44 protein-coding genes (1 of these 44 running past the window's edge) are annotated in these 57,671 nt (G+C 63.9%); 28 read left to right on the top strand and 16 right to left on the bottom strand.

The genetic code is table 11. The features are described from left to right. A protein-coding gene (locus KBC96_08305) for a hypothetical protein (protein ID MBP6964392.1) crosses the window boundary here: on the bottom strand, positions 1–576 show its 5' portion. 1,707 nt of this gene lie to the left of the window's left edge; 576 of the gene's 2,283 nt are visible here — the first part of the coding sequence; the start codon lies at positions 574–576; the stop codon falls past the left edge of the window. 193 nt (positions 577–769) lie between these two features. On the opposite strand from KBC96_08305, the gene KBC96_08300 reads away from it, so the two are divergent. From KBC96_08300 to KBC96_08275, 6 genes are all read left to right on the top strand, one after another. Continuing rightward, complete coding sequence (locus KBC96_08300; protein MBP6964391.1) at positions 770–1,720, top strand: ketose-bisphosphate aldolase; 951 nt, start codon at positions 770–772, stop codon at positions 1,718–1,720. A gap of 163 nt (positions 1,721–1,883) precedes the next feature. Continuing rightward, entirely contained in the window at positions 1,884–2,840 is a 957-nt protein-coding gene (gene pfkB, locus KBC96_08295; protein MBP6964390.1) for a 1-phosphofructokinase, read from the top strand. Beyond that, positions 2,830–3,156, top strand: coding sequence for a hypothetical protein (locus tag KBC96_08290; protein MBP6964389.1), 327 nt, complete (start codon positions 2,830–2,832; stop codon positions 3,154–3,156). The genes pfkB and KBC96_08290 overlap by 11 nt, the downstream gene beginning before the upstream one ends. A gap of 314 nt (positions 3,157–3,470) precedes the next feature. Further along, positions 3,471–4,061, top strand: a complete 591-nt coding sequence (locus KBC96_08285) for a sigma-70 family RNA polymerase sigma factor (GenBank protein ID MBP6964388.1) — start codon at positions 3,471–3,473, stop codon at positions 4,059–4,061. Positions 4,062–4,073: 12 nt separating this feature from the next. After that, positions 4,074–4,568, top strand: a complete 495-nt coding sequence (locus KBC96_08280) for a zf-HC2 domain-containing protein (GenBank protein MBP6964387.1) — start codon at positions 4,074–4,076, stop codon at positions 4,566–4,568. 29 nt (positions 4,569–4,597) lie between these two features. Continuing rightward, positions 4,598–5,605: a hypothetical protein gene (locus tag KBC96_08275; GenBank protein ID MBP6964386.1), complete on the top strand. Its 1,008-nt coding sequence runs from the start codon at positions 4,598–4,600 to the stop codon at positions 5,603–5,605. A 2-nt stretch (positions 5,606–5,607) separates the two neighbouring features. On the opposite strand, the gene KBC96_08270 is transcribed toward KBC96_08275, so the two are convergent. Further along, positions 5,608–6,696 carry a CehA/McbA family metallohydrolase gene (locus KBC96_08270; protein MBP6964385.1) on the bottom strand — a complete coding sequence of 363 codons (1,089 nt, stop codon included), beginning with the start codon at positions 6,694–6,696 and terminating at the stop codon, positions 5,608–5,610. 145 nt (positions 6,697–6,841) lie between these two features. Here KBC96_08270 and KBC96_08265 point away from each other — a divergent pair, with 145 nt between their 5' ends. Next, positions 6,842–7,990, top strand: a complete 1,149-nt coding sequence (locus KBC96_08265) for a type IV pilus twitching motility protein PilT (protein ID MBP6964384.1) — start codon at positions 6,842–6,844, stop codon at positions 7,988–7,990. A 74-nt stretch (positions 7,991–8,064) separates the two neighbouring features. On the opposite strand, the gene KBC96_08260 is transcribed toward KBC96_08265, so the two are convergent. Continuing rightward, positions 8,065–9,639 (bottom strand): glycerol-3-phosphate dehydrogenase/oxidase, encoded by a 1,575-nt coding sequence (locus KBC96_08260; GenBank protein MBP6964383.1) that lies wholly within the window; start codon positions 9,637–9,639, stop codon positions 8,065–8,067. 134 nt (positions 9,640–9,773) lie between these two features. On the opposite strand from KBC96_08260, the gene KBC96_08255 reads away from it, so the two are divergent. Further along, the gene (locus KBC96_08255; GenBank protein ID MBP6964382.1) at positions 9,774–12,485 is read left to right on the top strand and encodes a DUF4962 domain-containing protein; all 2,712 of its coding nucleotides are present in this window, start codon (positions 9,774–9,776) and stop codon (positions 12,483–12,485) included. A 68-nt stretch (positions 12,486–12,553) separates the two neighbouring features. Here KBC96_08255 and KBC96_08250 read toward each other — a convergent pair whose 3' ends face one another. Together KBC96_08250 and KBC96_08245 are read right to left on the bottom strand one after the other, a co-directional pair. After that, positions 12,554–13,336, bottom strand: coding sequence for a 4Fe-4S binding protein (locus KBC96_08250; protein MBP6964381.1), 783 nt, complete (start codon positions 13,334–13,336; stop codon positions 12,554–12,556). A 127-nt stretch (positions 13,337–13,463) separates the two neighbouring features. Beyond that, positions 13,464–14,114, bottom strand: coding sequence for a hypothetical protein (locus KBC96_08245; GenBank protein ID MBP6964380.1), 651 nt, complete (start codon positions 14,112–14,114; stop codon positions 13,464–13,466). 132 nt (positions 14,115–14,246) lie between these two features. Here KBC96_08245 and KBC96_08240 point away from each other — a divergent pair, with 132 nt between their 5' ends. After that, positions 14,247–16,115, top strand: a complete 1,869-nt coding sequence (locus tag KBC96_08240) for a glycoside hydrolase family 127 protein (protein ID MBP6964379.1) — start codon at positions 14,247–14,249, stop codon at positions 16,113–16,115. A 163-nt stretch (positions 16,116–16,278) separates the two neighbouring features. On the opposite strand, the gene KBC96_08235 is transcribed toward KBC96_08240, so the two are convergent. Then, complete coding sequence (locus KBC96_08235) at positions 16,279–17,094, bottom strand: cupin domain-containing protein (GenBank protein ID MBP6964378.1); 816 nt, start codon at positions 17,092–17,094, stop codon at positions 16,279–16,281. A 130-nt stretch (positions 17,095–17,224) separates the two neighbouring features. Here KBC96_08235 and KBC96_08230 point away from each other — a divergent pair, with 130 nt between their 5' ends. Together KBC96_08230 and KBC96_08225 are read left to right on the top strand one after the other, a co-directional pair. Beyond that, positions 17,225–19,267, top strand: coding sequence for a hypothetical protein (locus tag KBC96_08230; GenBank protein ID MBP6964377.1), 2,043 nt, complete (start codon positions 17,225–17,227; stop codon positions 19,265–19,267). Positions 19,268–19,356: 89 nt separating this feature from the next. Then, a complete protein-coding gene (locus KBC96_08225; GenBank protein MBP6964376.1) occupies positions 19,357–21,357 on the top strand; it encodes an aldo/keto reductase in 2,001 nt (666 codons plus the stop codon). Between the two features lie 22 nt (positions 21,358–21,379). Here KBC96_08225 and KBC96_08220 read toward each other — a convergent pair whose 3' ends face one another. Continuing rightward, on the bottom strand, positions 21,380–21,835 hold the full coding sequence (locus KBC96_08220; protein MBP6964375.1) for a DUF296 domain-containing protein: 456 nt from the start codon (positions 21,833–21,835) through the stop codon (positions 21,380–21,382). Positions 21,836–21,887: 52 nt separating this feature from the next. Continuing rightward, complete coding sequence (locus tag KBC96_08215) at positions 21,888–22,961, bottom strand: PHP domain-containing protein (protein MBP6964374.1); 1,074 nt, start codon at positions 22,959–22,961, stop codon at positions 21,888–21,890. A gap of 176 nt (positions 22,962–23,137) precedes the next feature. On the opposite strand from KBC96_08215, the gene KBC96_08210 reads away from it, so the two are divergent. Further along, positions 23,138–23,347, top strand: a complete 210-nt coding sequence (locus KBC96_08210) for a DUF378 domain-containing protein (protein ID MBP6964373.1) — start codon at positions 23,138–23,140, stop codon at positions 23,345–23,347. Positions 23,348–23,371: 24 nt separating this feature from the next. Here the strand turns inward: KBC96_08210 and KBC96_08205 are convergent, their stop codons facing one another. The 6 genes from KBC96_08205 to KBC96_08180 all read right to left on the bottom strand — a co-directional run bounded on the left by KBC96_08205 (position 23,372) and on the right by KBC96_08180 (position 31,855). Continuing rightward, entirely contained in the window at positions 23,372–25,042 is a 1,671-nt protein-coding gene (locus KBC96_08205) for a hypothetical protein (protein ID MBP6964372.1), read from the bottom strand. Between the two features lie 239 nt (positions 25,043–25,281). Then, positions 25,282–26,361, bottom strand: a complete 1,080-nt coding sequence (rsgA, locus tag KBC96_08200) for a ribosome small subunit-dependent GTPase A (protein ID MBP6964371.1) — start codon at positions 26,359–26,361, stop codon at positions 25,282–25,284. A 262-nt stretch (positions 26,362–26,623) separates the two neighbouring features. After that, positions 26,624–30,547, bottom strand: a complete 3,924-nt coding sequence (locus KBC96_08195; GenBank protein MBP6964370.1) for a hypothetical protein — start codon at positions 30,545–30,547, stop codon at positions 26,624–26,626. A 92-nt stretch (positions 30,548–30,639) separates the two neighbouring features. Continuing rightward, on the bottom strand, positions 30,640–30,840 hold the full coding sequence (locus KBC96_08190) for a type II toxin-antitoxin system HicA family toxin (GenBank protein MBP6964369.1): 201 nt from the start codon (positions 30,838–30,840) through the stop codon (positions 30,640–30,642). Continuing rightward, complete coding sequence (locus KBC96_08185) at positions 30,837–31,043, bottom strand: type II toxin-antitoxin system HicB family antitoxin (protein ID MBP6964368.1); 207 nt, start codon at positions 31,041–31,043, stop codon at positions 30,837–30,839. The genes KBC96_08190 and KBC96_08185 overlap by 4 nt, the downstream gene beginning before the upstream one ends. Before the next feature lie 68 nt (positions 31,044–31,111). Further along, the gene (locus KBC96_08180; GenBank protein MBP6964367.1) at positions 31,112–31,855 is read right to left on the bottom strand and encodes a prolyl oligopeptidase family serine peptidase; all 744 of its coding nucleotides are present in this window, start codon (positions 31,853–31,855) and stop codon (positions 31,112–31,114) included. A gap of 217 nt (positions 31,856–32,072) precedes the next feature. Between KBC96_08180 and KBC96_08175 the strand changes: the two genes are divergently transcribed. From KBC96_08175 to KBC96_08120, 12 genes are all read left to right on the top strand, one after another. After that, on the top strand, positions 32,073–34,448 hold the full coding sequence (locus tag KBC96_08175; GenBank protein MBP6964366.1) for an alpha-L-rhamnosidase: 2,376 nt from the start codon (positions 32,073–32,075) through the stop codon (positions 34,446–34,448). Positions 34,449–34,595: 147 nt separating this feature from the next. Next, entirely contained in the window at positions 34,596–35,888 is a 1,293-nt protein-coding gene (locus KBC96_08170) for a hypothetical protein (protein ID MBP6964365.1), read from the top strand. Positions 35,889–35,982: 94 nt separating this feature from the next. After that, on the top strand, positions 35,983–37,704 hold the full coding sequence (locus KBC96_08165; protein ID MBP6964364.1) for an NAD+ synthase: 1,722 nt from the start codon (positions 35,983–35,985) through the stop codon (positions 37,702–37,704). Positions 37,705–37,739: 35 nt separating this feature from the next. Then, entirely contained in the window at positions 37,740–38,168 is a 429-nt protein-coding gene (locus KBC96_08160) for a hypothetical protein (protein MBP6964363.1), read from the top strand. Between the two features lie 17 nt (positions 38,169–38,185). Beyond that, positions 38,186–38,752 (top strand): flavin reductase, encoded by a 567-nt coding sequence (locus KBC96_08155; protein MBP6964362.1) that lies wholly within the window; start codon positions 38,186–38,188, stop codon positions 38,750–38,752. 29 nt (positions 38,753–38,781) lie between these two features. Further along, the gene (locus tag KBC96_08150) at positions 38,782–40,014 is read left to right on the top strand and encodes a hypothetical protein (protein ID MBP6964361.1); all 1,233 of its coding nucleotides are present in this window, start codon (positions 38,782–38,784) and stop codon (positions 40,012–40,014) included. Positions 40,015–40,149: 135 nt separating this feature from the next. Next, positions 40,150–40,968 (top strand): hypothetical protein, encoded by an 819-nt coding sequence (locus KBC96_08145; protein MBP6964360.1) that lies wholly within the window; start codon positions 40,150–40,152, stop codon positions 40,966–40,968. Continuing rightward, a complete protein-coding gene (locus KBC96_08140; protein ID MBP6964359.1) occupies positions 40,965–42,050 on the top strand; it encodes a DNA adenine methylase in 1,086 nt (361 codons plus the stop codon). Before KBC96_08145 ends, KBC96_08140 begins: the two co-directional genes overlap by 4 nt. A 26-nt stretch (positions 42,051–42,076) precedes the next feature. Beyond that, complete coding sequence (locus tag KBC96_08135) at positions 42,077–43,846, top strand: hypothetical protein (protein MBP6964358.1); 1,770 nt, start codon at positions 42,077–42,079, stop codon at positions 43,844–43,846. After that, positions 43,827–44,534 (top strand): 7-cyano-7-deazaguanine synthase QueC, encoded by a 708-nt coding sequence (gene queC / locus KBC96_08130; GenBank protein MBP6964357.1) that lies wholly within the window; start codon positions 43,827–43,829, stop codon positions 44,532–44,534. Before KBC96_08135 ends, queC begins: the two co-directional genes overlap by 20 nt. 121 nt (positions 44,535–44,655) lie before the next feature. After that, positions 44,656–46,716, top strand: a complete 2,061-nt coding sequence (locus KBC96_08125) for an Ig-like domain-containing protein (protein ID MBP6964356.1) — start codon at positions 44,656–44,658, stop codon at positions 46,714–46,716. A 75-nt stretch (positions 46,717–46,791) separates the two neighbouring features. Beyond that, positions 46,792–48,840, top strand: coding sequence for a hypothetical protein (locus KBC96_08120; protein MBP6964355.1), 2,049 nt, complete (start codon positions 46,792–46,794; stop codon positions 48,838–48,840). On the opposite strand, the gene KBC96_08115 is transcribed toward KBC96_08120, so the two are convergent. Further along, a complete protein-coding gene (locus KBC96_08115) occupies positions 48,837–50,894 on the bottom strand; it encodes a surface layer protein B (protein ID MBP6964354.1) in 2,058 nt (685 codons plus the stop codon). The genes KBC96_08120 and KBC96_08115 overlap by 4 nt on opposite strands. A gap of 320 nt (positions 50,895–51,214) precedes the next feature. On the opposite strand from KBC96_08115, the gene KBC96_08110 reads away from it, so the two are divergent. The 4 genes from KBC96_08110 (at position 51,215) to KBC96_08095 (ending at position 56,583) form a co-directional block, all read left to right on the top strand. Next, positions 51,215–52,444: a homocitrate synthase gene (locus KBC96_08110; GenBank protein ID MBP6964353.1), complete on the top strand. Its 1,230-nt coding sequence runs from the start codon at positions 51,215–51,217 to the stop codon at positions 52,442–52,444. A gap of 142 nt (positions 52,445–52,586) precedes the next feature. Continuing rightward, positions 52,587–54,512: an aconitate hydratase gene (locus tag KBC96_08105; protein MBP6964352.1), complete on the top strand. Its 1,926-nt coding sequence runs from the start codon at positions 52,587–52,589 to the stop codon at positions 54,510–54,512. Further along, on the top strand, positions 54,509–55,435 hold the full coding sequence (locus KBC96_08100; GenBank protein MBP6964351.1) for a glycosyltransferase family 2 protein: 927 nt from the start codon (positions 54,509–54,511) through the stop codon (positions 55,433–55,435). The genes KBC96_08105 and KBC96_08100 overlap by 4 nt, the downstream gene beginning before the upstream one ends. Positions 55,436–55,437: 2 nt before the next feature. Beyond that, positions 55,438–56,583, top strand: coding sequence for an isocitrate/isopropylmalate dehydrogenase family protein (locus KBC96_08095; GenBank protein ID MBP6964350.1), 1,146 nt, complete (start codon positions 55,438–55,440; stop codon positions 56,581–56,583). Between the two features lie 306 nt (positions 56,584–56,889). On the opposite strand, the gene KBC96_08090 is transcribed toward KBC96_08095, so the two are convergent. Continuing rightward, positions 56,890–57,396 (bottom strand): PEP-CTERM sorting domain-containing protein, encoded by a 507-nt coding sequence (locus tag KBC96_08090; protein ID MBP6964349.1) that lies wholly within the window; start codon positions 57,394–57,396, stop codon positions 56,890–56,892. Between the last annotated feature and the right edge of the window lie 275 nt (positions 57,397–57,671).

Below are 57,671 nucleotides of genomic sequence, written 5' to 3'. Positions count from 1 at the left end.
CGGCGCCTCGGCGAGAGTGAGGGATATAAGGTTGTCCGTGACGGCCGACACGCTGTCGAACCAGACCGCGCCCGACGCCCGGCTGAACTGGAGGAAGATCTCGCCGGTCGCGGCGTTGGCGGGCACGTCGGCCATACCCGTGAGCCAGGTCCACTTCCCTGAGAGGGCCTTCCCGGGATAGACGAAGTTGCGGTCGAAGACCCTGCCGTCGGCATCGCGGAAGCTCAGCGCAACGCCGACGCACTCCTTGCCGCCCCGAAGGTTCTGCGCGCGGACGAAGGCCTCGAACCGGATGTCGTCGTACGGGGTGACGGGGAACGGCGCGCTGACGACGGTGAAACGGCCCGACTCCCTGGAAGCGAGCCTGACGGAGGCGGCCCCCTGGTGAGCGACGGCGGTGTCCACCGTCACGTCGGGCCGACCTTCCTCGGTCTTGTAAACCCACCAGCCCCCGGCGGGGAGCGAGTCTTCCCCGGAGCCGGCCTCGAACCCCGGGTTTGCGACCATGTTTCCGCCGGCCCACACCGGCGCGCCCAGCATCAGAACCAGCAAGAAAGGAATCACGCGGCTTCTCATAGTATCCCCCGTTTCTCGGACGGCGCTCCGTCGTGTGGAGTTTTCGACGCGCACTGGCACGATACCTTGGTCCGTCAGGGGTCGCAACTTTGACTTTGCGCGCCTGTTGGGGGTATACTAGCGGTTGCGTGCGGCCCGGCCGGCAGAAGGCGCGGGCTTTCCCGAAACAAACTCAAATCAAGGAGAAGCTTGAATGATCGTAACCACCAAGGAGCTGTTCGCACAGGCATACGGCAAGTACGCCCTGGGCGCGTACAACATCAACAACGCCGAGCAGACCATGGGCCTCTTCCGAGGCTGCCTGGACTCCAAGGCGCCGTTCATCATCCAGATATCCAAAGGCGCCCGCTCGTACACCAACAAGCTGATGCTCGAGGGCATGATCCGCGCGGCGGATCAGATCTTCCCGGACGCCATCTTCGCCGTCCACCTGGATCACGGCGACGAGCAGACCTGCTACGACTGCATCGAGTCCGGTTTCTACTCGTCCGTCATGATTGACGCAAGCCACGAGGACTTCGAGACCAACATCGCCACGACCAAGAGAGTCGTTGACGCGGCCCACGCGAAGGGTATCAGCGTCGAGGCCGAGCTGGGACAGCTCGGAGGGGTCGAGGAGCACGTCAGCGTGTCCGAGGACCAGGCTCACCTGACCGACCCGAAGCAGGCGGCGGAGTTCATACAGCGGACCGGCTGCGACTGCCTCGCATGCGCCATCGGCACGAGCCACGGCGCGTTCAAGTTCAGCGGATCGCAGGGCCTCCACTTCGAGATCGTCAAGGGCATCCAGGAACTCGTGCCCGGATACCCGCTCGTCCTGCACGGCTCGTCATCGGTGCCTCAGGATGAGGTCGAGCGGATCAACGCCGCCGGCGGGAACCTGAAGGGCGCGAAGGGCGTGGACCCGGCCCAGTATCTGCCCGCAGCCAAGCTGGGCGTCTGCAAGATCAACATTGACACCGACGGCCGCCTGGTGTGGACGCGCGTTCACCGCGAGTTCTTCCGCGACAAGCCGGAAGTCTTCGACTTCCGCCCGATCGGCAAGGTGTTCATGGAAGAGTACGCGAAGTTCATCGCCAGCCGCAACGAACTGCTCGGCTCGGCAGGCCAGCTCGACGCCGTGAGAGCGGCGCTCGGCAAGTAGTCTCGCTTGAAGCGAGTGAGAGGGGCGGGGTATTGCACCTCGCCCCTTTTTGTCTGTATGGCAGCGCCTGACTTGCCGGACACGTCAGCCGAGTCGGACAGGTCCGAGGGAACACTGAACCCGAAATCTCGTCTAAAGGAATGTAGCCTCGACAGGTGAGACCGTGATAGCAACCGTGACGCTCAACCCGGCGCTGGACAAGACCATCTACCTGGATCGTCTTCTCCCCCACGACACGAACAGAATCGAGAGGATCGAGATTGACGCCGGCGGCAAGGGTATCAACGCCTCGCGCGTACTGAAGGAACTCGGCACCGAGACCCTTGCGCTGGGTTTTCTCGGCGACCGGCCCGGCCGTCAGATCGAGAACGAGCTGAGGCTGGAGGGCGTGCCTGCCGACTTCGTCCGGATATCGGGCGAGACGCGGACGAACATCTCGGTGCAGGAAGCATCCGGTTCGCCGCCGACGATGCTCAACGAGCCGGGGCCGACGATCTCGGCCGACGAATTGCAGGAGCTTCGGCTCAAGGTCCGCGACGCGGCGTCCAGGGCGGACTTCGTGCTGTTCGGGGGCAGCCCTTCGCAGGGAGTGCCGAGCGACGTCTACTGCGACCTCGGCGAGATCGCCCGGGCCGGCGGGGCCGGGATCGTACTCGATAGCGACGGCGAACCGATGGTTCGCGGCATGGAGTGCAGGCCGTTCATGATCAAGCCGAACAGGGATGAGGTAAGGCGGCTTGTGGGTATAGATATCAAGGGGCAGGACGATGCCCTTGCGGCCTTGAAGCTGCTGCGGGACAAGGGGATCGAACTGGTTGTGATCTCGATGGGCGCGAAGGGCGCTATCGCCGCAAACGATGACGGCGCGTGGCAGGCCGTGCCGCCCGACGTGAGGCCGGTCAGCACTATCGGCTCGGGCGACTCGATGGTCGCAGGAATCCTGCACATCCTCTTGCAGGGCGGCGACCTGGGCGAAGCGCTGCGTTGGGGTTCGGCGGCGGGAGCGGCGACGGCGATGACCGACGGCACCGGGATATGCAGCCGGACCCAGGTGCTCGAACTGCTCGACAGGGTTGAAACGATGAGGATTTCCCAGGACGGTCACAAGATTGGACACTAGAGAACTCAGACAGCTCATCACGAAGGAGTTTGGCGCGGCGTTGGAGCATGCCACGCCGGCGAACGTCCGGGAGTTCCTCGACCGCATGGAACTGGGCGTTCCCGGCCCCGGCTCGACGGGCAGGATAATCCTGGAAGAGAAGGCGGCGTCGTACGAAGGGATACTCAAGGACTTCTTCGTCAGGGTGCTGGACATGCCGAGGGATGAGGCGGTAGCCCTTCTCTGGCTTCTCGCATTCGACCTCTCATTCTCCGCTATCGAGCTTCAGCACGAGGACAAGCTCATGTCGCTTTTCAAGGAACTCGAGGAGAGCTAGCGGCCTTCCTCCGCCGCGCCTGTCACCTGGGACGACCGCCCGTCACCCTGAACTTGATTCAGGGTCCACCGCTCTCCTGGATGCTGAGTCAAGCTCAGCATGACGCGTCGCGCCCACCGCCGGGCATACTCCAGAGCCGCCGCGCCAAGACCGATTCGGGACCGCTCAGACAGACCTCCTCTATTGCATTGACACACCTGTTCCGACTATTCTGGATGTAGAGACTGATCCGACGCATCAGGCCGATCGAACTGAACTTTTGCGATCCGTATCCGTCTATCAGCAATGATTCTCCATCTCGCGCCGAGGGGAGGATGGACCGTTTGATCAGCGCCGATGCCGTCCTCGTGCTTCGATGTCAGGAAGGCGACACTGCCGCCTTCGAGGAGATCGTCGCGCGATACAAGGACGGGATCTACAACTATATCAGCAGGATGATATCGAACCGGGATGAGGTGGAAGACCTCGCCCAGGAGGTGTTCGTTCGCGCGTATTCGGGGCTCAGATCATTCCGCCAGGAGTCGAACCTCCGGACGTGGCTCTACAGGATCGCGAACAACCTCTGCATTGACAAGTACCGGCGCTGGGCGACCGAGCGGAGGCTGCTCGCGACTCCAGAAAGAGTGCGGGACGGCGACGAGGGACCGCGCGAGACCGACCTGCCGGACACCACGCACGACCCGCAGATCGTGTGCGAGAGGGCCGAGCTTCAGCAGGAGGTGCGGGCGGCGCTCTCCCGGTTGCCGGACAAGCTGCGGGCCGCGATACTGCTCTACGACATGGAAGGCATGTCATACGAGGAGATCGCTGAGGCGCTCGGCGTGCCGGTCGGCACGGTGAAGTCCCGCCTGTTCAACGCGCGGATGCAGTTGAGAAACTGGCTGAGGGCCTATGTGGAAGCGTGACGAGGCAGCGGCATGAACTGCAATCAGTTTGCGAAGTACATAACCGATTACGTGGACGGAGCCCTCGAGAAGGGCGTCGCGGGGGAGATGGAGTCTCACATGAGCCTCTGCCGTGACTGCCGGTCGCTCGTGACGGAACTCGAGAACACCTCGTCGCTCATACGGTCTCTCGACAGGCTCGCGGCCCCGGAGGGTTTCGAGGCGCGCCTGAGATCGCGGATAACGTCCGTCCCCGCTCGCGGTGAGAAGAAGGTCCTGCGGGAGAGGCTCTTCGGCAGGCCGCATTTCCTCCGGCCGGTTATCGCGGCGCTGGCCGTCTGCCTGCTCATAGTCGGTTCGGCGCTGACGCTGACGCACAGGGCCCGCGACGGTCGGAATGCCATGGACTGGGAGTATATCGAGAAGTGCCGGTCGGAGCATGCGACGTTTGCATCGGCGAACCCGCTTGCCGACGATTCGGCGGTCATCCTGGGAGAGCGCGCGAGGGACCTGGGCGGGCAGCTCTAGTCGGCGGCGCGCCGGCTCGCAAGTGACTTATGATCAAGCTGAGAATAACCGGAATCATGAGCGGCGCCCTCTCCGCGGGCCTGGTGATGGCGGCGGGAAGCCTCTGCGCCGCGCCGGACGCGGTCTCCATCCTCCGGAACATGCTGGATTCTGAGGGGCGCGTCGCGTTCACGGCCCACCAGGTGACAACGATCTCCAAGGGGCCGTCGGTCACCTCGGAGCAGATAGTCTATCGGGACGGCTTCAACGGTATGCGCACGGAGTATATCGCCCCTCCGGCCCTGAAAGGCGAAGTCATGGCCGACGACGGCCGGATGATGGCCCACCTCGTGCCTCAGCAGAAGGTGCTGCGAATACGCCCGTCGAGGCTTGCAGTCCTGCGCCAGCGGACCGAGCAGGCCGCCCAGGCGCTCTCCCGCGGGCAGCTGAGAGCGGAACTCGTGGGAAACGACAGGATCGCGGACCAGGCCACCTACGTGATCGTCGTGCGCCCGCGCGGCGGCGATCAGGGACCGACGCGCAAGTTCTGGGTTGACACGAACAAGTGGGTCAAGCTGAAGACCGAGGACGTCGGCCCGAACGGCGCGGTCGTGTCCACGTCGTACTACACCCGCGTGCAGTTCCTGGACAGCATACCGGAGAGCAAGTTCCGCATCGAGGCGCCGCCGGGATACCGGGTACGGCACGATAGAGGCGTCGGGGGGCTAGTGCCCGTGGACAAGGCGAGGAGCATGATCCGCTTCCGCATGGTGGAGCCGGGCTACGTGCCCGCCGGGTACAAACTCGTCGGCGCGGCGGTCGAGCCGTTTCGTGGGAGCCATATCCTCGGCCTGCGCTACACCAACAACGTGAACTCGTTCACGCTCTTCCAAACGCCCGAGCGGACGCTCGACCGCAGGTTCATCGAGCGGCTGCACGACGGGCCTGTTCGGCCGAAACAAGGCGTGTTCTCCTGGCGGCAGGGCCCGTTGAGCCTGACGCTCGTCGGAAACCTGCCCGCGGGCGAGCCCGATAAGATCAGGAACTCGGTCAAGTAGCCTCAGCCCACGTAGATCGGGTTGCCGACGATCCAGGGAACGAGACCCTTACCGACGCGCAGCCATACCTCCGCGCGATAGGCCCCGGCTTCACGGACCTCGAACGATGCCGAGTTTCCTTCATGGGAATGAACGAGCGCCCGGTCGCGCAGAAACCTGATTTCGGCCGGCGCACCCGCCGGCGCCTCCGCACTCAGAGTCACAACGCCGCCGTTCAGCGAGACGGACTCGCCCATAGCCGCCTCCATTCCACCGCTCTCGGCCGCGAAATCGAACCCTTCGGGATCTGCCCAGGCGGAGTAGACCGTGAAGCATCGGCCCTCGCGGAGCGCGCCGTAGACGAGCCGCTTGTCGCGCTCGAGATCGCCGGCCATCTCGTCCGGCGACTGGACATGCACCTGGAGCGACCGCAACGCTTCGCGGTAGGACGGGATATGCAGGCGAAACGGCCCCAGCCGGAGATTCGCGTGTACGTCCGTCCCACCCAGACCGACGCACTTTCCCTCGGCCAGCAGACCGGCCCACAGGGCCCTGGACTCGCCCGACCCCCGAGACATGACTCGCCTGATGCCGTTCCCGCACTCCCGGAAGCCCGTCCTCGCGAAGTCCAGAAGCACCCCGGCAGCGTTCTTCCGGCCTGCGGTATCGAAAAGGCTCACCAGGTTCGATATCTCGACCCCGGCGTAGCCCGATACGCTCCAGTCCTTCCACGTTTCCTGGGCGGTCGGATGCGCGAGAATCCCGAATCCCCCGCTCGCGTTCACGCGGTCAATGGTCTCCTGGGGGCCCGTCCTGTCGCATCGGAAGCCCGGCGGCAGGTCGAATGCGAGGTAGTGCCCGGCGGTGGTGCTCAGTTCGGCGCCGACCAGTAGCAGCACGCCCTCGCGCCGACCCTCCCATCCGTCCTCGAGCGCCCGGAGGGTGTTGTGATCGTTCAGGATGACGAAGTCGAGCGAGGCGTCGTTCGCGGCCTCCGCTATCTCAGGTATCGAGCCGCTTCCGTCGGAGAAAGTGGAGTGGACGTGCACGCACCCGCGATAGGTCCTGCGTCGCGTTGAGCCGGGGAGATTCATCTCTTTCACATTGGCCATGGACGGCGGTCGTTGAACGGCATGTATCTTAGTTCCCCGGGCCGGCGCCGCAATCCTCCGGGACCGCCTGCGCGTTGACAATGACCGCCCGTTGTGCTATACCAGACCAAACGGGAGCGCGCGGCTCCGGGGACTGGAGGTCCGCATGGCAGGCAACATAGACATCCACGATATCCTCGACGTGACGGTGAACCTGGGCGGGTCCGACATACACATGGTGGTCGGCGAGCCCCCTACTCTCCGGCTGCACGGACGGCTCGAGCGGCTGGAGCAGTTCGGCACGCTCGATGCCGAGCAGACGGACGCCCTCATGCACCAGATCGCCCCCGCGAGGTCGCTCGCCGAGGTGGAAGAGGTCCAGGGCGCGGACTTCGGCTACTCCTTTGGAGACAGGGCGCGTTTCCGTGTCGCGGTGTTCATGCAGAAGGGCACCGTGGCGATCAACATGCGCCTGATCCCATTCACGCTCCTGTCCTTCGAGGAGATCGGGCTGGACAAGAAGCTGCAGAGGCTTCTCTACGCGCCGAGAGGGCTGGTGCTCGTCACCGGGCCGACCGGAAGTGGTAAGACCACGACACTCGCCACGATGATTGACTTCATCAACGAGAACCGGGACTGCCACATCATCACCATCGAGGACCCGATCGAGTACTATCACTCGGCAAAGAAATCCATCATATCCCAGCGTGAGGTCGGGAACGACGTGCCGACTTTCGCGACCGGAGTCATCAAGGCACTGCGCCAGGACCCGGACGTCATCCTGGTCGGCGAGATGCGAGACCTGGCGACGATCTCCGCGGCCGTGACGGCGGCGGAAACCGGACACCTCGTCTTCTCCACTCTGCACACCACCGGCGCGGCGAGGACCGTTGACCGAATCGTGGACGTCTTCCCATTCGACCAGCAGGAGCAGATCCGAACCCAGCTCAGCGGCAACCTGATTGCGGTCATATCCCAGCTTCTTCTGCCTAAGAAGGGCGGAAAGGGACGAGTCGCCGTGTTCGAGGTCATGCTCTCCACACCGGCGATCGCGCACATGATTCGCGAGAAGAAGACGCACTCGATCGTATCGGCGATCCAGACCGGCCAGCAGTTGGGGATGAAGACGCTGGACACATCGCTGTTCGACGCGTATCAAAGGGGCCAACTGGACAGATCCGAGATGCTGCGCGCAGCGGACAAGCCGGAAGAGATCCTGGAGAAGATGGGAGAGAGGGTCGTCGGCAGAGACGTTCAGGCGCAGATACAGAGCGACGTGCAGAAGGGTCCGGCGGATCACGCGGGCCCGCAGTAGTCGCGGCAACCCGTCGTCGGGAACATTACAGGGCGGGGCTCGCAAGGGCCTCGCCCTTTCCATCCGTGCACCAGCTAACCGACGATGTATCCCTGAGCGAGCGATGCGTATTCCTCGACCTGCCGCGCTGCCCATGAGGCATCCCTACCCAGTTCGCCTGCCATGATCCGCGCAACCGCAGGGGCCATCTCGACGCTTCGTTTCGCCCCGAGCAGCAGCGCCCTCGTGCGGCGCGACAGGAAATCCTCCACCGTGCGGGCCATCTCCCGACGAACCGCCCAGACCACCTCGCCGACGACGTGCGGCGCGTCCGGATGGATGCGCTCGGCATACTCGGGCTTCCGGCGGACGAGCGCCTCGAGCGCGGGTGCGTCGGAGCCGTAGATTGCCAGGTCGCCGAATCGCTCCGCGTTCTTGTGAAAACCGTGGATGTGGAGGCCGGTAGTGATACACGACCGTGCCGGACTCGATTCGGGATCCAACTGCCCGAGGAGCGCCGCCTGGTTCACCGTGTCCTCCGCCATCTTCCGATAGGTCGTCCACTTCCCGCCCGCGACGGTGATCAGCCCGGTGTTGGAGATGTGAACGGTGTGGTCGCGGGAGAGCGCGGCGGTGTTCTCGGCGCCCGATGAGCCGACGAGCGGCCGAATGCCGACGAACGCGCTCAGCACATCGCTCTCGGTCGGGTCCTTGGCCAGGTACCGCGCGGCGTGGGTCAGCAGGAAGTCGAGTTCCTCCCTGAGCGGCTTCGGTTCGACCTCGATGCTCTTCACCGGCGTGTCGGTCGTGCCGACGACGACTGCGTCGTGCCAGGGGATCGCGAAGAGCACGCGGCCGTCGTCCGTATGCGGGACCATTATCGCGGTGTCGCCGGGGAGGAACGATCGGTCGAGCACGATGTGGACGCCCTGGCTGGGGTCTATCATCGGCCTGGCGTCGGGGTCGTCCATGCGGCGCACTGAATCGGTGAACGGGCCGGTGGCGTTGATCACTATCTTGCCCCGGATATCGAACCGCTCCCCGGTTTCGGCGTCCTCGGCAATGACCCCGCTGACGACGTCATCGGTCTTGAGCAGAGACGTCGCCCCCAAGTAGTTGGCGAGAACGGCACCCTGCTCGGCGGCGGTCTGAACCATGTTCACGATCAGGCGGGCGTCGTCGAACTGGCCGTCGTAGTACATGACTCCGCCGCGGAGGCCGTTCGTCTCGATCGTCGGGATGAGCTCCTGCGTCCGCTCCTGCGAGAGGAGGCTCGAGCGGCCGAACCCCTGGCGGCCGGCCATGATGTCGTAGACCTTCAGCCCGAAGCCGTAGAATCCCCCCTCCCACCAGTCGTAGCGCGGGACGATAAACGCGAGGTCGTGGACGAGGTGCGGGGCGTTCCGGCGCAGGAGTCCGCGCTCGCGGAGCGCCTCGAGGACGAGCGATATGTTGCCCTGCTGGAGATATCGGACGCCGCCGTGCGCGAGCTTCGTGCTGCGGCTCGACGTGCCTTTGCCGAAGTCGTACTTCTCGACCAGCACGGTCTTGTACCCGCGCGAGGCGGCGTCAATGGCGATGCCGACGCCGGTGGCGCCGCCGCCGATGATGACGATATCCCACGTATCTCCCGCGCGCATGCGCTGAAGCATCGAAGCTCTGTCAAGCATGGCTTTTCTCCCGCGACAGTATATCATTTCCGCGAACGTATCTCCATGCGGGCAGGACTCTGAGGCTTGTCGCACCGAACATATCCCCGACGACGATCCCTTCGAGATGGACTCGGAAAGGTGTTCACTGCGTGATGCGCTGCCGGATATTTGCCGTTCTCATGCTCCTGGCCGCCGGAATCGGCTTCGCCCAGGATGCGCCGGTGTCATACCTGGACGGGAAGGCACCGATCCCGGACGACATGGTCCGACCGTCACCCGCCGACGGTTCGATCGCCGCCACCAACCCGCCCGGTTTCGTCTGGCTGCCCGAGGCCGGGGCGATCTCCTACACCCTGCAGTATGCCCGCCGCGCCGACTTCTCAGACGCCGTCGTGCGCGACGGTCTCAGGATGAACATCCACCAGCCTACTGATGCGCTGTTGGCCGGCAAGTGGCACTGGCGCTACCGGGCCGTGTTCGCGGACTGTGAGACGTCCGAGTGGAGCGTCGTCCGCTCGTTCCAGGTGACGAAGGACTCGCTCCCGCTGAGGTTTCCGCCGTTTCCCGAGGTGAGGGCGAATGTGCTGAGCGGCAGACCGAGGCTGTTCGTCCGACAGGGTGAACTAGAGGCGGTCCGGGAGTCGCTCCTGGCCTCGCGCAAGGGTCTCTGGGAAGGCCTCCTGGAGCAGATCGAGGCGAGGCGCGGACTCCCGCTCATGCAGGAGCCTGAACGATATCCCGACGACGTGCGCGACATCGAGATGTGGCGCAAGTTCTACGCCGACATCCGCGTGCAGACCACGGCGATGGAGTACCTGGCGTTCGGCTACCTCATGACCGGCAAGCGGGAGTACGCGGACGAGGCAAAGCGCATCATGCTCCATCTCACGACCTGGGACCCGGCCGGCACGACGAGCTACAAGTACAACGACGAGACCGGGATGCCGATCGCACTGAACACCGCGCGGGCGTACGACTGGATCTACGACACCCTGACGCCGGCCGAGCGGGCCCGGGTCGTCGCCATGATGCGTACCCGCGCGGCCGAGATGTACGGCGTCCTGCGCAGGATGCCCTACGAGTCGAAGCCCTACGGCAGCCATTCGCAGCGGGCGATGATGTTTCTCGGGGAGACGAGCATCGCGTTCATGGGCGAGATACCGGAGTGCGACGAGTGGCTGGAGTACGTGCTGACCTGCTACTCGTGCCTCTATCCGCCGTGGGGCGGCGCGGACGGCAGCTACTCCGAGGGGCCGTGGTACTGGTCGAGCTACATGAGCTTCGCCCTGCAGTTCATAGATGCCCTCCAGGGCGCTACGGGAGTAGATCTCTACGGCAAGCCTTTTTTCCGCCGCACCGGCGACTATCTACTCTACTGCGTCTCGCCGTTCAACCAGATGATGCCCTTCGGCGACGGCATCTGGCTGAAGCCGGGGTCTCTCCACAAGACGAACATGTACCGGTTCGCCACGTTCTACCGCAACCCGTACTACCGGTGGTACGTCGACGCCATGCCGATGGCCCTCTCGAACAACATCCCGAACTTCCTCTGGCACGACGACACCGTCAAGCCGAGAGCCCCGACCGACATCCCGCAGTCGAAGGTGTTCTACGACGCCGGGCTCGTAGCGATGCACACCGATCTGGCCGACGGAAAGGAGGACGTTCAGTTTCAGATGAGGAGCAGCCCCGCCGGCTCGTCGAGCCATGCGCTTGCCGATCAGAACTCGTTCTATCTGCAGGCGTTCGGCGAGGCGTTGGCGATCCCGTCCGGCTACCGGCCGTACTACGGCGCGCCGCACCACATGCGGTGGACGAAGCAGACGAAGGCGCACAACACGATCCTGGTGAACGGCGAGGGCCAGCCGATCCAGTCGCGGTCGGCCCAGGGACGGATCGTCTCGGCGGTCCTGACTGGTGGGATCGAGTACGCTTGCGGCGACGCATCGAAGGCGTATGACGGGAAGCTCACGAAGTACCTGCGCCACGTGATCTTCCTGCGGCCGGGGTGTTTCGTGCTCGTGGACGAACTCGGGGCCCCGGCGGCCTCGACGTTCCAGTGGCTCCTGCACTCGTGGGAGAAGATGGCTTTGGACGGTCAGACCGCGACGATCAGCAGGGGTGACGCGCGCCTGCTCGCGGAATGGGTGTGGCCTGCGGGTCTCGATATCAGCCAGACCGACCAGTTCTCCGTGCCGGACACTAGGCCGGGATCAGTGAACCAGTGGCACCTGACGGCCTCGACTACCGACCCGTCCAGAACGCAGGAGTTCGTGACGGTTCTGCGCCCGTACCGCGCCGATGACACGACCGAGCCGCTTATCGAGCGCATCGAGGCGCCCGGGGCAATCGGCGCGCGGGTGCGGTGCGGCGGTTCGACCGATACGGTCATACTCAACCGACTGGGCGGCGTGATTGCCGGGCTGCCGGTCAAGTCGGACGGGCACATCGTCGCTCTGAGGGAGAAAGCCGGCGCCCTGACGACTGCGCTGATGCTGGAGGGCACCTACCTGACTTGCGGCAGGGACTCGCTGCGCGCCGACGCGAAGGTGACGGCCTGCATGGAGGTGCGGAAGGACGCGAGGAAGCTGATCGTCCAGTCCGACAGGCCGGCGGCGATCTCGGCGGCGGTGCCCGAGGCGGCGGCGAGGCTTCTGATTGACTATCCCGTCGGCAAGATGCTCAGGTCGCCAATAACGGACGACATGGAGGACCCGAAGTGGTTCCGCGGGACGGTGGAGCTCGACGGGAGAGCGCTCTCCCGCGCGCGGTTCTCGTTCGACCCGAATACCCACACGATCACGCTTAGGATCCCCGCGGGCGAGCACCGGATCGAGATCAGGGCGACCGGGCAGCCGAGTTGAGGTGCGGTGCGAACCGGATCAACCCCCTCTCCCCCGCAACTGGGGAGAGGGGACTGCCCGTGTTCCGTCTACGCGAACACCGACGGCTCCCTGACCTCGCCGCGGATGCCGATGACCACGGACTTGAGCAGGATATCCGCGCCTGACTCCGCCACCGCCTGCTGTGCCGCGAACAGGAGTCCGAGGCAGCACGGGACCTCCATGTGGATGACCGTGATGCTCCTGATCCCGCCCTGCAGGATGATCCCCTTCAGCTTCTCCTTGTAGGCGTTCACGTCGTCGAACTTCGGGCAGCCGATTGCCAGGGCCTTCCCCTTCATGAAGTCGGGGTGCATCGAGGCATAGGCGAACGCGGTGCAGTCGGCGGCAAGCACCAGATCGGCGTCCGCAAAGTATGGGGCGCTCGGGCTGACCAGATTCAGCTTGACCGGCCACTGCCGGAGCGCGCTTCGGAGCTTCGGCGCGTCGGCCTCGTCCTCATCCTCTTCAACGTCGCTGAAGTCGAACATGCGGGCGGACGGGCATCCACCGCCTCCGCCCGAACTCGGGCATCCGGCTGCCGGAGCGGCATGCTTGGCCTGGCGGGCTCTGTGCTCCTCGAGAGACCGGCCCATCGAGGTCAGGTGATCCTCGACCGCCTCCACGTCGAACTCCTCGGCCTCGCGCTCCTCGAAGGAGATTGCATCCATCGGGCACTCGCCGAGGCATGCGCCGAGCCCGTCGCAGAACTTGTCCGCCACGAGCTTCGCCTTGCCGTCAATGATCTGGATCGCGCCCTCCGCGCAGGACGGCACGCAATCGCCGCATCCGTTGCACAGATCCTCGTCAATCTTGATAACCTTCCGCATCACTCTCGTCATCCGGTCTACCTCGCTTTGTCAGGATTCATCTGTATTATAGCCTCGAGAGGCCGACGAATCCTTGACGCAGGTCAAGATATGCGCTTTTGCCGGTTTTATTTCACTCTCGCCTCTGCCATCAGAGGTTCATATCGAGTTGGATCGTGACGCAGTCGGCGAGTGAGGAGTCGTTGAACCAGTCGTACCCGACGATGAGGCTGGTCGTCGGGCTGAAGGTATATGCGACTCCGGCGCTGAGCGCCCCGAACGCGCTCTCGCCGCCCTGGTAGTCAACGGCCGCCCACCACTTGTCGCTGATCATCTTGTCGTAGCCGAGCAGGACCATCGCGTTGTCGCCGCCGAGCGCCCGCTTCCGTCCGACTCCGTAGCCCGCGGTCAACCGGCCAGAGCTGAGCGTCTTGCTCGCGAGCAGGTAGACGATGCTGGACGAGGTATCGCCGTCCGTGCCGAGACCGTAGACGCCCGCGACCAGTCGGGGCGATGTCGGTGACTCGTCCTTGAGGAGAGCCTTGGCGTTCAGGTAGAGCGGGTCGTCAATCCCTTCGAAGTAGTCCAAGCCGTACTCGATCTTCCCGTCGCCGAAGGTCAGGCCGAAGTCGGTGGCGGGGTCGTCCGCGCCGCCTTCCGCGAGAAAGGCATCAATGCCGAGATGCACCGAGCCGGTCTGGATATCGGTCGAAGGAATCCAGATGAGCGTGGACGGCGTGGCGTGGGCCGTGACCGCCAGAGCGAGAATGATCAGAGCCGCGAAGATCGTTCTTGCCGTCATGAGTGTCGCCTCCTTGGAGTATGTTCGCGCTCCTGTATGCTAACGGAGTCGGGTTTCATCCATATTGCGCAGAGGTTAAGAACAGGTTTCCGGCATGGGAACGGAGTATTGGACTGGTGAGGTGATGGAGTGATGAACCGACTTTATGCATCGAACCGCGCGCCGCTTCAGGATGCCGCATTCGACTTCCTGCCGCTCGGGAGCGTGAAGCCCCGAGGATGGCTCAAGCAGCAGCTCACGGTCCAGGCGAACGGCCAGACCGGCCACCTGCCGGAGTTTTGGGACTCGCTAGGGCCGAACAGCGGGTGGCTCGGCGGTACCGGCGAGAGCTGGGAACGCGGGCCGTACTACCTCGACGGGCTGATCCCGCTCGCGTACCTGCTCGATGACGAGAAGCTGATCGGCATCGCGCGCAGGTTCACGGAGTGGACTCTCGGCAGCCAGGACGAGAGCGGCCACTTCGGGCCGAAGTCGCTCAGCGACTGGTGGCCGTTCGGGGTCATCCTGAAGGCGCTCACGCAGTACCACGAGGCCACCGGCGACCCGCGCGTGATCCCGCTGATGGAGCGGTTCTTCAAGTACATGAAGCGCGAGCTTCCGAACAACCGGATGCACTCATGGGCGAAGGTCCGGTGGGCCGACACGATCCTGAGCATCATCTGGCTCTACAATCGGAACGGCGACCCCGAGCTGATCGAGTTGGCTAACGACATCATGCGTCAGGGCTACGACTGGAGCTGGCACTTCACCGACTTCGGCCACACTCAGAAGCAGGCGCTGAACTTCCCCATGCGGACGCACGTCGTGAACAACGGCATGGCGGCGAAGACTCCCGGCGTGCAGTACGTCCTGACCGGCTGGCAGGAGCACAAGGATGCGGTCGGCAAGACCATCGAGATGCTCGACAAGTTCCATGGGACGGCGGCCGGCATCTTCACCGGCGACGAGCACTACGCGGGCAGGAATCCGACTCAGGGCACGGAGCTGTGCGCGGTCGTGGAGTACATGTTCTCGCTCGAGAACCTGATGCAGATGTTCGGCGATCCCGCGTTCGGCGACCAGCTGGAGATGATAGCATACAACGCGCTCCCAGGCACGTTTACGGCCGATATGTGGCAGCATCAGTACGATCAGCAGGCGAACCAGGTGCTCTGCACGATCGCGAAACGGCACTGGACCAACAACGGCGACGACGCGAACCTCTTCGGCCTCGAGCCGAACTACGGGTGCTGCACGGCGAACTTCCACCAGGGCTGGCCGAAGTTCGCCGCCAACCTCTGGATGGCGACGCCGGACGAGGGGCTCGCGGCGGTGGCATACGGCCCGTGCCAGGTTGGAGCGAAGGTTCGCGGCGGCCAGGAGATCAGCATTGACGTGGAGACCGACTATCCGTGGGATGAGACGATCAAGGCAACGCTGCGTCTGTCGAAGCCGGCCGCCTTCCCGCTTCGCTTCCGTATCCCCGCGTGGGCCGAGGAAGTGAGCGTCCACATCAACGGCGAGGCGGACCATGCCGAGCCGGGAACTTTCCTCGCCATCGAGCGCGAGTGGCAGAACGGCGACGTCATCGAGCTGCGTCTTCCGATGAAGGTGCGCGTCGAGCGGCGTTTCAACGACTCGGTCACGCTAAGGCGCGGGCCGATTGTGTATTCGCTCAAGATCGGCGAGCGGTGGGAGAAGATCAGGGGCGAGGACCCGTGCCCGGATTACGCGGTGCATCCGACGACGGCGTGGAACTACGGGCTGCTGCTCGATCCCGAGAAGCCGGAGGTCGAGGTGGTGAAGAAGTCGGTCGGCCGGACGGTCTACGGCCCGGAGTTCGCGCCGGTCGAGCTGAGAGTCAAGGGCCGCAAGATCCCGGAGTGGACGCTCGCCGACAACCAGGCCGGCCCGCTCCCTCAGAGCCCGGCGAAGTCGTCCGAGCCGGCCGAGGATCTGACGCTGATCCCCTACGGGTGCGCGAAGCTCCGGATCACGGAGTTCCCGCTGCTGGAGGGGTAGTGACCAGTGGGCAGACCGTCATGCTGATATCGTTTCAGCATCCAGGCCGGGGTGGACCCTGAATCGAGTTCAGGGTGACGCGTGGATATGCCGTCCCGCCGGTCGCAGACCGTCATGCTGAGCTTGACTCAGCATCCAGACCGGCGTGGACCCTGAATCGAGTTCAGGGTGACGGCGGTGGTGAGGCCTTCCCGCTGCCGTCGGGAATCGGCTTGAGCGAGAGGAACGGGCGGAGAACCCCGCACATCCCGTAGGCGAAGTCGGACGTCCCGTCGTGGAAGGCTGCGTCGTAGGTCGGCCTGGAGCCCGGAAGCGCCTCGATCCGCTGCTGGGAGACCTGACCCCAGTGGAGCGGGCCCTGCGCGACCGCGTCGGCGAACTTCGGCTTGATCTTCTCCATCGCCGAGAGATGCGCGCCGACGAACCGCTTCAACTCCAGGAAGTACGCTTCCCTATCGGTCTCCCAGAGCTTCATCAGGCCGATGTACGCCTTCACCGCCGCGTCACGGCGCTCGAGCGCCCCGTCGAGGCCCTTCGCCTTCGCAAGGCCGACGAGCCGCGCAAACTCGTCCGGGTTGTCGTCAACCGCCTTGCCGAAGTAGATCCGCGCGTCGCCCCGCTCGGCGAGGCCCGCGTTGCCCATCAGCGCGAGGATGACGAGCCGCCGGGTGCTGACGATGCGGTGCACGACTCCGGGCGGGAACTGCAGGTACTCCCCTCGCTTCAGCTCGACGGTGCGGAAGCCGTTCTGCATATCGTGCAGCTCGGCCCTGCCGCTCCCGCTCAGGACGTAGTACGCCTCGTCGGTAATCGCATGGACGTGCGGGCAGCCTGAGTTCAGGCCGTCCGGCGCGGGGCGCTGCTCGTAGACGGTCAGATGCGTCAGCCCCACCCCGCCGATGATCCCCGCGGGGGGGCTCTCCGCCAGGGCGGGAGCGAGCGCGGTCAGTATCAGAAGCAGCATCGTGATCGGTTTCATGGCGATTCCTCTCCGGGAATGTAACGGATGGGACTCATCGGACGTATGTTCTCATTCGCCGACTGCCGGGTTCTCCCTCCATTGACCCTTCGGCGAGAGAAGTGCTATCCTCTCCCCGGAGGAAACGGGCATGGTTTCCGCATTGGTCATAGCGGGCATCCTGGCGGCCGGCGCGACGGCCGACGAGACCCCGGCGGTGACGCTCAGCCCGAGCGCGCTGCCGGGGAACATGGCGCAGGTCAATACCGAGGCGGCGCCTACCACTAAGGACGGCAGAACCGCCCTCCGGGTTCGCTTCAATAAGGTGGACTGGCCGAACGTGTACTTCACTCCCCCGGAAGGCCTCTGGGACTGGAGCGCCAGTCCGGGGCTCGCGGTGGACGTCTTCAACCCTGAGGAGGAGCCGGTGGCCGTCTCGATGCGCGTGGACAACGCGGGCGCGGACGGGGCGAACAACTGCAACACCGGCACCGCGACCGCCGCTCCCGGAGAGTGGACGACCCTCCGCCTGAGGCTCAGCACCGGCGACAAGGCGACGTTCTGGGGGATGCGCGGAATCCCCGGCGGGTCCGGCTCGCAGGACCGGCCGATAGACCCGGCGAAGATCACCGCCTTCCAGGTGTTTCTCCCTCGCCCGGCGAAGGAGCACACCCTCTTGCTCAGCAACTTCAGGACGTTCGGCCCGGCGGCCAAGAAGGCCGCCCTGCCGTTCGTTGACAGGTTCGGCCAGTACAAGCACGCTGACTACCCCGGCAAGCTGGTGGACGAGAAGGAACCTGCCGAAAGGCGAATCCAGGAGGAGAAAGCGCTCAGGGCTGCGCCTGAACTCCCGGGCCGGGACAGGTTCGGCGGGTGGATGGGCGGCCCGAAGCTGGAAGCGACGGGATGGTTCCGCGCGGAGAAGGTCGGCGGGCGCTGGTGGCTCGTCACGCCGGAGGGGCACGTCTTTCTCTCGATCGGCGCGGACTGCGTGAACAACTGGGAGCAGACCTTCATCGAGAAGCGCGAGGCCTGGTTCGAGTGGCTGCCCGACCCGGAGGGCGAGTTCAAGGCCGCCTACGGACGCTATTCCGGCGCGCACAGCATGGCAGAGGCGATCGGCGGAGGAGGCCGGACGTTCAACTTCTACAAGGCGAACCTGATACGCAAGTACGGCGACGGTTGGAACGATAAGTGGCGGGAGAACTCCTACGCGCGGCTGAGGGCGTGGGGATTCAACACGGTCGCAAACTGGTCGGCGGCGGACGTGCTCGAGCACAGCCCGATGCCTTTCACCGCGAACGCATCCGTGTCCGGCGACTTCCGGCGCATCGAGGGCGGAGGAGGCTACTGGGGCAAGATGCCGGACGTATTCGACCCCAGGTACGCCGTCGCGGCGGACGCGTCCATCGCGGGGATCAGGGGTTTCGCCGCAAACCCGCTCTGCATCGGGTACTTCGTGGACAACGAGATCGCCTGGGACGCCGTCGAGCGCGGGCCGCTCGCCAGCCCTCCTGATCAGCCGTGCCGCGTCGAGATGGTCAAGAGGCTCGCGGCGAAGCACGGATCGCTCGAAGCCCTGAACGAGGCGTGGGGAACGGACGCGTCGTCCTGGGAGGCGCTCCGAGTACCCGACAGGCCGAATGAGGCGTGCAGGAGGTACCTCGAAGAGTGGGTGTACGCCTTCGCGCGTCGGTACTTCGAGACCATCAGCGCGGCCGTGAAGAAGCACGCGCCGAACCAGCTTTACCTCGGATGCCGGTTCGCCTGGAGCCATCCCGCGGCGGTCAGAGCTTGCGACGACGTGTCGGATGTCGTCAGTTTCAACATCTATCGGCGCGAGGTGGACTGCCTTCAGTGGTCGGGCGGCCTGAAGAAGCCGCTCATCATCGGCGAGTTTCACTTCGGGGCGCTGGACAGGGGAATGCTGCACACGGGGCTCGTCGCCACGGAGAGCCAGGCCGACCGCGCGGCGCATTTCAAGCGCTACGTCGAGAGTGTCGCGGACTGCCCGGCGTTCGTGGGATGCCACTGGTTCCAGTACGTGGACGAGCCGCTGACGGGGCGCGTCTACGACGGGGAGAACTACAACATCGGGCTGGTGGACGTGACCGACACGCCGTACCCGGAGCTGATCTCCGCCGCGAGGGAAGTCAACGCCGAGGTGTACGAGCGGCACATGAAGTCGAAGTGAACGCGTAGGGGCGAAGCATTGGCTTCCGAAGGCGTCACTTGTTGGCAACCGGCAGCCAATGCTTCGCCCTATCGAAGGAAAGGACATCAATGAGCAGAGTCGCATGGGGAATCATCAGCACCGGCCGGATAGCGGGGGTATTCGCAAACGGCGTGAAGGGATCGGAGACCGGAGAACTCCTCGCGGTCGCCAGCCGCAACCAGGAGAAGGCCGACGAGTTCGGCGGCGAGCACGGAATCGAGCGCCGTTACGCGAGCTACGAGGCCCTGCTCGCAGACCGCGACGTCCAGGCCGTCTACATCGCCACACCCCATCCGATGCACTCCGAGTGGGCGATCAAGGCGGCGGAGGCCGGCAAGCACATCCTCTGCGAGAAACCGCTCACGCTCGACTACGCCCAGGCCGCCGCCGTGGTGGACGCCGCGCGCCTGCACGACGTATTCCTCATGGAAGCCTTCATGTACCTGAGCCACCCGCACACCGCGAAGCTCTACGAGACCGTCGCAGGAGGCGCGATCGGCGAGGTGCGCATCATCCAGGCGACTTTCAGCTTCAACGCGGGATACAACCCGGAGGGCAGGCTCTTCAAGAACGCGCTCGGCGGCGGAGGCATCCTCGACGTGGGATGCTACTGCACGTCCATGGCGCGGCTGATCGCCGGCGCCGCAAACGGCAAGCCCTACGACGAGCCGACCGAGATCAAGGCGATGGGCCACATCGGAGAGACCGGCGCGGACGAATACGCCGTCGCCACGATGCGCTTCGAGAACGACATCCTGGCGAGGGTCTACACGGGCGTCCGGCTGAGCCAGGACAACGTGGTGCGCATCTACGGCACGGACGGGAACATCTTCGTCCCGTCCCCGTGGAACCCGACGAGAGACCCGGGGACCGCGAAGTTCATCGTCAACCGGGCGGGCAAGGAACCCGAGGAGGTGACGACGGAGGCGGCGAAGTTCCTCTACTCCTACGAGGCCGACGCGTTCGCCGCCGGGATTGCCGATGGGAAGGCGGCGCATCCGTGCATGACGCCGGAGGAGACGCTGGGAAACATGAGGACCTGCGACCTGTGGCGCGCGGGGATCGGGCAGATATACGACATCGAGAAGCCGGACGCCGACTTCCCGACCGCCGACGGACGGCCGCTGGAGGCACGGCCGGGTAACCGCATGAAGTACGGGCGGCTCCCCGGCCTCGACAAGCCGGTCTCACGGGAGATCATGGGCATCCCCGTCGCGCCGACGCCGTATCTTGCGCCCTACGCATCGGTCCTGTACGACGAGTTCTTCCGATGCGGCGGCAACTGCTTCGACACTGCGTACATCTACGGCGGCGGGCAGGTGGACCGGACCCTCGGCCAGTGGATCAGGAATCGCGGAGTTCGCGGGCAGGTGAGCATCCTGGCGAAGGGGGCGCACACCCCTCACTGCTACCCCGAGAGCCTCACCTCACAGCTCATGGAGACCCTGGAACGCCTGCAGACCGACTACGTGGACATCTACATGATGCACCGCGACAACCCGGAGGTGCCGGTCGGCGAGTTCGTGGATGTCCTGAACGAGCACAAGAACGCCGGGCGCATCCGAGTGTTCGGCGGCTCGAACTGGAGCATCGAGCGCTTCGAGGCGGCCAACGCATACGCGAAGTCGAAGGGCCTCATGCCGTTCGTCGGGCTGAACAACAACTTCAGCCTCGCGCGGATGGTCGAGGCGCCATGGGGCGGATGCATCGCATCGGCCGACGAGGACTCCAAGTCCTGGTTCGAGAAGACTCAGACCCCGCTGCTGGCCTGGTCGAGCCTGGCGAAGGGGTTCTTCGTGCGGGGCGACCGCAACCGGGTGACCGAGGGAGAGTTGGTGAACTGCTGGTACGCGGAGGACAACTTCCTGCGGCTCGATCGGGCGAGAGAACTGGCGGTGAAGAAGGGCGCGCAGCCGGTGCAGATCGCGCTCGCGTGGGTGCTTCATCAGCCGTTCCCGACGTGGGCGCTGGTGGGGCCGGGGAACCTGCACGAGATGCGCGTCTCGACCGAGGCGCTCGACATCGAACTCACGCCGGAAGAGGTCAAGTGGCTGAACCTGGAACTGTAGCGCGGCCGACCGATCCGACGAGTCAGACGCGTCCGACGGGGCTAACAAGCGAAAGCACGTGCACCCCGTACTCCGGGTCCATCACGCGGGTCGCCTCGATGCCTAGCAGCTCGATGATGACCACTTCGAGCACCAGGTAGACCGACATCGCGATCCGGGGGCAGCCGATCATGACCTCCTCGTGGTTGCCGATCCCGCCGTGGAAGTGGAGCGAGGGCTTGTCATCAATCCAGACGAGCGTCCCGAAGCCGACGAGCTCCCGGGCGTCGTCGAACTCCTTCACGATCGGGACCACCGTGCCGTGAGGACTCTCGGGGCCGATGACGACCTTGCCGCTCCTCATGCCTCCCATCGCCATCACCGCGCCGACCCGCACGTTCTCCTTCGAAGCGATCTCGGTCACCGCGTCGTATATCGAATCGCCGTCACTCAACCTCGCGAGGAAGACTCTGCCCAGCGTGCCCTGCGTGTATTCCATGGCGCCTCCAGTGATCAGTGTCCAGTGACCAGTCAAGTCCACTGGTTACCGGTTACTCTCCCAACCGCGTTAAGAGATTCTCCCTGGGGTTGATCCAGATGTTGTCCCACTGAACATTGAGGTTCTGCGGAAGGTCGGGACACTCGATGAGGACGCTCTCATACGGGCCGATGGAGATCGGGTCGGTCGGCGCGCACTTCGCCTGAAGCCTCGCCTTCAGCGGAACCGGGCCGAGGTTCTCGAGGCGCAACTGTGTCGCGCCGCTTCCGTCTTCGGTGCGCCGAGCCTTCACCATGCCGCCCACGAGGTCCGTCAGAAGCTCCTTCCGGCCCCACAGCATGCCGTCGAACCAGGCGACGGTCCTTCGCGCGCGGACAGCGTCCATCACGCCCTTCGCCGTGCGCTTCTCGACGAGCAGCAGGGTGATCGGCCCCTGTTCGGCGCCTCTCGCACCGTGTTCGTCGGAGTTGGCGAAGACGGCAAGGTTGTTCTCCAGCCCCCAGTCGAAGCCGTTCGGATAGCACCAGGAGCCGTGGGTCAGGGTCGTGTTCCAGCCCTGGCCGACGACGCCGTTCTTGACCTCGACGCCCTGGATGACACCCTGAGCGATGCCCCACTTGGTCGGGTCGCGGAAGCCGGTGTGCGGGTGCGCCCAGATGATGAGTCCGGCGTTCGCCTTCACCTCGCGCATCTGGTCCTGGTAGAAGGCGGTCTCCGCGCCGGGCTTGTCGGCCCACTTGTGGGAGTTCTGCGGTTCGTACTTGTCGGAGAAACCTATCAGCACGTAGTGCTCGCCTATCGCCATGCCGCTCTCCATGCCCCTGATGAGGACGATACCCAGCGACTGAGCGAGGGGAAGAGCCTCGGCGTAGGACTTGCAGCTTCCGTGGTCGGTGATGGCGACGGCATCGTACCCGTGCTGCCATGCCTCGACGACTCGCTCACGGGGCTTGAACCTGCCGTCGGAGTACTGCGTGTGCATGTGGAAATCGCCGCAGAGGACTTCGTACTTGCCGACGCGCGGGAACTCGTGCATCGGGCGGGCGAGGGCCGCTTGGAGCGGATATGATGCAAAAAGACACAGGGCAACAAGCCCGACAAGGATAGTTCTGAGGTTTCTGTTCATCGTGCAATCTCCTTCTTCCCGCGTTCGAAGCGGCGGCGCCCGCCGCGTTTGCCAAGCATACCACGAAACCGTCTGTTCGACAAACCTCTGTCTCAGCGGGCATACGGGCGACCGGTTTGATACCCATCAACTATGGGTATATTCCCGCCGGAGCAATCCAATCCAAGGAGGGAAACATGGCTGCACCACAAATGATCGCGATGATCCTTGTCATCGTAGGAGCGCTCAACTGGCTGCTGGTCGGGCTGTTCAAGTTCGACCTCGTGGCCGCCATCTTCGGCGAGAAGAGCGCATTGTCCCGTATAGTCTACACTCTGGTGGGCATTGCGGGAATCTATGCGATCTGGATTCTCGTCTGGATGAACAAGCTGGCCGCAGGCTCCTAGCGCCTCAGGGCAGGAGCGTTTCGGCTACCCATCGCGCCAGATCGGGGCGAGGGCGTCCCAGTCCTCGTCGGTGATCGGCTCCATCGTGCCGTCTACGGCCGTCAGGAAGTAGAGGCTCGGGACGCCGAGGGTCGGTTGCGCCTTCGTGTACTGAAGCCACTCCGTGTGGCTCGGCGCGCTAGAGTTGTCGCAGTCAATGAGCGCGTGCGGGCAGGCGATGCGGGCGATCCGGGCGCGGTGGGCCATCATGTCCGAGACCTCGCGACAGCCCGCGTAGATGTCGTTCAGCCGGAGCATGTCGGTGCAATCGGCGAAGTAGGGGTTCGCAAGGTGCGTGACCATCAGCGCGTCCGGCTTGGCGGCCTTGAGCGCGTCGTAGACCTGTTTCGCCAGGGACTTCTGCATCTCGATGCCCCAGACGCCGCTGTGCGTACTGAACCCCTCGCCGACGACCATGTTCGTCCAGTCGTACTTGATGCCGTCCGCGTTCCAGCACCCCGGCTCGTCGGAGATCATTCGTCGAACCATCGCCCGGATGCGCGCCTGATACGCCGGGCTCGACGGGTCGGCGCAGACGGTCTTGCCCTCGCGGTCCTTGACCGTCTCCTCCGGCGAGAGTCCCTCGGGGTTCCACGCGCCGAACCAGAGCAGCACGCGAATCCCCTCCTCGTGCCGGGCGTCTATCCAGCCGCGCAGGTCCGGCCACTTGGCGGAGTCAACCTCGCACGTGCCGTATTGTTTCTGCCACTTGTCGTCAATGACGACGGTTCCGGGCCGAAGCCCCTTCTCGCGTATCAAAGCGAGGAACTCGTCGTACATCTCCCGGGTCGCGAGTTCCTGCGAGGTTTCAAGGCCGCGTTTCATCCGCTGTACGCCCTGCTCGCCCCATCCGCAGAATATCGGCCGTGACCACCACTCGGCCCGCGGATGCCGGTTCGGATTCACAATCCCTCGGTCGCGCAGTGAGTCGCAGTACAGGCGGATCGCCTCGTACTCGTCGTTCGCGGGATGAAAGACAAACTCGGGCGACGCCCACTCGCCGGCAACCTCCGTCATTCCGTCGTACATCAACCGAAAGCAGAACCAGTTCGGGGCGGTGATATGCTCGAACCGGGAGAAACCATATTGGCCGCTCTGTGGAGCGACTCCCGCCCCGAGCCACGGCCCGTTGTTGAACCCGAGGCTGTAACAGAACGGCGGCGGCGTGAAGATCCAGTGCAAGTCGGCATGCCAGTCGGTCGGCTCGTCGGACATCCGGCCGCTGGAAGCGTCAATGCATCCGTACTGCATGGATTTGTAGTACCGCTGGTCGAGCAGCGAGCACTCCGGCGTGAAGAAGCGGGAGTAATCGGCGAACGACCACTTCTCCCGGTCGTCCGCCGCGCCGTTGAAGTACCGCAGGCTTCGAAGAGTGTTGTTTCCCTTGACGCGGACCTGATATCGAATCGAGTGCGGATCGAGGCGCAGGGTGTATATCTTCTCCGGCCAGAGCGCGCTCTCCGCCCGCCAGGTGATAGTCGCCGCGTCGGCTTCCCGAACCATTTGTGGAGGCGAGAGCGACGTGTCGAGGTCCGACGCCTCGATGCTGTCGAGCGAGGAGCCGACCTTCAGCGCCGCATAGCGCCGTCCGTCGAGGGATATGGATATCTTCTCGTCTGAAACGTCGGCGGAATAGCGATCGAAATCGAACAGCATGGGCGATCCTCGTTGCCGGAACGTTCGGTATCGGCGATCGCAATCCCTTCAACCCGGCTCTGCCTCGAACCCTTCCATGATGTTTCGGGATTTCCGTTCGCAGACTCACTCCTTGTCGAGTGCGATCCGGATTCCTACCCGCCGATGGGTCCACCCGAGGTGGCGGTAAGTAGTCGTATCATGAAGTGAACCGGCGATGGGTAGGGACCTGGGCCTCCCTACCCATCAACCACGCATCGCTACTTCTTCTCCATCTGCCTGATCTGCTTGTGGATCTTCTTCCACTTCTCCTTCTCGATCTGCGCGGCCTCGACATCCTGCTTGCGCTCCAGGTAGCTCAGTTCCTTCCGAAGCTTCCGGTAGCTCTCGAAGCGTCCCTCACTCAACACCCCCGTGGAGAGCGCTTCCTGCACCCGGCATCCCGGCTCGTTCTCGTGTCGGCAGTCGGCGAACCGGCATCCCTCCGCCAGCGCCGAGATGTCGCTGAACGCGTCGGCCAGCCCGCCCTCCGCGTTCCACAGCTGGAGTTCGCGCATCCCCGGCGTATCTATCACCAGCCCGCCGGACGGGAGCACGAACATCTGCCGGTGGGTCGTCGTGTGGCGGCCCCGGCTGTCGTCCTCGCGAACCTCCTGGGTGCGCTGGACCTCTTTGCCGAGCAGATGGTTGAGAATCGTCGATTTCCCCACGCCCGATGAGCCGAGCAGGGCCACCGTCTTCCCCCTCACGAGGTATCTCGGCAACTGCTCCAGCCCCTGTTGCTCGATCACGCTCAGCGCGTGCACCGGCACTCCCGGCGCGGATGCCTCCACCTCAGCCAGGCGCTCCTCGACCTCCGGGCACAGGTCGGACTTCGTGAGCAGCACGACGGGCTCGGCGCCGCTCTCCCAGGCGAGCGTAAGGTAGCGCTCGACCCTTCGCACGCTGTAGTCGCCGTCGAGGCCGATGACCACAAACACAGTGTCGATGTTCGCCGCGAGCGGCTGTTCGGCGATCCGTTTCCCGGCCTGCTTGCGGGAGAACTTGCTCCTCCTGGGCAGGATCGCGTGGATCACGGCCTTGGGCGGCTGTTCGTCGAAGATGCGCGCGGCCACCCAGTCGCCGACGACGGGCAGGTCCTCCCTGCCGAGTGCGTCGTAGTACATCCTCCCGGTCGGGAAGGCCATCATCTCATCATTCCCGGTAAGGACTGTATACAGGTTCTTGTGTTCCAGGCTGATCCGGCCTGGGCGGTAACCCTCGGATGCGTATGCGCCGAAGCGATCGGCGAACTCATCATCGAATCCGAGATCTTCCAGTGTCAATTCGAGTTCCTCCATTCAGACACAATACGAGTGCGGAAACAGCGGGGGAGCAGCGCTTGTGCCTCGGAGAAACCGATGAGTAACTGCGGCGAACGAGTAGTGGCGAAACCTACTTCGCGGGCTCTCCGAGGAGCGACGCCGATCCCCATATCTCGGATGTAGTTGCTACAGCGACCATACGGCCCCTCCTCTTCTTGAAGTAGTTGCAGTCGTATTGTACCCGATTTCAGTCCGGGAATCAAGCGCTCTGGCGTAGAGGTGGGCGTTAGGGACTCCCTTACGGCTTCGCTCTCCCGGCGAAGACGATCTCGTCGAACCATACGCTGCCGTTGGTGCCGGGAGTTACCACGCAGGATATGACGGCGTGCGACGCTTTCCTGGCATCCGTGACCTCCACCCGCTTCCAGTCGGAGTTTCCCACGGTAGTGGTGTCTGTGCGCCCGATCTTTCTTCCCGCGGAGTCGTACCATGTGACGCTCAACATGCCCAGGGCATCGGTGCTCGTCGAGCGCACGAACCCCGCCAGCTCGTACTCCACCCCAGGCCTTACAGGCAGCCTGACACTGTTCCACGACCGCTCGGACGGGCCGGGATCAATGCGGAGGGCGCGCTGGCCGGTGTACGAGTCGCGCATCCCGCAGTTGATGTCCACCAGGCCCTCGATCTTGTAGTTGCCCCAGCCCGGCTTCGTCCACGCGAGCTTGTCCGAGTCCTCGGACTTCGTCCAGTAGTCGGGCTTGTCGTCCTTGTCCTCATCGAACTCGAGGCTGTTGTCTGCCAGGAGATTGTGGGACGGATAGGACGGATGAGACGGATGGGACGGGCCGAAGAGGATGCAGTCGATCATCTTGGCGTAGGGGCGGTCGTCGGCCATGGTGACGAGCATGTTCTTCCCGCGCGGCTCGTTGACCTTGATCGTGAGCGTGTGATCGCCCGCTGGGAGCTTCACGTTGGCGTAGTGATACCATGCGAAGATCTGGCGGGTGTCCTCGAGCGCGTTGTACAGGGTGACGACCTCGACGTCCCTAGGCACGAGCGTGTTCGGCGAGTCATGCCACTCGCCGACGTCTATCCTCCAGGAAGAGGGTGACGAGTAGCCGAGCAGGTTCTCCCTGATCCACATCGCATACTCGCCCGGCTTGTCGGCGCGGAACCTGTACTTCGCGTACCAGCCGGTGTCCGCCGGAGGAGGGACTGCGGTCTCGAGTGCGAGGCATGCCGCGCCGGAGAGGTTCGGCATCGCGCCCATCCGGCTGTAGTTCCAGTTGTGGGCGACGGGGTTCTCGCCCTCGACTGTGATGGAGGAGTCAGAGTAAGGCCCCGTACTCGTACTCCTACTCGTAAGCTTACTCGGCTGTATTCGGTCTGCACTCTTGATGATAACCGCATCCCGGGCCGCCAGGGAGTCCACCATGATTCCCTCCGGCGCCCACGGGAGGTTCGCGCGGACGAGTTTCATGTACACCGGCTCGAGATAGACGTGCAGTTTCCCATCCCTCACCTCACCCGCCGGAGTTCCGTCCGGGTACCGCGCATCCACTTTCTCGCCCGGTTTCACGGGGATCGCAAAGGCATCTGCAACTCCCCTCCTTGATAAGGAAGGCTGGGAGGAGGTTCCGGAACCCCCTCGGCCCCGAGGCCGGTCCCCCTTATCAAGGGGGACAGCTTCTGCGGTTTCCACAACCGTCACGTAGTCACCGCCATCCCTGTAGGCAAACCCGCCGTCGAAGAGCTTCACCCCGAGCAGATCGAACATCCCGTAGTATGGATCGAGCGCCTTCTCCCTGCCGACCGCCAGGTCCTGCGGCTGGTAGCCGTGCCTGGGGAAGACTTCCTTGCTGTTGATCTGGAGGTTGCCGACGATTAGGTTCCAGACCTCGCCCTTCTCGTTTTGGCCGAGGACTTTGACCCCCTCACCCCCAGGCCCTCTCCCGGAGGGCGATGGGAGGAGCACCTGGAACTTGCGGCCGTCCTTGTCGGTCGAGAACCGGTCGGTGTAGTACCGATCGACTATGGGTATAGTCCCGAGGTCATATCTGAAGCCGATCATCGTCACTCGCTTGCCGTCCTCGATCGCCTGAGTCAGCTCGTCGGCGAACCGCTCGCTCGCGGGCTGCTTCTCGAGGTTGACGATATGCATCGCAACGTCGGCCTTCATGCTGACCTCGGGCACGATCCAGATGTTGTTCTGCGAGCGGCCGATCGGCTCGCGCCACCACCAGCCGCCGTAGTTCGAGAAATCGGAGTTCGGCTCGGAGTAGATCTCCATGCTGTGCTGGTTGAAGTGCGCCGGCAGTCTGAGGTAGATCGGCGGCTTGTAGTCTACGAGCTTGTCCGCATTTGCCAGAATCCGGCCGTAGGTCGCAAGCCATTCGAGCTGCCGGGGATCGCGCGAGACGGCGTCGGTCCACGGCTGGTCTACACCCCGCCCACCTATCATGTAGTACTGGAAGACACCCTTCGCGCCGCCGGAGAGCAGGGCATTGTAGTTGGCGTACATCGTACCCATGCGGCTGGTGTAGCCGATGCCTTTGTTGCGCGATGGAGACGCGTCCTGATGGTTGCCCTCGCCGGTCTCGGTAACGACGAGCCAGGTGGTCTTCGTCGCCTGCTTGAGTTCGCCGTATGCATGGACGCCCATGAAGAGGAGCATCGGCTCGCCCGTGCCGTATGATTCCATCCCCAGTCCGTCGTGGCCGCCGGCAGAGCCCGTGTCGTTGATGTGCCACCAGTCCACGTCCGAGAAGCACTTGTAGATCACCGGCACGTCGGCGATCCGGCCGAAGTCGTCCGCGATCCGGTTGCAGAACTCAAGGATCGCCCGGCCGTGATACTCGCGGATGTCGTAGTTGAACTGGCTGGTGGTCGCATCGAGGGCATATAGCTTGTCAACCTTCGGGGCATAGACCCACTGGATCAGCTTCTTCGTCTTCCGGTCGTCGGTCCGCTCCATCGAGACCGCGCTCGCGGCCGATGCGAAGTCGGGGAACGCGCCGTCCCTAGGCTTCCACGCGGCGTTCAGCTTCTCGATCGTGCCGTACCGCTGGCGGAGCCACTTCCCGAAGGCCTGCCGGTAGTCGTCGGTACTCGGAATGAGGCCGTGCCGCGTGTTCATCTCGTTCCAGAGCGGATCTACCACGAACCGGAATCCGGGTCCGAGCTTCACCTTGCTGTAGTGAGCGAGCACCTTGTCGCGGTACTTCTCGTAGACGCCGCCCCAGTAGTACATGACGAAACCGTCGTCGATCTTGTCGGGGAGGAAGATCACCTTGTACTTGCCCGTACCCGGAACCTTCACGTCGGCCTCCATGGTCTTGTTGTCGCTCACGGTGACCGACCCGTGCTGGACCATCTCCCCGGTCGCTTGATTCTCCACCATGAAGTATCCGCCTCTGACGTCCTTATCCTCGGCGCGGACCTTCCCGCTCTCCGTGACCTCGACCCTCGGGCCGCCCGCGACATAGGGGTAGCCGTATCCCTTTGACTCCAGCGCCTGGAACTCGACACCGTAGCGGAAACCGTGCTCGTCGAGGTAGTCAATGGTCTTCTGGAAGTAGGCGTAGTCGTCGTCCGAGTAGTCCTTCCAGAGGTAGGGCTGATTCACTCCGAGGTGGAGGTAGATGTCCTTGACCCCATACTTCTCGAGCAGTTCGAGCTGCGCCTGCACGAGGTTCCAGTCGCGGTCGTAGATGAACATGCCGCCTGCCGGAATCCAGGGTACGCCGTCCCAGACCAGGGCGTGCGCGTCGTTGATGTGCCAGCGGTGAGGAACGCCGTACTTGTCGGTGAACGTGCCGCGAGTGATGATCTTGCGCAGAACCGGCGACGGCGCGCCGGTGATGCGGATCGTACCGCTCCAAGCGGCCTTCTCGCCGAAGACGCCGGCCTCGACGGAGTACTCGCCTGAGGGGATGTCCTTCGGTACGGCGACGGAGACGGAACGCGACGGATGGGTCACATGGGACACATATGTTCTATCATCCAGGCTCAGGTAGAGGAATACCCTCGCGTCCGCCGGCAACGGCTCCTTCGACCGGATGTCGAACTGCGCCCTGATGTTGGAGCCGAGCGCAGCCCGGGAGGGCATCCTCACCGAAACCGACTCCACGAGCATCGGCCTCTGCGGGTAGTCCGGCGGCGTGTACGCGAAGCCGGGGACGGCGAGAAGGGCTGCGAAGATGACGAGCATGCATATTCTCATGCTGTCTCCTTCGGCGGATGGGCAGAGGCTTCCTTCAGACCCGCGAAGGAGCGGGAGTACAACTCCCGCCCCAACTGATGACCGGCAACCGGTTACTCGGGTCTGATACCGGCGGTTCCCAGGATGAAGTGCACGATGCCGCTCTTCAGGCTATGATTCCCGTGAACCGGCACGGAGATCGTTTCGTCACGCCCGGGCTTGGTGAGGATGTGGTGGCTACCTTCGACGCGGGCGATTTGCCAACCGTGAGATCTGAGGAGCCTGATGATCTCTCTGCCCGAGTAGGCCTTCACACCGAGATCTCCACGACCTCGCGAACGCGCTCGGGCGAACCCTTCCGGTCGTTCAGGACTGCGAGGCAGCCTCGGATGGCCTCTCGCAAGTTATCGTGAAGTTCCTGAAGAGTCTCGCCCTGGGTGACACAGCCTGGAAGAGCGGGGACTTCGGCCCAGAAGCCGCCTTCTTCGGCATCGTGGATTATCGCTTTGAACGTCATCTTGTCCACCTCCCACCATTATACCACCGGAGCGCAGGTGTGCTACTCCCGCCCCAACTGGTTGCTGCTCACTCCTTCTTGCTGAACTGTAGGAACCACGCTCCGAGTTCCTCGTTCCGGTAGGCGTTGTCCCACGAGTTGTGCCCGACTCCGGGGTAGACGGTCAGCTTCACCTCGCCGCCGGCGGCCTCGACCCACTTCTTCATATCCTTCGAGCGCTCGACGTCAACCGCCTGGTCCGCGTCGCCGTGGAACGTCCATATCGGCAGTTTCGCGAGCTTGGCAGCGATCTTCTCGTCGCCCCAGCCGCAGACCGGCGCGATCGCCGCGAACATATCGGGATGCTTCGATGCGATCGCCCAAGTGCCGTGTCCGCCCTGAGAGAGTCCCGTCAGATAGAGCCGCGTGAGATCCACATTGTACTCCCTCACGGTCTGCTTGAGCGCGGTCATCACGACCGGCCCTTCGTCCTCCCAGAACGACTCCTTGTTCTGTTTCTGCGGAAAGATGACGATGAACGGCCACTTCTCCGGGTTCAGCATGATCGCTCCGCCGAAGTGGAAGACCTGACGCCAACCGTCCTGCCCGCATTCGCCCGCGCCATTCAGGAAGATGATTGTGGGCATCGGCTTCTTGGGGTCATAGGTCGTTGGGACGTAGACGACGTACTTGATCTCCTTGTCGGCGATGGTCATCGTCTTGGCGATGAAGCCCTTCGCGACGTCCTTCGTCGGGGTGTCGGCGACGGCGCTGAGGGCAGTGCCGGCAAGCAGAACTATGATTAGCAGAAGAATCAGTGGCGTGTGATACATGTGTTTCCTCCGTGTGGTGCTGACTTACCATTTCCCGATGGGTATCTTCTGTTCCTGCCTCGCACACCGTTGTCATGCTGAACTTGATTCAGCATCCATCCTTTCCCTGTATGCTGAATCAAGTTCAGCATGACCGTAGGTACCGCCAGGCAGGGAAAGGCGACATGCAAAATGAAAAATGCAGAGTGCAAAATGGAAAATCGAGCCAAGGAGTGACATAATGCAAATCCTCATCACCGAAGAACCGTTCACCGACATGTCCCAGGGATGGATGCAGCGGGGCAACTGGCCCGCTAGCTGGGTCTCGCATCCCGAGGTCAACGGCATCGAGCCGGCCGTCGTCGCCTACCGACGCAGGTTCAAGCTCGATATCGCCCAGAAGGTCCGCATCCACGTGAGCGCCGACGAGCGATACGAGCTGTTCCTCGACGGCAAGCGGATCGGGCGCGGACCCCAGCGCGGCGACCGTGAGAACTGGTTCTATGAGACCCACGAACTCGATCTCTCCGCCGGGGAGCACATCCTCGTCGCCCGCTCGTGGTGGCTCGGACCGGATGCCCCCGCGCCGTATGCCCAGCACACCGTCCGGCCCGGATTCCTACTGGCGGCGGAGGGCGTCCCGGAAGGCCTGCTGAACACGGGCAAGGTCGCGTGGGAGAGCAAGCTGCTCGGCGGATACTCGTGGGTCAAGCCCGAGATGGCATGGGGCACCGGCGCGAAGGTCCACATCAAAGGCGATGAGTACCCCTGGGGCTTCGAACGCGGCGAGGGCGACGGCTGGGTCCGCGTTCGCAACGTCGGTCGGGTCGGAAGCGGGGCGATCGTCAACGAGTTCCCGATGGTCTGGCGGCTTCGACCGGCGATCCTCCCGGCGATGATCGAGGAGACGCTCCAGGTCGGGACTGTCAGGCACATCCAGATGGTGACCACCGAGGACACGCGCCCGATCCAGGTCAAGTCGGCGGAGACCATCGCCTCCGAGACTCAGGGCTGGAACGACCTGCTCTCAGGGAAGTCGCTCACCATCCCGGCCAACACCATGCGGCGGGTCATCGTTGACCTGGGCAACTACTATTGCGGGTTTCCCGATGTCACTCTATCAGGCGGCAAGGGCGCGAAGGTCCGCATCCTCTGGGCCGAATCGCTCTACATGCAGGCGGGCATGGGCGACAAGGGCAACCGCGACCAGATCGAGGGCAAGTACTTCGTCGGCATCGGCGACACCTTCGAGCCGGACGGGGGATCGGGACGCGAGTTCACGACGCTGTGGTGGGAGGCGGGGCGATACCTCGAGGTATTCGTTTCCACGAAGGACGAGCCGCTCGCCATCGAGGACTTCTCGATCCGCGAGACGCATTACCCCATCAGCTTCGACATGAGCTTCGAATCGGCCGACCCGCGACTGGCCGAGGTCATCCCGATCGGCTACCGGGCGCTGCAGATGTGCTCGCACGAGACATACATGGACTGCCCGTACTACGAGCAGCTCATGTACATCGGCGACTCCCGCCTCGAGGTGCTGGCGACCTATGCCATCAGCCGCGACGACAGGCTTCCGCGAAAGTGCATCCTGCTGTTCGACGAGTCCCGGATCGCCTCGGGGTTCGCTCAATCGAGGTACCCGAGCCGTGTCTCGCAGATCATCCCGCCGTTCTCGTTCTGGTGGGTCGGGATGCTGTACGACTACGCCATGTGGCGCGGCGACATGGACTTCGTGCGCGACCGGATGCCCGGCATGCGCGCGATTCTGGACGATCTCAGGCGTTACGTCAACAAGGACGGCCTGGTCGAGGGCCCGAACGGCTGGAACTTCATGGACTGGGTACCGAGCTGGGGCGGCGGCATCCCCCCCGACGGGGATTTCGGCGTCTGCGGGGTGATCAACTGGCAGTGCGCGATGATTCTCGGCCTGGCCGCTCAGCTCGAGGAGATGGTCGGCGAAACCGGCCTGGCAGCCCGGAACGTCAAGCTCGCCCGCCGGATCGCAAAGGCCGCAGACAAGGCGTTCTGGAGCGAGGAGCGCGGAATCTACGCGGACAACCTGGCGAAGGACCGGTTCAGCGAGCACTCCCAGTGCCTAGCGCTGATCGGGGGCAACGTGCCGGACTCGAAACGGAAGCGCGTCATAGAAGGCCTGCTCCAGGATCAGAACATCGAGCGGACGACGATCTACTTCAACCACTACCTGTTTGAGACCTACCGCCTCATCGGGCGGATGGACCGCTTCTTCGAGCGGATGTCGATGTGGTTCGACCTCAAGGGCCTCGGATTCAAGACGACCTTCGAGCACCCCGAGCCGAGCCGGTCGGACTGCCATGCGTGGGGCGCGCATCCGATCTACCACTACTTCGCGTCGGTGCTCGGGATTCGGCCGACCGCGCCGGGGTTGTCGAAGGTGCGGATCGAGCCGCAGATGTGGCCTCTGACCTGGGCGAAGGGGAAGCTCCCCCACCCCAACGGGTTCATCACGGTGGACTTCGCGATCAAGGACAGCAAGCTCTCCGGCACGGTCGAGCTTCCGGAGGGCGTCACCGGCGAGTTCGTCTACGCCGGGAAGACAAGGAGCCTCCATCCGGGCAGGCAGGACGTGTAGGTTAGTCCCAGTGTCCGCAGGGACACTTCGTGCAGTTGTTGCCGTGACTTCAGTCGCCGGGGGGATGTTTCTACCGGGCGGTTGAAACCACGGCTACAAGTGCACGAAGTCCACCTTCGTGGACTAGGGAGATGAAGGAGGACAACCATGCGAGCGGGAACCGCCTGGGTGGACATCACCCCTGACAAGCCGCTTTGCGTCGCAGGGCAGCTTCACCGGAGGGTCGGGGAATACACGCACGATCAGCTGACCGCCAATGCCGCCGCCTTCGATGACGGCTCGCAGCAGGTCGTGATCGTCTCGTGCGACCTGCTCTACCTGCCGATCGAGTTCACCGACGAGGTGCAGGCGCTCTGCCGCGAGCAGTTCGGCATCGCGGCACGCTCGGTCCTGATCGCCTGCACGCACACGCACGTCGGTCCCTGCACCAACACCCGTTCCGTCGGCGAGGTGAGCCCGGAGTATATGGACGGGCTGCGGGCGTCGCTCATCGAGGTGATCGGCCGGGCGCTCAATGACCTGGAAGAGGTGAATCTATACGCTGGGACCGGTTGGCTCGACGAACTCGGGTTCAACCGCCGGGGATGCCATTCCGACGGCCGGGCGGATATGTACCACGGGAGCTGGAACGACGACTTCGACGGCCTCGAAGGCCCGCGCGACGGGCGGCTGCCGGTGATCTTCGCGCGGAGGTCCTCAGACGGCGGGCTGAAGGTCGTGATACCCTCATTCGCCACGCATCCGACGACCATGGAAGGCGACTGCTTCTACAGCGCCGATATCCCCGGCTCACTGCGCGCGTTTCTCCGGCGAAACCTGGGCGATGCGGTCGGTGTCGTGTATCTCACAGGTGCTGCCGGGAACACCTCGCCCATGCAGCTCGAGAACAACCCCGAGCGCGACCGGCCCTGGTACGGCGAGGAGGGCTGGGAGCGGTGTGGAACCTACATCGGCGCGGAGGTCCTGAAGGTGATCACCTCGACGACCGAGCCGATGGCCGACCCGATGATCCGCCTCGCACAGACGGTCGAGAAGATCCCGATCCGCCCGTATCCGACCGATTTCGACCCGGAGAAGCTCGCGTGGGGCAGGGACTACTTCGCGCCGTATCGTGACGACTGGCCCCGGATGCTCCGCGAGGAGAGCCCCGTTGAGGTCCGCCTGAACGTCCTGCGGCTGGGGGACGCCGTCATCTGCACGAACCCGGCGGAACTCTACGTCGAGTTCGGCATCGCGATAAAGGATTCGTCGCCCGTGCGCGTCACCATCGTGAGCGAGCTGACCGACGGACATGTCGGCTACGTTCCGACGAAAGAGGCGTTTGCGCACGGTGGGTACTCCGTGTGGCCGGCATGGTCGAGCAAACTCGCGGAGAACGCGGGCGAGATCATCGTGGAGAGCACACGCCGACTGATTCACGAGACCTTCCGAGAGATCTGAACGGCGCGAACCCCGAAGGAGCCGCGCCCGCTTGAACAATCCCGCCCCATGCAGGTATACTCATCATGCACGCCCGAACAGGAGGAACCGCGAGATGAGCGCGCCGGTGAGGATCGCAATCGCCCAGATCAACGCTACAGTCGGCGATCTGGACGGGAATACGCGCAGGATCACAGACTGCATCGGCCGCGCGAGGGAAGCCTGGGCGGAAGTCGTATCGTTTCCCGAGCTTGCGATCACCGGTTACCCGCCTGAGGACCTGCTGCTCAAGAACGGGTTCGTCCGCGGCAACATGGAATGCCTCGAACGGATCGTCGCCGCGTCCAGGGGCATCATCTCGATCGTCGGCTTCGTCGAGCAGGACGTGAGGCTCTACAACTCGGCGGCGGTCATCTCGGACGGAGAACTGATCGGCGTCCACCGCAAGGTCCACCTGCCGAACTACGGCGTCTTCGACGAGGATCGCTACTTCGAGCCGGGCGGCAGCCTGAGGGTCTTCGAGGCGCTCGGCACGGTGTTCGGCGTCGAGGTCTGCGAGGACAGCTGGCACCCCGACGGCCCCCACAAGCCGATGGCGGCGGCCGGCGCCGAGATCATCATCGTCGTCAACTCGTCCCCGTTCCACGCCGGGAAGTGGAAGACCCGCGAGGAGATGCTCTCGTCCCGCGCGTCGGACAACCGGTGTTTCTTCGTCTACGGAAACCTCGTCGGCGGGCAGGATGAACTAGTGTTCGACGGCCACTCGATGGTGTTCGGCCCGGACGGCCGGACGATCTGCAGGGGGCCTTCGTGCGAGGAGGCACTGGTGCTCGTCGACCTCGACCCGCAGGAGGCGCGGCATCTGCGGGGGGACGAGGCTCCGTCCGAACTGAGCGATGCGGCGGTCGAGCGGGTGCAGGTACGGACCCCTCCCCCCAGCCTCATGCGAAGCGAGGAGCGGCCGGCGCTCCCGTCTTGTCTGACCGAGCCGCCTGAGCGGCTCGAGGAGATCTACAAGGCGCTGACGCTCGGCACGCGGGACTATGTCGAGAAGAACGGGTTCGAACGGGTCGTGCTGGGGATGAGCGGGGGGGTTGACTCCGCGCTGACGGCCGTGATCGCCGCAGACGCGCTCGGGAAGGAGCGGGTGGTCGCCGTCGTGATGCCTTCCAGGTACTCGTCGGAAGGCACCCAGAGCGACGCGGTCTCGACGTCCGAGCGCATCGGCATCGAGCATCGCCTGATACCGATCGAGCAGGTTTTCGAGGCGTACCTCGAGACGCTGGCCGATGATTTCGCGGGCACCGGGCAGGGTATCGCGGAGGAGAACCTTCAGGCGAGGGCGCGGGGAAACATCCTGATGGCGCTCTCCAACAAGTTCGGCTGGCTGGTGCTCACCACGGGGAACAAGAGCGAGATATCGGTGGGGTACAGCACTCTCTACGGCGACATGGCCGGCGGGTTCAACCCCCTGAAGGACGTTCCCAAGACGCTGGTCTACGAGCTGGCGAACTACCGGAACTCGTTGGGCCAGGTCATCCCGCAGAGCATCATCGAGCGCGCGCCGTCCGCCGAGCTTCGCCCGGACCAGAGGGACGAGGACTCCTTACCGCCGTATGACGTGCTCGACCCGATACTCCATGCGTACGTCGAGGAGGACAAGTGCGCGGCCGATATCGCCGCGATGGGTTTCGACGGCGCGACCGTCGAGCGCGTAGCCCGGATGGTGGACCGAAGCGAGTACAAGCGGCGTCAGGCGCCCCCGGGGGTGAAGATCACCCCGAAGGCGTTCGGCAAGGACCGCAGGCTGCCGATTACGAACAGGTATCAGGAATAGGGGGCGGCGCGGTGCCGTTCGACAAGGAGAACGACATGAGAGTCATCAGCCTGATGCTGACATTGTGCGTCATAGTGCTGGGGGTAGTCGGGTGCGGGAAGAGCGCGCCGCCGCCCGCGGCGGACGAGCAGTCCGAGACCCTGAAGGCGATGCAGGCGGAACTCGGGATGCCGATATATCCTGGGGCGGACCTGGACGGGGACCTCGCGACCGGCACGAACGACCTCGGCGGCGAGGTGATGATGGTCAGCTTCGTAACCGAGGACGGCCTGGACGAGGTTGCTGCCTTCTACAGAAAGAACCTCACGGGCTACAAGGCGCGCGCAGAGAAGAAGATCGGGAAGTCGCGGGTTGCGGGCTTCACCCGCGCCGCGGGCAAGGAGTCGAGCCTGATCGTGATCGAGCAGCCCGCGCAGGGCCCCACGAAGATCGCGGTGACCGTTACGAAGGCCGCGGTCAAATGACGGCCGGGAGATACGCAATGAAGTCGGCTTTCCGAAAGATAAACCCCAAGGAACTGCAGTTCAACCCGTTCACGCTGATAGTCAAGGACTGGTTTCTCGTCACCGCCGGGCCGCCGGACTCGTTCAACACGCTGACCGCCGGCTGGGGCGGGCTCGGCGTGCTGTGGAACAAAGACGTCGTGATGATCGTTATCAGGCCGACGAGATACACATACGAGTTCCTCGAGAGTAACGACACCTTCACCTGCGCCTTCTTCGAGAACGAGCACAAGCGCGCGCTCCAACTCCTCGGCCAGAAGTCGGGCAGGGACGGGGACAAGGTCGCCGAGTCGGGACTGACTCCGATACCGGGGATGCTCGAGGGCACGACGTCGTTCGCGGAGGCGCACATGGTGATGGAGTGCCGCAAGATCTACTTCCAGGACCTCGACCCGACGCGCTTCCTCGATCCGCTGGTGGACACGCAGTGGTACCCGGAGAAGGACTACCACCGCATGTACGTCGGGGAGATCGTGAACTGCCTGGTGAAGCCGCCGGTGAGGGGTCGGCACAAGCTCGTCAACCCTGAGGATTCCGGTGAATGAGTTCATGCAGCGCAGAGAGGAGTTGCGGAATGACGCTCAGACTGATCGGTATGTGTGCGCTGGTTCTCGTGACGGAGGTGATGTGCATGGCGGCGCCTTCCATCCGGCAGGTCGGCGGGCAGGCGGAACTCGGCACCGCTGAGATACACGGCGTCGGAGCGGGCAGGTTCGACCCCGAGCTGTGGAAGTCCGGCAGGTTGAACATCCTGCCGGATGCGCGCCACCCGATGATCGCCCCGCGGCTGAGCGGCGTCTACCGCAACATCTACGCGCCCGCCGCGGTGGAAATGGAGAACGGATGGCGGCTCTTCTACGGCGCTTGGGACGGAGTCCCGACCGGGAACGACCGCATCTACTCGGTCGAGACGAAGGACTTCCTCGACTTCGACAATCGGCAGACCGTCATCGAGCACGGCGACTTCATACACGTCTGCAACGTGAGCGCCGTCCGGCTCCCCGACGGGTCGTTCAGGCTGATGTGCACCGCATACCCGGACGCGCTCGGCAAGAACAAGCCGTCCACCTACTCCAGCCCCGACGGCCTGACCTGGAACGGCGTCAAGGCGCCCTACCCCGCCAGGATGAGCGACATAATCGCGATCGACGGCTACGAGAAGTACGCCGACGCCGACATCAACGGGATGAACGTCGTCTTCTACGAGGACGGTGTCTATCGCCTCTATTTCAACAGTTTCACGGACTTCGGCAGGGTCTACCGCGCGACATCGAAGGACGGCAAGAACTACAGGTTCGAGGGCAAGTCGCTCGAGGTGGGCGCGGTGGTCAACGACGTGAAGAAGTTCGTCATCGGCGGGAAGCCCTGGTACCTCATGGGTCTGCACATGAACCGCGACACGCTCTGGTACGCGCTCTCGACCGACGGGATGGCCTTCAGCCCCGCGCAGGAACTGATCAAGAATCGGGACCAGTCGGACAGGTACATCGTGGCGATCGGATGGGTCGTGAAGGGCGACCGGCTCCTGGGGTTCGTCTACGGCGCGGGCGAGGTCGGCGAACTGAACCGCAACCGGCTGTTCGCGCGGTGGCTGCAGAAGAAGGTCGTCTTCGTGGGCGACGACGGCACGACGTATGAGCCGACCGCCGCGCTCGGCCCGGACCGTCAACTCCTCAGCGTACCGACGGGCAGGAACGTCACAGGGCATTTCGCGGTCTACGGGGACGACGGCTCGACCGTGGTGCTGGAGAACGCCCCCGCGACCCTGATGTCCGGCGGGGTCTACGTGATAGAGGACCGAGACTAGGGATTCGCCGGCACGAAGGTCTCTGGACGAACCAGGCATCGGAAATTGCAGTCAACCGACATAGCACATATACACCTGGTCGGTTCTTGGTACTGCCGACAAGCAGTGGAACTACTACAACATGAAGGAGAAGGAATGACAGACGGAGCATTGCTAATGGACGCGACAAGAAGGATCCTGGAACGCATGGACCGCTACGAGGCGTCAGAGTCGGTTGCCAATACCGGAACTGGGGCAAGGAGAGAGGGCGAAGGTTTTGAGCATTTGGTCGCAGAACTCTGGGTTGCATTCCGCGAAGCGGCGCAGTCGAATGGTGCAGCCTTAACAATCGTCGCGAGCGAGGGCAGACGTCGGTACGCTAGACTGACCAGCGATGGGCGATCCCTGTTCGTGCCAGCATCCCACTCAGATGAACCGACCTGTAGACAGCTCCGCTGGCTCGAGGTAGCTTTTGGGGTGCCAACACTCATAGATTCATATCCGGGCACAGGGGAGGCGATATCGAGGTATGCACCGAGTGCCGGCCCTTTCGCAGGAACTGATTACCCGAAAATGTATGGCGGACTGACAACCAGGTTTGATGACACCGTTGTGCTTGTTGCCAACGGCGTGTTGCACGAGAAGATACTGCTGGAGTACAAGACTGCGAAGTCGAGCAGAGGCGTACAGATTGACGGCAATGCACACGAGCGTCTGTCCTTCCAGATCATGCAGTATCTTGAGGTGGCGACGCGATACACCAGGTGCTCGTTTGTGGTTATTGCGAACGGAGCGTTTGCCCGCTATAGGAATAAGTATCATCCCAACTTCCACATCCAGGCAGAGCGCCTTCGGAACTTCTCATGGTTCTCTATGGAACACACGTCCGCCGCAACCGAGTATTTTCAATTCATCGAGGGGCTCTGGTCGTGGCTGTTTGACGGCACACCGCGCCAGGCCGAGGCTGTAAGATGATAAAGTACATCGGGTCGAAGCGCACGCTGGTCCCGGTAATCATGGGAGTAGTGCGGAGATTCGCGGAGGCCGAGTCAGTCATTGACCTGTTCTCAGGAACCTCTCGCGTCGGCCACGCTCTGAAGGCGGACGGGTATCGCGTGCTGGCGAACGACCATAACGCATATGCGGCAGCACTGGCGCGATGCTATGTGCAGGCAGACCGCGACGATGTTCTGCGCGACGCAGAGCGCTTGGTTCACGAGTTCAACGAGCTGAAGGGCGCGCCGGGGTATTTCACCGAGACGTTCTGCGTGAAGTCGCGCTTCTTTCAGCCGAAGAACGGAGAGCGCATAGACGCCATCCGCGAGGCGATCGCGGCCAAAGGACTCCCGCCGGAGCTCGAATCGGTCATTCTCGTCTCGCTGGTCGAAGCCGCCGACCGCGTGGATTCCACCACCGGCCTGCAGATGGCCTACCTGAAGACATGGGCGCCACGGGCAAACAACGACCTCCATCTGCGGGTGCCCGACGTGCTTCCGCGTGCCAGGCACGGCAAGGGCGAGGCGCACATGATGGACGCGTTCGACGCGGCCCGGGCCCTGGAGGCGGACGTGGCCTACATAGACCCGCCGTACAACCAGCATTCCTATCTGGGCAACTACCACGTCTGGGAGTCACTCGTGCGATGGGACAAGCCGCCAGTCTACGGGGTGGCATGCAAGCGCATTGACTGCAGACAGAGGCAGAGTGTCTTCAACTCCCGCCCGCGATTTGCCGACGCCATGCGCCGACTGCTGGGTTCGGTCCGCGCGGGGATCATCGTGGTATCGTTCAACAACGAAGGATATCTGTCTCAGTCCGAGATGGAAACCATGCTGCGCGGACTGTGGGAGGGGCGGGCCCGCGTCACCACATTGGAGAACGACTTCAAGAGGTACGTGGGGGCGCAGATTGGAATCTACAACCCGGAGGGCGAACGCGTGGGAAGGGTCAGCCACCTGCGAAACAAGGAGTTCCTTTACGTCGTCACTCGGCACGACATGTCCGATAGTCTAGCATCCTTACTGCCACGACAAGACGCACAACTTGCCCTGTTGTAGCGGGCGGCAGCTCTCAGGAGGAACAGATGAACATACCGTGCTGGATCGCTGTGCTGTCCGCCATATTCGCTGTTGCATCCGTCGCTCAGTCGGCCCAGTGGGACCGGCAATCGGACACGTGGGTCGCGACGGATCATCTCGGTCGGAAGGTCTCGACGCACGAGGACGTCGGGGCGCCCAGGGACGGCAAGTTCGTGGGCATCTTCTACTTCCTGTGGATGGGACAACATGGGACGGATGGGCCGTATGATGTCACGAGGATTCTAGCCGCCGACCCGGACGCCATGAAGAAGCCGACGAGCCCGCCCTGGGGAGCGCTCCACAAGTTCCACTTCTGGGGCGAGCCGCTGTTCGGGTATTACTTCTCGGACGACGCCTGGGTACTGCGGAAGCACGCGCAGATGCTCGCGGACGCGGGCGTGGACATGGTCGTCTTCGACGTGACGAACCAGTTTACGTACAGGAAGTGCTACATGGAGCTGTGCCGCGTCTTCTCCGAGGTCCGGGCGCAGGGCGGGCGCACACCGCAGATCGCGTTCCTGACCCCGTTCTGGGACCCTCCGAGAGTGACAGCCGAGCTGTACAAGGATCTGTATGAGCCGGGCCTCTACAAGGACCTCTGGTTCCAGTGGAAGGGGAAGCCGCTGATCCTCGCCGACCCGGATAAGGTCGAGGAGAAGTACCGCGACTTCTTCACCTTCCGCAAGCCTCAGCCGGACTACTTCCAGGGGCCGACCGGACCGAACCAGTGGGGCTGGCTGGAGAAGCACCCCCAGCATGTCTTCTACGACGAGGACGGCAGGCCCGAACAGATGGTAGTGGGCATCGGGCAGAACGGCCACGACGGGCGGCTCTCGGCATTCAGCGTCCCGAACACATACGGCAGATCCTGGCACGACGGAAAGAAGGACGAGCGGCCGGGGGCGGTCAACCTGGGGCTGAACGTCACAGAGCAGTGGAAGCGCGCGCTCGAGGTGGACCCGGAGTTCATCTTCATCACCGGATGGAACGAGTGGATCGCGATGCGGCTCGACGAGTTCGCGGGAGAGCGGGAGCCGGTCATGTTCGTGGACCAGTATACTCAGGAGTACAGCCGCGACATCGAGCCGATGAAGGGCGGCCACTCGGACGCCTACTACTACCAGATGGTGGACTACATCCGCAAGTTCAAGGGCGCCCGGGAGGCCCCGGCCGCCGGCCCGAGGAAGACGATCCTGATCGGGAACGGCTTCGACGACTGGAAGCGGGTGAGCCCCGAGTACCGCGACGAGATCGGCGACACGATGCACCGCGACCACCCCGCGTACGACGACGTCGGACGGTACGCGAATACGACCGGTCGAAACGACTTCGTCCTCATGAAGGTCGCGCGCGACACGAAGTTCATCTACTTCTACGCCCGGACGCGTGAGCCGATCACGCCGCACACCGACCCGCGCTGGATGACGCTCTTCATCAACGCCGACCGCGATCCGAAGACCGGCTGGGAGGGCTACGACTTCGCGGTGAACCGCAGGGTGCTCGACGAGAGAACGACGATGCTGGAGCGGCTCTCGGCCGGGGCCGATGGGACGCATGTCGCGAGCGTGACCTATGCGTGTTCCGGAAACCAGATCGAACTGGCTGTCCCCCGGGCGGCGCTGGGGTCGGCCGATCCGAAGAAGCCGCTCGACTTCGAGTTCAAATGGGCGGACAACATGCAGGCGGATGGCGACATCATGGAGTTTACGGTGAACGGCGACGCGGCACCGAACGGGCGTTTCAACTACCGGTACTATGAAAAGCAGCGCGGGTGAAAAGCCGAGGGCGGTCGTACTGCTCTCCGGCGGGCTGGACAGCGCCACGGCGGGGGCGATAGCGAAGGCGGAGGGCTTCGAGCTCTACGCCATATCGTTCTCCTACGGCCAGCGCCACTCGAAAGAGATCGAGTGCGCCCGCAGGGTCGGCGAGTCGCTCGGCGCGGCCAGGCACGTCGTGACCGAGTTCGACCTGCGCGTCTGGGGCGGCAGCGCGCTCACGGACGACCTCGAGGTTCCAGTCAACCGCGACGCGGCCGCGATGCCTTCCGACATACCCGCGACCTACGTCCCCGCGCGGAACACGATCTTCCTGTCGTTCGCGCTCGGATACGCGGAGGTCGTCGGCGCGGACACGATCGTGATCGGCGTGAACCAGCTCGACTACAGCGGGTATCCCGACTGCCGTGGCGAGTACCTGGAAGCGTTCGAGCGGATGGCGAACCTGGCGACGAAGGCAGCCGTCTCCGAGGGGCGCCGCGTCCGCATCTACGCGCCCCTGCTCGACATGACGAAGGCACAGATCATCCGGCGGGGGATCGGGCTAGGGGTGGACTACTCCCTGACGTGGAGCTGCTACCAGGGCCTCGACGCGCCGTGCGGGCGGTGCGACTCGTGCATCCTGCGGGCGGAGGGGTTCCGGGAGGCGGGCGCGGCCGATCCGGCGACCCGCGGGCATCCGGGTTGAGGGCGGTGCCGAAGGGGTATTGAGAAACGCAGGCAGAAGCCCTATAATACTGTATGGTCATCCATCGCCATCACGCGCATGAGGCGCAAGGTCCTCTCGGATCTGTCGGAAAGGTGCGGAAATGAGAACGATAAGTCACGGATTTGCAGGCAAGTTGTCCATCATACTGGCGGCGGCCCTCGTGCTGGCCATCGGCGCGCCGCTGTTTGCCGCCGAAAAGGCCACCGATCTGCCTGTGTCCATTTCGAGCGTCACCGACGCCATGGGCAGCATCAACATCAACGTCGGCAAGGGCGAGAACATCAAGGAAGGCTACAAGGGCGTCGTCACCCGTGACGGCAAGCAGATAGCCGAGTATGTCGTCCAGCAGGTCAACTGGGGGTTCTCCCGGATCACGCTGACGAACGTCGTCGAAGGATTCACTGTCCGCCCGGGTGACAGCGCTCCGATCACGACCGTCCCGCCGGAGCCGCCCAAGAAGAAGAGCAAGGCCTGGAACACCACCAAGATACTCACGGTTCTGGCCCTGGGCGCCGCGATCTACTTCCTGGCGGACGGTCTTGGCGGCAGCGGCGGATCCGGCGACTCGGCGGGCGAGATCCTCATCACCGCGCAGAAGACGAGCAACACTTCTCCAACCGGCACGACCGGAACGATTTCGATTACCGCCGCGGTGAACGACAAGGACGGTTTCCCCGTGCCAGACGGCACGCCGGTTACGTTCGCATCCACCGCCGGAACTCTCAGCCGCACCCAGGCATCGACATCCGCCGGAAGGGCGACCTCGACGCTCAGCTACGACGTGTCCGTGGACCCCGACACCGCCACGATCACGGTGAAATCTCTGAACAAGACCGCCACCAAGGTCGTGTCGCTGATATCGAGCATCAACCTCGTGGTGGAGCCGCTGACCATCGAGGCGAAGGACACGGGATCGGGCGTTCAGACGGCCACCATCACGGCGACCTGCCTTGACGCGATGGGCGTCCCCGCGACGAGCGGCTCCGTCACGTTCACGGCGACTCTCGGACAGATCCCGGCTCCCGCACAGGTGCCGATCGGGGCGGGAGGCGTCGCCTCGACGACTTACAGCAGCCTGACCGCGGGCACTGCAACGATAACCGCGACCTGGGGCACGAGCAAGGCGACCGAGACCGTCACGGTAACGGCAGGGCCTCCGCACTCCATGACCGTTGCGACGGACACCAACTCGGTTCAGGCGGACGGCAACTCGTTCGCCCGGATCACTGCGACCGTGAAGAACTCCAAGGGCGCCAACGTCACAGACGGCACAGTGGTGAACTTCTCCGTGATACCCGACAGCGGAGGCGGAGGCAACGGAACCATTGTGCCGGTCCAGACGGCGACCGTGAGCGGGGTGGCAACGGCCTATCTCTACAGCAGAGATTCGTCCGGAGACCCGAGCGAGTCCGGGACCGCGACTATCAAGGTCGAGGTACTTAGGGCCAATCAGCCCGACGACGTGCCTCTTCCCGTGAGCGACATCGTGAACCAGTCCACGACCGTCCAGTTCGTCTCGCCGGAAGCCGCTGAGATCAATCTCTCGGCCCAGCCGTCGAACATCAAGGGCTGGAACACCTCGGGCAACACGAGCACGATCACTGCCGAGGTCAAGAACGGCGACGGACAGCCCGTCCCTGACGGCACGGCGGTCCACTTCACGACGAACCGCGGAACCATCGTGGGTACCGACAGCGGCAACCTGAGCAGAACGTCCAACGGCATCGCCACCGCGACGCTCACAGCCAACGTCACCTGGTACGGCGACGTGACGGTCACGGCGACGTCCGGAAGCGCTCCCCCGGCAGACTGCTTGCTGATCTTCTCAGGCCCGGCGGTCGGAGGCGAGTCCGAGGCCAATCTGTCGCAGTCCTCGCTTGCATCGGTCGGCGGACAGGCATTGGTCACGGTCATCGCACGAGACACGAACGGTAACCCGGTAGCGAACGGCACCACCGTGACCGTGAGCACCGACAAGGGCACGATAAGCAACAGTGGAAATGGAAGCATCACCGGCGGAGTGTGCACGTTGACCCTCAGCACCAGCACCGATCCGGACACGCCGACACCGACGGGAGCGGGGACTGTGAGCGTGACGGTGGGCGGAAGCACGGACGGCTTCCCGATAACCCTTCCCTTCACGGTAGTCACCGCGCCGTAGGTCCGGCGCGCGCACGATATCATCAGCGAACGAGGCCCTCCCTGGAGGGCCTCGTGTCATAAATGCGAGAAACCATTGTCTCCCTCGAGAGTGCTCCTCACATTGCTGGCAGGGCTGATCGCCGTGTGTTCGTCAGGAACATGCCGGGCAGCCTCGATCGCCGTTGACGTCACGCCGATAAGCATCCCGGCCGACGGTAGAAGCTACTCTCAGATACTCGTTACCGTTCTCGACGCATTCGGCGCCCCGGCGCCCGACAACACCGAGGTTCGCCTCACCACCACTGCGGGCGACATCACCCCTGCCGTCTACACCACCGGCGGCCGAGCGGTCGGCATCCTGACTTCCTCGACCTTCCCTCAGACAGCAGTGATCAACGCCTACGCCGAGGGGACCTCCGGCTCGGCTCAGGTCGAGTTCGCAGCCTCGGACTACCGCGACCTGTCGCCCCGCGCGAGGACGATCCGCATGGAGGGCAGCTCCCTGGCATACTCGGTCGAGATGGACACCGTCCTCGCAAGCGGCGGCGTCACCATGGAATACAGGGGAATGACGATCGAGGCGGCCAGCGCGCAGGTGTGCCAGATGTACGGCCAGATACGCGCGCAGGGCGATGTGGTCGTGCGGAGGGGCGATCAGACCCTGACCGCCGACGCGTTCGCTCACGATACCGGCACGGACCGCATCAGCCTGTTGAACTACGACGACGAAACGATGCGCGTGCTCGAGCCGGACGAACTCAAGCCGATCGGTCCAGGGGTCATTCGGGCTGATACCCGTCTGTCGGAACCGCTGATGTACGTGCAGGGCCGGACGTGGATCGTCTGTGAGCGCCTGACGCTGATCCCCGGCCAGAGGATACTGTTCTTCGGAGCTTCCATCTACGTCGGCGACATGAAGGTGCTCGCGATTCCCTACTATTCGTACAGCTACGAGAAGCGGGAGTCCATCCTCCAGCAGGTGCGCTACACGTCCAGGGACGGCATGTTGGTGGACCTGCCCTACTACTACCGGATGACGGACACCGGCACCGGCGCGCTGAAGCTCAGGTATGCGGGCGACGGGACGGACTACGGCAGCTACTACAGGCCCAGGAAAGGCATCAGCCTCGGTCTGGAACAGGACTACTATCTGGGAGAGAGAAGCCAGGGTCGGGTCTTTGTGGACTCGATCGCCCATTCGAGCATGGCCTACGAGCTGGCGCACCACCTGGAGTACGGCTCCGTGCTGACCGGCGGCAGGGCCGACTTCTCCGCACGATATCAACCGTCGTCTAGTTACGCGAAGAACAACTACAACGCCTCGCTAAGCGTGATGGGCAGCCTGCGGAAGTACGATTACTCCATCTTCGGCTACCTCGGCGGGAGCCGGAACGAGCAGTACGACCCGCTCGACCCGGAGAGCGTACGCTACATGGACCAGTCTTACGGCACGATAGAGACCATCTTCAGGCCGAAGAGGCGGATCGTCACGGCGGGGATGACGCTCACCCCCAGCCTCAGCGTCGGCTACAAGAACCTATGGGACCCGTCGGGCCAGCCTGCTTCGGAGAGCGTCTACCAGTCGCTCGGGCTGAGCGGCATTCGGAGCGAGAGGCTCAATCGCGTCACGACGCTGATCCTTGACGGCGGAATCGCGCTCACTACCGCGCTCGACGGAGAGACCGGCGCGTCGTTCCGCCTGCGCCCCACCCTTCGAAAGAGCTGGAACGGGGGAAACGCGTCGCTCAGCTACACACTGAGCCTTCAGGACGGGGCGACCGACAGCGCGCCGGCTCTCTCGACGCATCAACTCGGGCTGAACCTGTTCCTGAGCAGCCGGGGGAAGTGGAACCTCTACTCGTGGGCGACATACGGCCTGGACACCAACAGGTTGACCCTGTATTCCTCGCTGAACTACCGCATTGACCGGATGTGGCAGGTGCGGACGAGCTACAACCTGTATCGGTACTCCTACGATTTCAACGACAGGCGGTACAGCTACGAGAACTCGTACCTGAAGGTGGGAATCTACCGCCCGATAGGGTACTACGAGGTCGGGCTTGCGTGGTCGCCGGACGGGCAGAACTACGGCATCAACCGGAACAGGCGGCTCTGGCTGGAACTCGGCGGGCGGGGGTTCTAGTTCATTACCGTGATGCTCGTGGCGCGGAGCAGGCGGTAGAGGTCGCTCCCGGACTTTGAGCATGAGCTGACCCCGATGACCTTCACGTACTTTCCGACCTGCGGAATGCTCATTCCGGTCGAGGTCGAGACCTTCACCCCCACGTATGTCGTGTTGTCACGGCACTCCGACCCATCGTCCATGTAGAAGTAGTTGCTCCCGACCTGGGTGACCTCTCCCGATGTGCAGACCGACATACCGATGTTGTTCAGGCTGATGGCATCCTTGATGCCCTGCTGCCCCGCGCCGGTAACCGCATCATACGCCCAGTCATCGCCGCCCAGCAGGCAGTTGGACAGCAGCAGAGCCCCCACGGAGCCGCTCCCGTTCTGCGTCGCGGAGACGGCGTTGATGTACTTCTCGCCGGCCGCGTTGGTGGAGAGCGTGCCTAGGATGTCTGCCCTCATGCCCGGCGTCAGCGCGTGCCCGACCTTGTAGACTGCTATGCCGGTGGAGCGGTCATCGGCCTCAATGTAGAACGTGGCGCTGAATACGCCCGTGACTACCGCCCCCTGGACGGCCGCCGTACTTCCGTTCGGCAGGACTTTCGCGGCGGCGATCGAGACAACCGGCTGGACGTCGTTCACGAATGCCTTCAAGCAGACATTGGCGTTCGCGTAGGACGATGTGATGTCGGTCCACGAAGTCCCCTTGGAACTGATATAGCTCTGTCCGGAGCTTGCGGTTGACCCGCTGCTGTAACCGACGACCGGAGTCTCGAACGGTATCGGGTACTTGTAGCCCGGGGTGGTCATCTTGACGACGACGGAGAACTTCTCTCCGGCGGCGACCGTCACCGGCGCGTCAAGGCTGACCGTATGGTAGCCGGCGAATGTCAGCGTGCCGGATTTGAAGGCGCTCCAACCCGCGGTGGTGTTGATCGGACCGGAGTTCGGGCTCAGGTAGACGTAGACCTCGTATGTCGCGCCCGGCGCGCCTCCGTAGAACGAGACCGCAGCGATCTCCCCGTGCTGGGCGGAGGTGAAGACATTGGCGAACCACCCGGTCTCGCTGTTGTAGCCGAGGCTGCTCACCCAGCCGAGCGGGTCGTATTGATAGATGCGGTCGAAGTTGTCGGTCGGCGAGTTGCCGCAGAATACGGCGTTGTCACGGCCGACCTTCGAGTCGTAGTAGGATATGTAGAAGTATCCGCTCTGCCCCCAGCTCGTGCCCCAGCTGTTCCGTATGATGAACGCGCCGTTCGCGGGCGGCGTAGTGGGAAACTTCAGCCTGTCATAGTTGTCGTCCCATCCGACGATGCAGACCGCATGGTTGATCGCGGCGGTGCCGGAGTAGTAGTAGGCGGCCTGGGAGCTGTTGTAGCTCGTGCTTACCCAGTACATGTGGGTGTAGACGGCGCCGTAGTCCATGACGGCCTGCTTGATGACGGCGTTGTCGGTCGAACTGCTCCGATTCGGCAGGAACAGGACCTGCTGGACGTGCTTCTGGACGGGCAGTCCGGCAGCAGAGGTACAATTGCTGTCGCTGTACGGGTCGCTCGACTCGTTGACCGGGCCGTCCCAGCGGGCGAGATACGCGGCGGACATGTAGTGGTTGCCCCCGTCACAGCAGGGGACGTCGAAGCCGCTTCGATTCTTCAGGTTGTTCTCGGAGAAGTTCCATGCCTCGCCGGGCATGAGGCAGGACTCCATCGAGCCGAAGGTCCCGAACGACCAGCAGCTTCCGCAGCCGCCCTGATTCCTGATCGCCGTGAGCTTGCCGGTGGCGCGCAGGTCGTAGGACGCCGGGAGCGCGAGGACCTGGCGGCCGGGGACTGCTTCGTTCTTCATGTGGGACAGATCAACCCGCGGGGGCACGGCGCCGAGCGAGTGGCCGTCCAAGTCGTACGCCTGGGTCCAACCACTCGAGGCCTGCTTCAGGTACTCCTCGAACTCCGGGTTGACCGGGGCGAGCGTCAGGGTCTGGGCGCAGCAGATCGGCGCCGCACAGGCGGTGGCGAGAAGTAGCAGGAAGGCAAGACCGGCACGTCTGCCGTGCGTCCTGCGGCTTTTCATCGAGGACCTCACTCTGCGGAACTCGCACTCAGGGCAGCCCGAAGCTCAACCGTGCTTGAATAGAGTGTAACCCGAACGGTCATTATTGTCAAGCGAATATCACAAAACCGGCAATACTGCCGGTGTGCGGCGAGAATATACATCGGCTATGAATATATGGCAGACATGCCGGTTGACAAGATGCGAAGGGCTGTAATATACTTGGCGCGGGGAGATTGTCAGGCTCGCGCGCGCGGCCGATCGCTCCCCGTTTTTGGCCTGTCATGACGGATTTGCGTCATCCACGCGCCCGTCGGCGGGCTCACGAAAGGAGCCACTCAATGCCAAAGATTCGTCTCATAGACGTGACTAACAGGGACGGCGTGCAGACGTCGAGGATCGGGCTGTCCAAGCTGCAGAAGACCATGCTCAACATCATGCTCAATGAGATGGGCGTCTACCAGTCCGAGCTCGGGTTCCCGTTCACTCCGCACGAGTCCAACTACATCAACGCGAACCTCGAGCTTCAGGAGAAGGGGCTGCTGAAGCCGATCGTCCTCGAGGGGTGGTGCAGAGGGATCGTGAAGGACGTGGAGGACGCGTTCAGGCTCACGAACATCCGCGACTTCAACCTCTCGATATCCACGTCGGACCAGATGATCGCGAACAAGTTCAAGGGCAAGCTCGACCGCGACAGTATCATCTCCGAGATGACCGAGGCGGTGAAGGCCGCTCGCGAGGGCGGCGCGCGCACGGTCGGCGTCAACTCCGAGGACGCCTCGCGCACCGACATGGGCTATCTGATCCGGTTCGCCAAGGCGGTCAAGGACTCCGGCGCGGACAGGCTGCGATACTGCGACACGCTCGGCTACGACGACCCGAAGACGATCTACGACCGCATCAACCACGTCGCGAAGGAGGTCGGCATCCCGATCGAGCTTCACTGCCACAACGACCTCGGGATGGTGGTCGCGAACTCCGTCATGGGCGCGAAGGGAGCGATTGACGCGGGCGTGGACGCGTACATCAACACCACCGTGAACGGCGTCGGCGAGCGGGCGGGCAACGCGGACATCGTCTCCGTCATCCTGGCGCTACGCTACTCCAGCGGTCTGAAGGACCTCGGCCTGCTCGACGAGCGGACGGACCTCTCGAAGGCCTGGAAGATCTGCAAGTACGCGTCCTACGCGTTCGGCCTGCCGATCCCGATCACCCAGCCGGGCATCGGAAACAACGCTTTCGCGCACGAGTCCGGCATCCATGCCGACGGCGCGCTGAAGGACCGCAAGAACTACGAGCTGTACGACTACGAGGAACTCGGGCGCGGAGAGCCGGAGATGTGCGAGACAGGCCGGATCATCACGACCGGCGAGTACGGCGGCATACGGGGCTTCCTGAAGGTCTACGAGGACCTCGGCGTCCAGTTCGAGACGTCGGAACAGACGAGCCGCGGACTGGAGCTGTGCCAGTATGCGAACCTGCACACCGGCAAGCCCCTCCACGACGAGGAACTGCGGTTCATCGCGGCCTACCCCGAGCAGGCGGCGAAGATCATGACCGTCACGCCGTAGACCTCTGGTATTCAAAGGCGATACCGTTGTACAATATGGGCCGGTGGCATGTGCCATCGGCCCTTTTAGTCTGAATAGATCCTGTGAGTCCTATGGGACCCATGGGTCGTACGGGACATGGGAGTATGAGTAGGAGCTAGTCATGAACGTCACGCAGAAGATACTCTCCGAGCATCTCGTCTCCGGCGAGATGAAGGCAGGTGAAGAGATCGCGATCCGCATTGACCAGACGCTCACACAGGACGCGACCGGCACCATGGCGTACCTCCAGTTCGAGGCGATGGGCGTCCCCCGCGTGAAGACGAAGCTCTCCGTCAGCTACGTGGACCACAACACTCTTCAGACCGGATACGAGAACGCCGACGACCACCGCTTCCTCCAGAGCGTCGCCGCCAGGCACGGGATATACTTCTCCCGCCCCGGCAACGGCATCTGCCACCAGGTCCACCTCGAGCGGTTCGGCGTGCCGGGCCAGACGCTCCTCGGATCGGACAGCCACACGCCTACCGGCGGAGGGATCGGGATGATCGCGATCGGCGCGGGCGGGCTGGACGTGGCGGTGGCGATGGCGGGAGAGCCGTTCCACCTCAACATGCCCCACGTCGTCCTCGTCAGGCTCGCCGGGCGCCTCGGCCCGTGGGTCTCCGCGAAGGACGTGATCCTGGAACTGCTCAGGCGGCTGAGCGTGAAGGGCGGCGTCGGCAAGATCATGGAGTACGGCGGCGAGGGAGTCCGGACGCTCTCGGTCCCGGATCGCGCGACGATCGCGAACATGGGCGCGGAGCTCGGGGCGACGACTTCCGTCTTCCCGAGCGACGAGCAGACCCTTGAGTTCCTGAAGGCCGAAGGGCGGGAGGACGCCTGGACGCGCATCGAGGCCGACCCGGACGCCAAGTACGACGAGGTGGTAGAGATCAACCTTTCCGAACTCGAGCCGATGGTCGCCCAGCCGCATCAGCCCGACCGCGTGGTCAAGGTCAAGGATGTCGAGGGCATGAAAGTTGACCAGGTGCTCGTCGGAAGCTGCACCAACTCATCCTACCGCGACCTGATGACCCTCGCCGGCGCGCTGAAGGGCAAGGTAGTCCATCCTTCGGTCAGCGTGGGAGTCTCCCCCGGATCGAGGCAGGTCTTCGAGATGATCGCCCGGAACGGCGCGCTGGCGGACCTGATCGAGTCGGGCGTGCGGATACTGGAGACGACCTGCGGGCCGTGCATCGGCATGGGGCAGGCGCCCCCGTCCGGCGGCGTGAGCGTTCGGACGTTCAACCGCAACTTCGAGGGCAGGAGCGGCACCCCGACCGGCCAGATCTTCCTCGCCAGCCCGGAGGTCGCGGCGGCGGCGGCGATAACCGGGGAGCTGACCGACCCGCGGAAGCTGGGCGATCCCGTGAGCGTCGAGCCGCCCGAGAAATACATCATTGACGACGAGATGATAGTCCCGCCCTCGGAGAGCCCCGACGAGGTCGAGGTCGTCCGCGGCCCGAACATCAAGCCGCTGCCGGTACGAGAGCCGCTGCCGGACAGCCTCTCCGGGCAGGTGCTGCTCAAGGTGCCGGACAACATCACTACCGACCATATCATGCCGGCGGGGGCGCGGATACTGCCGCTCAGGTCGAACATCCCGGCGATAGCGGAGCACGTCTTCGAGAGCATAGACCCTCATTTCGCCGACCGCGCCAGGGAGGTGGGCGGAGGATTCGTCGTCGGCGGCGAGAACTACGGGCAGGGATCCAGCCGGGAGCACGCCGCGCTCGCCCCGATGTACCTCGGCGTGAAGGCCGTCATCGTCAAGTCGTTCGCCCGGATCCACCGCGCCAATCTCGTCAACTTCGGGATACTGCCGCTGACTTTCGTGAACCCCGGCGACTACGACGACATCGGCTTCGAGGATGAGATCGAGATCGAGAACCTGCGACAAGCCCTCCGGCAAGGCGCGATCGTCGCGATGAAGAACAAGACCTGCGGCTGGGAGTTCGAGGTACGCCACGACCTTACGCCGAGGCAGACCGAGATCATCCTCGCCGGCGGGATGCTGAACTACGCCAGGGGGCACGCGGGCGGATGAGCGACATGACCGTAGCGGTCGTCTGCCCCACGAAGGACCGCCCCGAGTTCCTGGAGCGGATGTTGGAGTCCTTCGCGAACCAGACGCGCCGTCCGGACGAAGTCGTCATCGTGGACGCCGGCGACGGCTCGGCGAGAGAAATGGTCGAGTCGTTCTCGAACCGGCTGCCGATCAAGTATGTTCACTGGACGGGCGTGCCCGCGACGACCAGGCAGAAGAACGCGGGCGTGGAGGCCCTCAGCCGGGACGCCGAACTGGTCTGCTTCTTCGACGACGATCAGACGGCCTACCCGGACATGATCGAGAAGACGCTCGAGTTCTGGAAGACCGCACCGGACGATCAGGCCGGGACCGGCTGCTCCCAGGTGAACTACGATCCGCCGGTGAGGAGCCGGTGGACCGAGTGGTGGATGCGGCTCGGCGAGAGGCTGGGGCTCTGCTCCCTGAAGCCGGGTAGCGTCTCCCGGGGCGGCGTTCACACGCTAGCTACCAGGGTGGACGCGGATACCGACGTGGAATGGCTCGGCGGAGGACGCGCGTTCTGGCGGCGGCGCATACTCGACGAGTTCCGCTTCGACGAGTCGCTGGTCGGCTACGGTTTCATGGAGGACGCGGACTTCAGCTACGGAGTCAGCCGCAGGTACAGGCTCACCCAGCTTGCGGGGGCGAAGTTCGTGCACAACCGCACGATGCAGGCAAGGCCGTCGCGCTACCGTTTCGGCCAGCTCGAAACGAAGAACCGCATATACTTCGTCCGGAAACACGGGCTCTCGATGCCCGCGTGCCTTGCGGGAATAGCGTTGAGGACCGCGAGGACCTTCGCACGAGGAATAGTCCGGCGCGACCGCTCCCTGCTCGCGCGGGGGGCCGGAAACTGCGTCGGAGTGATAGCCGGCCTGCGCCGGTCCGAAAGGAGAACATGAAGTTGGCACACGAGATCACACTTATCCCCGGCGACGGGGTCGGGCCGGAGCAGGCGGCCGCCGCGAAGAGGGTTATTGACGCGACCGGCGTGGACATCGAATGGGAGGTACTCGAAGCCGGGATAGACGTCATGGATCAGTACGGCACGCCGCTGCCCAAGCACGTGCTGGAGAGCATCGGGAGAAACAAGGTCGCGCTGAAGGGCCCTATCACCACCCCGATCGGCAAGGGCTTCCGCTCGGTCAACGTGGCGCTCCGCAAGGAACTGAACCTCTACGCGTGCCTGCGCCCGTGCAAGTACTACCCCGGCATACGCTCCAAGTATCAGGACGTTGACCTCGTCATCGTCCGCGAGAACACGGAGGACCTCTACGCCGGAGTCGAGTATGAGCTGGACTCGCCGGAAGCGAAGCAGATCATCGCGATGGCGGACGGCAAGATCAGGGATGACTCGGCGATCTCGATCAAGCCGATCTCCATCACCGGGACCAGGCAGATCGTGAAGTTCGCCTTCGAGTACGCGATCGCCAACGACCGCAAGATCGTCACGTCGGTCGCCAAGGCGAACATCATGAAGTACACCGACGGCCTCTTCTACCGGGTCTCGCGCGAGGTGGCCAAAGCATACGGCGCGCAGTTCGAGGACCCGAAGCTCGGTGAGGTCGAGCCGGACCCCCTGATCTCCGCCGAGGCCGCGGGCAGGGGCAAGCACCTCGTCTACCAGGAGCGGCTGGTGGACAATATGTGCATGCAGCTCGTCCAGAAGCCTGAACTCTACGACGTGATCGCCCTGCCGAACCTCTACGGCGACATCCTCTCCGACCTGTGCGCGGGGCTCGTCGGCGGGCTCGGGGTCGCTCCCGGCGCGAACATCGGCGACGGCGTGGCGCTCTTCGAGCCGACTCACGGGAGCGCGCCGAAGTACAAGGGCATGAACAAGGTCAACCCGACCGCGCTGATCCTCTCCGGGATGCTGATGCTGCGGCACATCGGCGAGACGGACGCCGCTTACCGCCTCGAGAACGCCGTCGCGAAGGTGATCGCCGAGGGCAAGGACGTCACGTACGACATGAAGCCCCACCGCGACGACCCGACGGCGGTCGGCACGCGGGAGATGGCCGAAGCGATCGTGAGGGCGCTCGGGTAGCAGGCCGGACTCCCCTACTTATCAAGGAGGGGTTGGGGGAGGTTCCCGGCTCGAGGCTGCAGGAAACGCTGGACCGGTAGAGCTCCCCGGAGAACCCCCTCGGCCCGGAGGCCGGTCCCCCTTGATAAGGGGGGCAGCGAACTCGTCACCGTGAACTTGATTCAGGGCCCGGCCCCGCTCCGGATGCTGAATCGAGTTCAGCATGACGGCCGGGGTCTTCCCCAGACGAAAAGAGAGGCCGGAGGATTGTACACTCCTCCGGCCTCTCGCAATTCACGCTATGTTAGTTGGGTGCGTTAGTCTGACCTAGCGCCTCTTCCTCGCAACGAATCCGACGAGGCCCATGAGGCCCGCGGACAGAGCGAGCATACTGGACGGCTCGGGCACAGGGGTAGGATACCCGCACAGCCCGAAGAACGCGTTCTGGTTCGCGGTGTTATCCGTGTAGAACGTGAACGACACCGTTCCGCCCGGCAGAACCGGGTTGCTGTAGAAGTAGTAGTCGAGGGTGGTCTGACCGGCACCGATCACCCACGAATAGCTCGGGCGGGTGGCCGTCGGTGCGGGCGTCGCGGTAATGATGACACCCGTGCCGTAGCCGATGCCGAAGTGGAAGTCCCCCCACGGCTGGGTCGAGCTGTTCGTGACTGTCAATGTCGCCAATCCCTTCCACGGGAAGGCGTCCTGGTGGTCTGCCGTCTGCTGATCCCACGATGAGAAAGTCCACTCGATGGACTGATCGTGAGCCAACGCTGCGGTACTGACGACCGCAAGCAGGCCGATCAGGAGAAGCGAAAATACTCCACGCTTCATCTTGTCACTCCTTTCGCAGTAAAATCCAACCCTCCAATGGCTGTCATTCGCCATTCCCTGCCTGCGGACCGGGAGTCCTTCTCGGCGCGGAGGGCTACAGCGCGGCGCGTGTACACGCAGTGCCTGTACGATAGATACTACCCGAGAATCGGCGTTTCGTCAAGTCATCGCGCCAAAAACAGTCTGGGTTTACCATACATATGTCACACTTGGGGTTGCGGGAGAAGGACGCTCTCTGGTATGGGTATTGTTGACCGACAAACCGACCAAGGAGG

The organism is Armatimonadota bacterium (assembly GCA_017993055.1).
GTDB lineage: Bacteria > Armatimonadota > UBA5829 > DTJY01 > DTJY01 > JAGONM01.
This window is presented reverse-complemented; position numbering and strand designations above follow the sequence as displayed.

What these genes read in the sequence shown, in the direction of transcription:
- KBC96_08230 (MBP6964377.1), top strand. Translation starts at nt 17,225, where the DNA reads ATGGTTTCCGCATTGGTCATAGCGGGCATCCTGGCGGCCGGCGCGACG.
- KBC96_08180 (MBP6964367.1), bottom strand. Translation starts at nt 31,855, where the DNA reads ATGTATCACACGCCACTGATTCTTCTGCTAATCATAGTTCTGCTTGCC.
- KBC96_08215 (MBP6964374.1), bottom strand. Translation starts at nt 22,961, where the DNA reads ATGAACAGAAACCTCAGAACTATCCTTGTCGGGCTTGTTGCCCTGTGT.
- KBC96_08110 (MBP6964353.1), top strand. Translation starts at nt 51,215, where the DNA reads ATGCCAAAGATTCGTCTCATAGACGTGACTAACAGGGACGGCGTGCAG.
- KBC96_08145 (MBP6964360.1), top strand. Translation starts at nt 40,150, where the DNA reads ATGACAGACGGAGCATTGCTAATGGACGCGACAAGAAGGATCCTGGAA.
- KBC96_08220 (MBP6964375.1), bottom strand. Translation starts at nt 21,835, where the DNA reads ATGGAATACACGCAGGGCACGCTGGGCAGAGTCTTCCTCGCGAGGTTG.
- KBC96_08115 (MBP6964354.1), bottom strand. Translation starts at nt 50,894, where the DNA reads ATGAAAAGCCGCAGGACGCACGGCAGACGTGCCGGTCTTGCCTTCCTG.
- queC (MBP6964357.1), top strand. Translation starts at nt 43,827, where the DNA reads ATGAAAAGCAGCGCGGGTGAAAAGCCGAGGGCGGTCGTACTGCTCTCC.
- KBC96_08170 (MBP6964365.1), top strand. Translation starts at nt 34,596, where the DNA reads ATGCGAGCGGGAACCGCCTGGGTGGACATCACCCCTGACAAGCCGCTT.
- KBC96_08100 (MBP6964351.1), top strand. Translation starts at nt 54,509, where the DNA reads ATGAGCGACATGACCGTAGCGGTCGTCTGCCCCACGAAGGACCGCCCC.
- KBC96_08240 (MBP6964379.1), top strand. Translation starts at nt 14,247, where the DNA reads ATGAACCGACTTTATGCATCGAACCGCGCGCCGCTTCAGGATGCCGCA.
- KBC96_08280 (MBP6964387.1), top strand. Translation starts at nt 4,074, where the DNA reads ATGAACTGCAATCAGTTTGCGAAGTACATAACCGATTACGTGGACGGA.
- KBC96_08165 (MBP6964364.1), top strand. Translation starts at nt 35,983, where the DNA reads ATGAGCGCGCCGGTGAGGATCGCAATCGCCCAGATCAACGCTACAGTC.
- KBC96_08135 (MBP6964358.1), top strand. Translation starts at nt 42,077, where the DNA reads ATGAACATACCGTGCTGGATCGCTGTGCTGTCCGCCATATTCGCTGTT.
- KBC96_08185 (MBP6964368.1), bottom strand. Translation starts at nt 31,043, where the DNA reads ATGACGTTCAAAGCGATAATCCACGATGCCGAAGAAGGCGGCTTCTGG.
- KBC96_08285 (MBP6964388.1), top strand. Translation starts at nt 3,471, where the DNA reads ATGGACCGTTTGATCAGCGCCGATGCCGTCCTCGTGCTTCGATGTCAG.
- KBC96_08090 (MBP6964349.1), bottom strand. Translation starts at nt 57,396, where the DNA reads ATGAAGCGTGGAGTATTTTCGCTTCTCCTGATCGGCCTGCTTGCGGTC.
- KBC96_08255 (MBP6964382.1), top strand. Translation starts at nt 9,774, where the DNA reads ATGCGCTGCCGGATATTTGCCGTTCTCATGCTCCTGGCCGCCGGAATC.
- KBC96_08105 (MBP6964352.1), top strand. Translation starts at nt 52,587, where the DNA reads ATGAACGTCACGCAGAAGATACTCTCCGAGCATCTCGTCTCCGGCGAG.
- KBC96_08235 (MBP6964378.1), bottom strand. Translation starts at nt 17,094, where the DNA reads ATGAAACCGATCACGATGCTGCTTCTGATACTGACCGCGCTCGCTCCC.
- KBC96_08150 (MBP6964361.1), top strand. Translation starts at nt 38,782, where the DNA reads ATGACGCTCAGACTGATCGGTATGTGTGCGCTGGTTCTCGTGACGGAG.
- KBC96_08160 (MBP6964363.1), top strand. Translation starts at nt 37,740, where the DNA reads ATGAGAGTCATCAGCCTGATGCTGACATTGTGCGTCATAGTGCTGGGG.
- KBC96_08210 (MBP6964373.1), top strand. Translation starts at nt 23,138, where the DNA reads ATGGCTGCACCACAAATGATCGCGATGATCCTTGTCATCGTAGGAGCG.
- KBC96_08300 (MBP6964391.1), top strand. Translation starts at nt 770, where the DNA reads ATGATCGTAACCACCAAGGAGCTGTTCGCACAGGCATACGGCAAGTAC.
- KBC96_08260 (MBP6964383.1), bottom strand. Translation starts at nt 9,639, where the DNA reads ATGCTTGACAGAGCTTCGATGCTTCAGCGCATGCGCGCGGGAGATACG.
- KBC96_08225 (MBP6964376.1), top strand. Translation starts at nt 19,357, where the DNA reads ATGAGCAGAGTCGCATGGGGAATCATCAGCACCGGCCGGATAGCGGGG.
- KBC96_08270 (MBP6964385.1), bottom strand. Translation starts at nt 6,696, where the DNA reads ATGGCCAATGTGAAAGAGATGAATCTCCCCGGCTCAACGCGACGCAGG.
- KBC96_08245 (MBP6964380.1), bottom strand. Translation starts at nt 14,114, where the DNA reads ATGACGGCAAGAACGATCTTCGCGGCTCTGATCATTCTCGCTCTGGCG.
- KBC96_08140 (MBP6964359.1), top strand. Translation starts at nt 40,965, where the DNA reads ATGATAAAGTACATCGGGTCGAAGCGCACGCTGGTCCCGGTAATCATG.
- KBC96_08155 (MBP6964362.1), top strand. Translation starts at nt 38,186, where the DNA reads ATGAAGTCGGCTTTCCGAAAGATAAACCCCAAGGAACTGCAGTTCAAC.
- KBC96_08275 (MBP6964386.1), top strand. Translation starts at nt 4,598, where the DNA reads ATGATCAAGCTGAGAATAACCGGAATCATGAGCGGCGCCCTCTCCGCG.
- rsgA (MBP6964371.1), bottom strand. Translation starts at nt 26,361, where the DNA reads ATGGAGGAACTCGAATTGACACTGGAAGATCTCGGATTCGATGATGAG.
- KBC96_08265 (MBP6964384.1), top strand. Translation starts at nt 6,842, where the DNA reads ATGGCAGGCAACATAGACATCCACGATATCCTCGACGTGACGGTGAAC.
- KBC96_08125 (MBP6964356.1), top strand. Translation starts at nt 44,656, where the DNA reads ATGAGAACGATAAGTCACGGATTTGCAGGCAAGTTGTCCATCATACTG.
- KBC96_08205 (MBP6964372.1), bottom strand. Translation starts at nt 25,042, where the DNA reads ATGCTGTTCGATTTCGATCGCTATTCCGCCGACGTTTCAGACGAGAAG.
- KBC96_08195 (MBP6964370.1), bottom strand. Translation starts at nt 30,547, where the DNA reads ATGAGAATATGCATGCTCGTCATCTTCGCAGCCCTTCTCGCCGTCCCC.